Here is a 57,236-nt window from a genome sequence, read left to right as displayed (position 1 = left end):
CGCTGCGCGAGCCGCAGGATCGATGGCAGGGCGGCCCCAGGCGGAATGCGCCCCGAGTCGATATCAGCGTTGATTGCGCGCACTACTCGCTGCCATTCGTACTCAGCCATGGGACCAGGCTCGTACGGCCAGCCATGGCCCGCACACGTAGACCATGGTGCACCGTGGCTATTCGGGGCGTACCGTGGTGTATTCATAACAGAAAGCGGCCCCCCCGCTGGACTGGCCAGAACAGCGAGGCAGGGCCATACCGACTGGAAGGAGTCGGCATGGGCAGGCTACGGCCATTGGGGTACGACGCAGCATGCAACTTGACTTTGTCATGTACGCGAGAAAAGTGCCGGCCTTTGAAGTTACCCGTGAGTAACTTAGAAGTCGTGTGCGCCTGCGTGAGCGCACGAAAGAGCCCTGCCGGACCACAGGGGTCAGGCAGGGCTCAGAGAGGCTCAGGCAGGCGCTCAGACCCATTCCACGGTTACGCGACCATTGAGCACAGCAGCCGCTTTGCTGCCCCTGCTCTTTTCATCGCTGCGCGCCTTGCGAACGGTCACCTTCTTGACGAACAGCGAGACGAACGAGCGGCGTTCAGCGAGGGGGGCCGATTCCCACCAGGACCCCGGGCCCATGGAGTCGCCATTGTCAGACTCGGTCCATCCGCTGATAGGCAGCACCAGCGAGCCAGCCTGGCCGAGTACCTCAAGGCGGGCATCAGCAGCGCTCAGACGCGCTTGCTGAGTCTTCACGTCCTCTTGCCAGCGGGCACGGCCCACAGGGTCGCCAGCGAACAACTCGCGGTCGTCGTAAAGCTGGGTCAGCGCCCTCGTAGCGTCTGCCCTTTCCTGCATGACGGCGCCCCGCTCCTGCGCTGCCTCTGGTGTCTCGTTGATCTCCGCGTAGTGCGCTGTCACGCGTAGAAGAATCTCGCGCGATTCCTCGTCCCATTCCGCAGCAGAGATCAGCGCGAAGATGCTGCGCACCACGTGAACGTCAAGCGCCGTACGGCTGATGTAGCTGCGCCCCTCATGGTCGCCAGACGCAGCGTTCAGAGGCTTGCCCGCAGGGCGGTTGCAGAAGTAGGACGGGCGGGCAGCATTGTTCGCGCTCATCGAGTAGCCACAGGCGCATTCCATGATTCCCATGGAAGACAGCAGCGCCGTAGTCCTGTGCTCGTTCATGCGCTTGGGGCGCGCGTCGAGCCATTCCTGGATGGCGAACCAGTCAGCCTCGCTGAGAATCGGTTCCCATGCGCTGACAGGCTTGCCCTCAGCATCGCGCCGGACACGGTGACCGGTAACACGCTGCTGCGCGTCGTAGATGGCCTCAGCGTCGAAACCAGCCAGGTGGGGGTGTCGCAGCATCCGAATCAGCGTCTTGGGGTGCCAGGCGCTACCGGAGCTGCGCTTACCGCGCGAGGCGCCCAGGGTGGCCACCCCTTCGGCATTCAACGTCGAGCAGATCGAGTGGACAGAGTCAGTGCCAGCGAGCAGGGTTTTAGCGATGCGCCGGATAACCTCGGCCTCATCAGGCTGAGTTACGAGCACCTGGACAGCAACAGGCTTGCCGTTCGGCGCAGTTCGGGTTTCCTGGCGCAGTCGTCGGCCGTAAGGCGCCTTACCGCCAACGTAGCCACCCAGGCTCTTTGCCAGCGCAGCAGCGTCACGGACGGCAGTGCTCTTGTTCTTGGATTCCTGGTGCGCTGCGTCGATCCGGAAAATCAGGTGGATCAGGTCCATGGTGTCGCCAGGACGGAATACGCCCTCAGCGACAGAGACAATCGTCACCCCAAGCGATTGCAGCTCGCTGACGATGGGCATTGCGTCGAGCGGCTCAAGACGGGAGAACCGAGAAACGTTGTAGACGACGACGACATTGATCCGGCCCAGTCGGCAGTCACGGAGCAGCCGCTCAAAGTCGGGGCGCTCCGTCCCGCTGTAGGCGCTGATACCGACGTCCTCATAGTGACCACACCAGACAGCCTCGCGACCCTGGCGCGCAGCCTCAGCAGCGAACGAGCCGAACCGAGCAGCGTTGGCCTCGCGCTGGCTGGCAGGGCTCGCCTCGCTGCCGTTGACCCTGCCGTAGGACTGGCGCGTATAGCCTGCAACGTGAAAGTTCATACCGCTGACCACCTGGGGTGTCGTCATGGCTGAAGCAAGCCATCGTTCTTGGGAATACGCAACCGTGCCGCTGCTCGTCCACGCCACGAAGCAGATTCTGGACACCTGGGGCGAGGACGGCTGGGAGCTCGTCCAGGTCGTGCCCGGGCCGAACAACCCCGAGCAGCTGGTGGCCTACCTGAAGCGGGAGAAGCAGGCATGAGCGCGGTCGAGTCACGCCTTGCCGAACTGGGGCTGACGCTGCCGGAGGTCGTGCCGCCGCTCGCCGCCTACCAGCCGGCCGTGCGGTCCGGGGCGTATGTGTACACCGCCGGCCAGCTCCCGATGGTCGAGGGCAAGCTTCCGGTGACCGGCAAGGTGGGCGCCGAGGTTACCGCCGAGGAGGCCAAGGACCTGGCCCGCACCTGCGCGTTGAACGCTCTGGCCGCGGTCAAGTCCGTGACGGGCGACCTCGACCGTATCGCGCGTGTGGTGAAGGTCGTCGGCTTCGTGGCGTCGGCATCGGACTTCACGGGCCAGCCGGGCGTCGTCAACGGTGCCAGCGAGCTGCTCGCCGAGGTGCTTGGCGACAAGGGCGTGCACGCCCGCAGCGCGGTCGGCGTGGCGGTGCTTCCGCTGGACGCGCCGGTCGAGGTGGAGATCCAGGTGGAGCTGACCGAGGCGTGATCGACCCCCCCAGGGTGACGGCCGTCCCACTCGGATCCGGGTGCTGGAGAGGCGCCGGTCCCCTGGAGGAGACGATCATTGCCTCTCGAACATCAGCTCACTCCGGGATAGCCTCCGTCCATGGGGAATGGGCAGTGGTTTCCACCGGAGTGGCCAGAGCGGATCCGCGCACTTGCGGAGGGCACGCTCACTCCGGTCGTCCCGAAGCGCGCGGCCACGGTGATGCTCCTTCGGGACACCGAGGGGTTCCCCGCCGTCCACATGTTGCGCAGACGCGCCTCCATGGCCTTCGCCGGAGGCGCGTACGCCTACCCGGGCGGCGGTGTCGACCCGCGCGACCACGACCGCATGATCCGCTGGGCGGGTCCCGCACGCGCGTGGTGGGCGGACCGTCTCGGTGTCGACGAGACGTCCGCCCAGGCCATCGTCTGCGCCGCCGTACGGGAGACGTACGAGGAGGCCGGTGTCCTGCTGGCCGGGCCCACCCCTGAGACCGTCGTGGGGGACACCACGGGCACGGACTGGGAGGCGGACCGCGCCTCGCTGGTCGCCCGTGACCTCTCCTTCGCCGAGTTCCTCGACCGCCGGGGGCTCGTCCTGCGCTCGGACCTGCTGGGCGCGTGGACGCGCTGGATCACCCCAGAGTTCGAGCCCCGCCGCTACGACACCTGGTTCTTCGTGGCCGCGCTCCCCGAGGGGCAGCGCACCCGGAACGCCTCCACGGAGGCCGACCGCACGGTGTGGATCCGTCCGTCGGAGGCGGCGGCCGCGTACGACAAGGGCGAACTGCTCATGATGCCGCCGACTGTCGCGACGCTGCGCCAGCTGGTGCCCTACGCCACCGCGGCCGACGCCCTGCGGATCGCGCCGGACCGCGATCTGACCCCGGTTCTGGCCCGGGCCCGCTTGGAGGACGGCGAGGTGGTGCTGAGCTGGCCCGGCCACGACGAGTTCACCAAGCACATCCCGACGGGTGGAGCGCCCGCATGAACCACGCCACGGAAGGTGCCTCCGCATGACGGACGCCGCAGCTCTCCCCGGACAGCCGCGCGGCGGGGTCCTCTCGGGTCCCGCCACCGAGCGTGCCGTCAACGTCCTCGCCCCCAACGCGTCAGCGATGACCCTCGACGGCACCAACACCTGGATCGTCTCCGAGCCCGACTCCGAGCTCGCGGTGGTGATCGATCCCGGGCCGCTCGACGACGGACACCTGAGCAATGTGATCAACATGGTGGAGAAGGCCGGCAAACAGGTCGCGCTCACGCTGCTCACGCACGGCCACCCGGACCACGCGGAGGGCGCCGTACGGTTCGCCGAGCTGACCCGCACCCATGTGCGCGCCCTGGACCCGGCGCTCCGGCTCGGCGACGAGGGACTCGGTCACGGCGATGTCGTCACGGTCGGCGGCCTGGAACTGCGCGTCGTGTCGACGCCGGGCCATACCGCGGACTCGCTGAGCTTCCACCTCCCGGCCGATCGCGCTGTCCTGACGGGTGACACCATCCTCGGCCGCGGTACGGCCGTCGTGGCGCACCCCGACGGCCGGCTCGGGGACTATCTGGACTCCCTGCGCCGCCTGAGGTCGCTGACCGTCGACGACGGCGTCCACACCGTGCTGCCGGGCCATGGGCCCGTCCTGGAGGACGCCCAGGGCGCCGTGGAGTTCTACCTCGCCCACCGCGCTCACCGGCTCGCCCAGGTCGAGACCGCGGTCGAGAACGGTCACCGCACACCCGACGAGGTCGTGGCACACGTCTACGCGGGCGTGGACCGTTCCCTGTGGCCGGCGGCCGAGCTGTCCGTACGGGCGCAACTGGACTACCTGCGGGAGCACGGGCTGATCTGAGGCGCCCGGAAGCCGCTCACGGACCTGGTCGACGACGGGCCGCAAGACGTTGCTCGGCGGCGAGGCCGTTCAGGCCGGGGTGAGGATGGGCGGGCGAAGGCCCTGACGGCGACGACAACGGGCCCCGCCTCCTCGGAGGACGGGGCCCAGGGTCGTACCGGCCGGGACCAGGCGTCAGCGAGAGCGCTTGGCCAGCCGCTCCACGTCCAGCAGGATCACCGCGCGGGCCTCCAGACGGAGCCAGCCGCGCCCGGCGAAGTCCGCCAGCGCCTTGTTGACCGTCTCCCGGGACGCGCCGACCAGCTGGGCCAGCTCCTCCTGGGTGAGGTCGTGCACGACGTGGATGCCCTCCTCGGACTGCACGCCGAACCGGCGCGACAGGTCCAGCAGTGCGCGGGCCACACGGCCGGGCACGTCGGAGAAGACCAGGTCGGACATCTGGTCGTTGGTCTTGCGCAGCCGTCGTGCGACGGCGCGCAGCAGGGCCGCGGCCACCTCGGGCCGCGCGTTCAGCCACGGCTGGAGGTCGCCGTGGCCCAGGCCCAGCAGCTTGACCTCGGTCAGCGCGGTGGCCGTCGCCGTACGCGGACCGGGGTCGAACAGCGACAGCTCGCCGATCAGCTCACCGGGGCCGAGGACCGCGAGCATGTTCTCGCGTCCGTCGGGTGAGGTGCGGTGAAGCTTGACCTTGCCCTCCATGACCACGTACAGGCGGTCACCGGGGTCGCCCTCGTGGAACAGCGAGTCGCCGCGGGCGAGGGTCACCTCACTCATGGAGGCGCGGAGCTCCGCGGCCTGCTCGTCATCGAGCGCCGCGAAGAGCGGGGCGCGCCGCAGAACGTCGTCCACGAGTTCTCTCCTTGTCGACCTGCTCAGGGGATCTTGCTCCCCCGTATACCAGGGGACCGTGTTCCCCATTTTGCCGGACGGTCCAAACAGTGTGATCTGTCACAAGGATGCCGCACGGATGTGCCGGGGTATGCGGCAGGGGTCCAATCGGGGGCCGATCTTCTGGCTCCGGGGCGGATGTCGGTGCCGGGCTTTAGGCTGGCCGGGTGTCCAAATCGCCGTGAGAGCACAGGCCAAGGGGGCTGGGCGGGTGGTTGTACGTCGCGATTCCGCTGTGGGCGAACAGGACCCCGGCGGCGGCAGGAAAACGGCAAAGACGGCGAAGGCGACGCCTGAGCAGGCGCCGTCGAAGCGGCCTGCCAGGAAGGCGACCGCCAAGAAGGCCACCTCGGAGACGGCCTCCTCTGCTTCCGGGACGGCCGCATCGGCCAAGACCGCCACGCCCGCAAAAACGGCATCGGCGAAGAAGACGGCTCCCGACAAGACGGCTGCCAAGAAGAGCCCGGCGGCGAAGAAGACGGCTGCCAAGAAGACCCCGGCAGCGAAGGCCGCGGCCAAGAAGGCCACCGCGGCCAAGAAGGCCGCCTCGGCGAAGAAGGCCGCCACGCCGGAGGCCGTCTACAAGAAGGGCACGGTCGCCGTGAAGGCCGCCGCTCCGGCCAGGACGATCGCCGCGAAGCCCCCCGGCAACGAGTCACGCGCAGCTCTGGTCCGCCGCGCCCGCCGTATCAACCGCGAACTCGCCGAGGTGTACCCGTACGCCCACCCGGAGCTGGACTTCGAGAACCCCTTCCAGCTGATCGTGGCGACGGTCCTGTCCGCGCAGACCACCGACCTGCGGGTGAACCAGACCACCCCGGGGCTCTTCGCCAGGTACCCGACCCCCGAGGACCTCGCGGCGGCCAATCCGGAGGAGGTCGAGGAGATCCTGCGCCCGACCGGCTTCTTCCGCGCCAAGACCAAGTCCGTGATCGGTCTCTCCAAGGCGCTGGTGGAGCAGTTCGGCGGCGAGGTGCCCGACACCGTGGAGGACCTCGTCAAGCTGCCCGGCGTGGGCCGCAAGACCGCTTTCGTGGTGCTGGGGAACGCCTTCGGCCACCCTGGCATCACCGTCGACACGCATTTCCAGCGGCTTGTACGCCGGTGGCAGTGGACCGATCAGACCGACCCCGACAAGATCGAGGCGGCGGTCGGTGCGCTCTTCCCGAAGAGCGAGTGGACGATGCTGTCGCACCATGTGATCTTCCACGGCCGCCGGATCTGCCATGCCCGCAAGCCGGCCTGCGGCGCTTGCCCGATCGCCCCGCTGTGCCCGGCGTACGGGGAGGGCGAGACCGATCCCGAGAAGGCGAAGAAGCTCCTGAAGTACGAGAAGGGCGGCTTCCCGGGCCAGCGGCTCAAGCCTCCGCAGGCCTATCTGGACGCGGGCGGCAAGCCTGCGCCACCGCTGGGGGCCGGGTGAGGCGCCGAGGCGGGAGCACGCGCCGGTCAGGCGAGGGACGGCGCATGGCGGGCCGGATCCCAGGACACCCACACGGGGGACGTGCGGAACGATTCACGCTTCCGCGGGCGTTGGGATCGGCAGAACGGGGGTGGCGATGACACACGCGAGTAATACGGATCGCATGAGCGACACGGACGGCGAACGGCTGCGTCTGAACACGGAGGGACTGCCCGATTGGCTGGACCCGGTCGTGCGGGCGGTGCAGACCGTCGAGCCGCTCCAGCTGAGCCGATTTCTGCCGCCGGAGGACGGTGCGGGGCGCCAGTCGGCCGTACTGATCCTGTTCGGCGAGGGCGATCACGGCCCGGAGTTGCTGCTGATGGAGCGCGCCGGTTCGCTGCGCTCGCACGCGGGCCAGCCCTCGTTCCCCGGTGGCGCCCTCGACCCTGAGGACGGCGACCCGAGGGCCGACGGCCCGCTGCGGGCCGCTCTCCGCGAGGCCGAGGAGGAGACCGGGCTCAATCCGAGCGGTGTCCAGCTCTTCGGTGTGCTGCCCAAGCTGTACATCCCGGTCAGCGGCTTCGTCGTGACCCCCGTCCTCGGCTGGTGGCGCGAGAGGAGCCCGGTGGGTGTCGTCGATCCCAATGAGACCGCGCGGGTCTTCACCGTGCCCGTGGCGGATCTCACGGATCCAGCCAACAGAGTCGCCACCGTCCACCCCAGTGGCCATCGGGGTCCGGCATTCCTGGTCGAATCCGCCCTTGTCTGGGGTTTCACGGCGGGCGTCATCGACCGCCTGCTGCACTACGCGGGCTGGGAGCGTCCCTGGGACCGCGACAAGCAGGTCCCGCTGGACTGGCGCGCATGACAAGGTGACCCCCGTGCTGTCTTTTTCCGGGGGACGCCGTGCCCTCTTGCCGTTGTGTGACGGGCCGGGTCCCCGGCCGGACGAAGACGGCCCGAATGTGACGAGGCGAGGCTCGAATCAGTGAACGTGCTGGACATCCTGTTGCTGGTCGCCGCCGTGTGGTTCGCGATCGTCGGCTACCGCCAGGGTTTCGTCGTCGGCATCCTGTCGGTGATCGGCTTTCTGGGGGGCGGGCTGCTTGCGGTCTATCTGCTGCCCTTCCTCTGGGACAGGGCGACGAGTGACCACAAGGTGAGCACGACCGCCGCCGTCGTCGCTGTCGTCGTCGTGATCGTCTGCGCTTCCGTCGGCCAGGCCCTGACCACGCACCTCGGCAACAAGCTGCGCCGGTACATCACCTGGTCCCCGGCGCGCGCCCTGGACGCCACGGGCGGCGCCCTCGTCAACGTGGTGGCGATGCTCCTGGTCGCCTGGCTGATCGGCTCGGCCCTCGCCGGTACGACGCTGCCGACGCTCGGCAAGGAGGTCCGCAGCTCCAAGGTGCTCCTCGGGGTCTCCCGTGCCCTGCCCCAGCAGGCGGACACCTGGTTCGCCGACTTCTCCACGGTCCTCGCGCAGAACGGCTTCCCGCAGGTTTTCAGCCCGTTCGCGAACGAGCCCATCACCGAGGTGCGGCCCCCCGACCCGGCCCTCGCCAAGAGTGAGGTCGCCACGCGCGCACAGCGGTCCATCGTCAAGGTCATGGGTACGGCGCAGCGCTGCGGCAAGGTCCTCGAAGGCACCGGCTTCGTCTTCGGCAACCGTCGCGTGATGACCAACGCGCACGTGGTCGGCGGGGTCGACGAGCCCACCGTCCAGATAGGCGGCGAGGGCAGGAGGTACGACGCGAAGGTCGTCCTCTACGACTGGCATCGCGACATCGCCGTACTCGACGTGCCCGACCTGAATGCGCCGGCGCTGCAGTTCACGTCCAAGGACGCGGCCGGCGGCAGCAACGCGATCGTCGCCGGATTCCCGGAGAACGGCTCGTACAACGTCCAGCCCGCACGCGTCCGTGGCCGCATCACGGCCAACGGCCCGGACATCTACCACCGCGGCACGGTCCGCCGCGATGTGTACTCGCTGTTCGCGACCGTCCGCCAGGGCAACTCCGGAGGCCCCTTGCTCACGCCCGAGGGCAGGGTCTACGGAGTGGTCTTCGCCAAGTCCCTCGACGACCCCGACACGGGGTACGCGCTCACCGCGGATGAGGTCCGGGAGGACATCTCCAACGGGCATACGGCGAATCAGCAGGTGGACAGCGACAGCTGTGCGCTCTGACTCCGGAGAGCGGGGGCACCCGCTTTCCGGAAGACCGGGTCAGCCGCGTTGGTGACGCAGACGTACCGAGACCCAGCGGGCCCGGCGGCGCAGAATGTGGTGGATGCTCACGCGGGGGTCGGTGCCCGCCAGCTGCGGGGCGCCCCTCTCGCGGGAGCCCGGCCCTGCGGCCGAGCTGCGGTTGCGTGCTGCGTCACTGTAGTCGTGCGTCCAGCCCATACCCCGACGTCTGCCCCCGCCCCAAGGTCGATAACCGCCCCTGCACCCCCCAATTGGCCTATGCGGCGGGCATGTGGCCGGTCGGGGAACGGGCGTTCCCGTCCGGACACCGAGCGCATCCACGAGGTCACCGAACGGGGTCGCAAGCGATCTCCCCGGGGCCCGATCCGGCGGGCGCCGGATGTGGCTCGTGGGTCAGCGGTCGGGTTCGGGATCCCGGAGCCAGTTGATCAGCTCGGCGGAGAACGCCACCGGGTCCTCCTCGTGCGGGAAGTGGCCCAGCCCGTCGAACAGCCGCCAGCGGTACGGCGCCTCGACGTACTCGCCCGATCCTGCCGCGCTCCTCGTACGCATCACGGGATCCAGGGAGCCGTGGAGATGCAGCGTGGGCACCTGGACCGGCCGCTTCATACGGCGGTTGAACTGGATGCCGTCGGGGCGGGCCAGCGAGCGCACCATCCAGCGGTACGGCTCGATCGAGCAATGTGCCGTCGACGGGATGGACATGGCGCGCCGGTACACCTCCACGGCCTCGTCGTCGGGCAGTCGCGGGCCCGACCAGTCCCGGATCAGCCGTCCGACCAAGGCGGCGTTGTCGGCGGTGAGGTGGCGCTCGGGGATCCAGGGCCGCTGGAACCCCCATATGTAGGAGCCCGCGGCCGTCTGCCTGAAGTCGCCGAACATCGCCGAGCGCCAGCGCCGCGGGTGCGGCATCGAGGCGACCACGAGCCGCCGCACGAGCTTGGGGCGCATGGCCGCCGCCGTCCAGGCGAGGTACCCGCCCAGATCGTGGCCGACGAGCGCGGCGTCGGGCTCGCCCAGGGACCGTACGACCCCGGTGATGTCGAGCGCCAGATTCGCCGGGTCGTAACCGCGCGGCGTACGGTCGCTGCCGCCCACCCCCCGCAGATCCATCGCCACGGCCCTGAAGCCGGCGTCGGCGAGAGCGACCAGCTGATGCCGCCAGGCCCACCAGAACTGTGGGAAACCGTGCAGCAGGAGCACCAGCGGGCCGTCGCCCAGTTCCGCGATGTGGAAGCGTGCGCCGTTGGCCGCGACGTCCCGGTGCGTCACCTGCTTTTCGCCGGGCACGTCGAGCCGCACGACCGAGGTGGGTTGCGCCGAAGGAGTGGCGGGGTCCGTCATGAGGACGAGCGTGCCACAGCCTCGGCAGCCTTGTCGGTCGAGTTCGGCTGACGAGGGTGCGGCTTGGCGTGCTGCAGCACGCCCGCGGTCTCCTTCATCGAAGCGGCGACCTTCTGCGGGCCCTTGCTCTTCTTGGCCTTCTTCGCGAAGACCGTGCCGATGAGCGCGAGCAGCGCGGCGACGAGCACGTTGGCGGCGAAGGACAGCAGGAAGCAGACGGCCATGTTCCAGCCGCTCCAGGTCCGGATCCCGTACGCCAGGGCGAAGTTGAGCATGGGCAGGGAGAACAGCAGTACGGCGCCCGCGGCCGAGAACGCACCGCCGCTCGTCGCGCCGCGCTTGACGTCCTGCCGGAGCTGCGCCTTGGCCAGCGCGATCTCGTCGTGCACCAGCGCGGACATTTCGGTCGTCGCCGAGGCGAACAGCTGGCCGATGCTGCGTTCGGCGCCGACCGGGCTGCCGTCGGGTGCGCTCATCGCGGTCTCCCTGCTCTCTGCGTGTCTGCTCCGCGCCGCTGCGGAGTTGTGTGGATGTGTCAGATCATGCCGGACGGTCGTTCTGCTCGCTTGCCCCGCCCGCTACTTCGGCAAGCGTGCCGCTGTCCGCGTCCGGACGGCGGGCGGCGCCGGCCTCCGCCGGACGCGACGTGTCAGCGACCGGAGGACGGCTCCTTCCCGGCGTCGGACGGCGACCCGCTCACCGCTCCCTTGAGTGCGGCGAGCCTGCGGTGCTCGGCGGCCCTGCGTTCGAGGATCTCGGCCATCCGCAGGTGGTAGGCCGGATCGTCGTCCGCGTAGACGTCCGGAATGCCGTCGAGGTCCTCGTCGCGCTCCTCGTCCGCACACAGGGCGCGGTACTTGGCGTTCCGTATCTTCAGCAGCACGGTGGCGCACAGGGCTGCGATGAGGGACCCGACGAGGACCGCCATCTTGGCCTCGTCGGTGAGCACGGCGTCGCCTGCGAACGCGAGTTCGCCTATGAGCAGGGAGACGGTGAATCCGATCCCCGCCAGGGTGGCGACCGCGAACACGTCCGCCCAGGCGAGCCCTTCGCTGAGCGTGGCGCGTGTGAAGCGGACCGCCAGCCATGTACCGCCGAAGATGCCGACCGTCTTCCCTACGACGAGGCCGAGTACGACGCCGAGGGTCTCCGGCCTGGTGAAGACGTCCCCGAGAGCCCCGCCCGAGATCACGACGCCCGCGTTGAACAGGGCGAACAGCGGCACAGCGAGCCCCGCTGACAGGGGCCGTACGAGATGTTCGATGTACTCGCCGGGGGAGTGCTCCTCGTCCTCGTGGCGGTGGCAGCGCAGCATCAGCCCCATGGCCACGCCGGCGATGGTGGCGTGGACACCGCTGTTGTGCATCAGGCCCCAGATGACCAGCGCGAGCGGGACGTACACGTACCAGCCGCGTACGCCCTTGCGCAGCAGCACCCAGAACACGACGAGCCCGGCCATGGCGCCGCCGAGGGCCACGAAGTCGAGACGGTTCGTGAAGAAGACGGCGATGATCAGGATCGCGAACAGGTCGTCGACGACGGCGAGGGTGAGCAGGAAGGCGCGCAGGGCCGAGGGCAGGGAGGTGCCGATGACCGCGAGGACCGCGAGTGCGAACGCGATGTCGGTGGCCGTGGGGACCGCCCAGCCGGCGAAGGAGCCGCCGTCGGCAGCGTTGGTGAGGGCGTAGACGACCGCGGGTACGGCCATGCCGCAGAGCGCGGCGATCACGGGGAGTACCGCGGCTCGGGGGTCCCGGAGATCGCCCGCGACCAGTTCGCGCTTGAGTTCGATGCCGGCGACGAAGAAGAAGATCGCGAGGAGGCCGTCGGCAGCCCAGTGCTGGACGGACAGATGCAGTCCGAGGGTGGCGGGCCCGAAGCTGAAGTGGCCGATGTTCTCGTAGGCGCTGTGCAGCACGCCTGTGTTGGACCAGATCAGGGCCACGACCGCGGCGAGCAGGAGCAGCACACCACCGACGGTCTCGGCGCGCAGCGCATTCGTGACGATCGTCCGCTCGGGAAGGGAGAGACGTCCGAGGAACGTGCGGTCACGGGTGCGGGGCGTGGCCACGGTGAAGACCTCCGGGTCGGTACGACGGCTGACCGCCGTCCGGGATCGCGGACGGCTCGCCGACCAGACTTCCCGGCACACCCGTCAATCATTTTACCTGACCCATACGAATTACATATGCGCTTATCGTGCGGAAGCGGGGTCAGGCGGACGGCGAACGTGAACGCACGAGCGCGAGGTAGGGGAGGGCTCGGGCACGAAGAACAGAAAAACGGAGCGCCCGGCTGCTGCCGGGCGCCCCGTCGCGAACCAGGGGACTGCTCAGTCCTCGCCGGGCGCCGCCGGCAGCTTCGCCTGGATCAGGTCCATCACGGTCGAGTCCGTCAGCGTGGTGACGTCACCCAGCTGACGGTTCTCGGCGACATCGCGCAGCAGACGCCGCATGATCTTGCCCGACCGTGTCTTCGGGAGCTCCCCCACCGGAAGGATCCGCTTCGGCTTGGCGATGGGGCCGAGCGTCGCGCCGACATGGTTGCGCAGCTCGGCGACGAGACCGTCGTCCTCGGACGCCGTGCCCCGCAGGATCACGAACGCCACGATCGCCTGCCCGGTGGTCTCGTCCGCGGCGCCCACGACCGCCGCCTCGGCGACCGCGGGGTGCGACACCAGTGCCGACTCGACCTCCGTGGTGGAGATGTTGTGCCCGGACACGAGCATCACGTCGTCGACCCGCCCGAGCAGCCAGATGTCGCCGTCGTCGTCCTTCTTCGCGCCGTCCCCGGCGAAGTACTTGCCTTCGAAGCGCGACCAGTACGTGTCGATGAACCGCTGGTCGTCACCCCAGATGGTGCGCAGCATCGACGGCCACGGCTCGGTGAGCACCAGATAGCCGCCGCCTCCGTTCGACACCTCGTTCGCTTCGTCGTCGACCACGGTCGCGGAGATGCCCGGCAGGGGCCGCTGCGCCGAACCCGGCTTGGTCTCGGTCACGCCCGGAAGCGGCGAGATCATCATCGCGCCGGTCTCGGTCTGCCACCAGGTGTCCACGATCGGCGTGCGGTCGGCACCGATGTTCTTGCGGTACCAGATCCAGGCCTCGGGGTTGATGGGCTCGCCCACGGACCCGAGGACCCGCAGGGTGCTCAGATCGAACTTGGCGGGGATGTCGTCGCCCCACTTCATGAACGTGCGGATGGCCGTCGGCGCCGTGTACAGGATGGTCACCCCGTACTTCTGCACGATCTCCCAGAACCGGCCCTGGTGCGGGGTGTCCGGAGTGCCCTCGTACATGACCTGGGTCGCGCCGTTGGCCAGCGGCCCGTACACGATGTACGAGTGCCCGGTGACCCAGCCGACGTCCGCGGTGCACCAGTAGACGTCGCTCTCCGGCTTGAGGTCGAAGACCGCCCAGTGCGTGTACGACGTCTGCGTGAGGTAGCCGCCCGAGGTGTGCAGGATGCCCTTGGGCTTACCCGTCGTACCGGACGTGTAGAGGATGAACAGCGGGTGCTCCGCGTCGAACGCCTCGGGCGTGTGCTCCGCGGACTGCCGCTCGACGATCTCGTGCCACCACACGTCCCGGCCCTCGGTCCAGGCGATCTCCTGGCCCGTGCGCCGTACGACGAGCACGTGCTCGACGTTGTCCACGCGCTCGATCGCATCGTCCACGGCCGGCTTGAGCGCGGACGGCTTGCCCCGGCGGTAGCCCCCGTCGGAGGTGATGACGACCTTGGCGTCGGCGTCCTGGATGCGGGTGGCGAGGGCGTCGGCCGAGAAGCCGCCGAAGACGACGGAGTGCGCGGCTCCGATGCGGGCGCAGGCCAGCATCGCGATCGCGGTCTCCGGGATCATCGGCATGTACACCGCGACCCGGTCGCCCTTGCTGACACCGAGTTCGAGCAGGGCGTTGGCGGTCTTGGAGACCTCGTCCTTGAGCTCGGCGTAGGTGATGGCGCGGCTGTCGCCGGGCTCGCCCTCGAAGTGGATGGCGACGCGGTCTCCGTGACCGGCCTCCACATGCCGGTCGACGCAGTTGTACGCGACGTTGAGCTTGCCGTCGTTGAACCACTTGGCGAAGGGCGGATTCGACCAGTCGAGGGTCTCGGTGGGCTCCACGGCCCAGGTCAGCCGACGGGCCTGCTCGGCCCAGAAGCCCAGCCTGTCAGCCTTGGCCTGTTCGTACGCCTCGGCCGTGACGTTGGCGCCCGCGGCCAGGTCGGCAGGGGGCGCGAACCTGCGCTCTTCCTTGAGCAGGTTGGCCAGGCTTTCGTTGCTCACGACATCTCCCTTTCCCGGGGTGTCCGTTGCGTCCCAGGCCACAGCTCATCAGACCGAAGGGCTCGATGACAAGGGTCGGCCGAAAATTGGTTTAGACCTGTCAGGCCTGACGCTGATCAGCCGTGTCACCTGAGGTCACGTACACGCCGACGCTCCGGTTCATTCGGCGATGTCCCCCGCACCCCCGAGGCGCGGCGGCACCGCCCAGCCGGCGGTACGCGTCTACGAGGGGTGGACTCGACCGGAGCCCGGCCTCCTCGGACATGGGTGCGCGGCCCGGGTCGCCCGGACCGCGCACCACCGTGGTGTCACGCCGGGCTGCGCAGATCCCCGGCCACGCCCACCCGCCCGAAGACATCACCCTGGTCGGTCGCGCCGAGCAGATACGCCTGTGCCTCGCCGACGTGGAAGTACATCCCGTGCAGCTCGAGATCCCCCTCGCCCAGGGCCCGGGCCACGGACTCATGGGCCCCTAGATGCTCCAGCTGCTGCACCACATTGGTCAGACACAGCTGTTCGATCGCGTCGGCAGGCTCCCGTCCGGTGATCCGGGGCCGGCACCGGTCCTGTCCGGCCATCCGCTCCAGACTCGGCAGCCCGTGCCGCAGCCACCGCTTGAGCGGGGTCTGCGCGCCGCCGGGCTCCGAAGTGAGCAGAGCCTGCATCGCACCGCACCCGGAATGTCCGCACACGGTGATGGACCGCACCTTCAGGACCTCCACCGCGTACTCGATGGCGGCGGCCACCGAATCGTCCCCACTCTCCGCCCCCGGCAGCGGCACCAGATTGCCGACATTGCGGACCACGAAGAGATCACCGGGACCACTGGAGGTGATCATCGACGTGATGAGCCGCGAGTCGGCGCAGGTCAGGAAGAGCTGAGACGGCTGCTGCCCCTCGCGGGCCAGCCGGGCCAGCTCGCCGCGCACCAGTGGAGCGGTGTTCCGCTGGAAGGCGCTGATCCCACGCGCGAGCTGCTGCGCGCTCGGTCCGGCCCCCGCCTCCGACGTGCCCGGCCGGCCGCCGGACTGTGCGGTCGGCGGACGCTCGCACTGGTGGTTGCGCCACGGCGTCCAGGGCCGGCACCGGCACGTGGACGCCTCCGCCGGCTGCTGGCCTTCCGTGACGGCAAGCGAGCTGAGCGAGGGCATGGTGATGGGCGTTCCGGCGCGACCGGCGAGGGCGACCGTGCCGCTGCGCGCGAGATGGCTCCGCTGCCAGTCGTGCAGGGTCTCGTACGCCGCGTGGTCCATGAACGATCCGTCCAGCTCCACGACGGCGTCCGCACCCGCGGGCACCAGGTGGAGCGCCCGGCTGAGCCGGGGTACCGCGAGGAACGTCAACTGGCCGCGAACGCGTACGTGATGAACCCCGTTTCTCTCCTCGTGCGTGATACGGGTGCGGGCCAGGCGGTGCAGGGCGACGGCGACGGCCGCGGCGATCCCGAACGCCACGCCCTGCAGGACGCCCAGGAAGACGACGCCGAGCGTGGTGACGGCGTACACCAGCACCTCTCGGTGACGGGTGACCGTGCGGATGTGGTGCAGGGACACCATCTGGATGCCGATGGCCATCACCAGAGCGGCGAGTGAGGCGAGGGGGATCAGCTCGAGCACCGGGACCATGAGCAGCGCGGCTACCACTACCCAAACGCCGTGGAGCATCGTGGAGTTCCGACTGACGGCGCCGGCTTGCACATTCGCCGAGCTCCGGACGGCGACGCCCGCGAGCGGCAGTCCCCCGAGGGCCCCTGAGGCGATGTTCGCGGCGCCCTGCCCCAGCAGCTCGCGGTCCAGGTCGGAGCGGCCGAGATGCGGGTGCCGCCCGGCCGCCAACTTGTCCACGGCGACGGCGCCGAGCAGCGACTGCACGCTGCAGACAAGAGTGATGGTGAGGACGGCGGCGGCGATGCCGAGCACAGGGCCCTCGGGCAGCCCGGCCAACGCATGGCTGCGCCAGGACGGCAGATCGACCCTGGGCAGGGTGAGCCCGGCGAGCGAGGCGGCCCCGGTGGCGCCGGTGACGGCGACGAGCGCGGCCGGGATACTGCGCAGCAGGTCTCCCGCGCGTCCGGGAATCCGCGGCCAGGCGAACAGCAGGGCCAGGGTCAGCGCGCTCACCGACACGGCGGCCGGTTGCAGATGCGCCAACTGGGCAGGCAGCGCACGGAGGTTGTCGAGGACGGCACTCTGCGGGGTGCCGCCGAGCACGATGTGCAGCTGGGCGACGGCGATGGTGACGCCGATGCCGGCGAGCATGCCGTGCACGATGGCCGGGCTGACGGCGAGCGCCGTACGCGCCACGCGCAGGCAGCCGAGGCCCAGTTGCGTGAGGCCGGCGAGGACGGTGATGGCGCACGTGGTACGCCATCCGTAGCGGTGGATGAGGTCGGCGGTGACCACGGTGAGTCCGGCGGCCGGACCGCTGACCTGGAGCGGGGAGCCGCCGAGCCGGCCGGCGACGATACCGCCGGCGGCTGCGGCGACGAGGCCGGACTGGAGCGGGGCACCTGTGGCCAGTGCGATGCCGAGGGAGAGTGGGAGAGCGATCAGGAAGACCGCGATGGAGGCCGAGAGATCGGCGCCCGCGATGTGGAAGCGGCGGGGGCGGTTCGGCGGTGGGCTGTGGGGCTGGTGCATGCGCTTGGTCCGAGTCGATTCGGCGGCGCGGGCGGGTACGCAGGCGGGCATGGTTCCCGTCTCCTCCGGTGCGGCGCGGTCGCGGAACTGGTGCCCCCCGGCTGGGGCCGGGGTCTAACGCGGCCGTGGGTCACGGCGTACAGCGGCGGGATCTCAAACATTCGGTAAATGAATCGTAATGCCGAGTAAAGGCAATGTATTCGACATCGGATCAAATAGGGCAATAAATCACCTGATGGGGTGAATAACTCATTTCATCGGCTCGTCCCACAAAATCCTGTCGGCCTCGCGTGCGATCTTGACGGGGCTGCGCGTGACTGTGGGCTCCGCCCGCACGGCGGCGCACATCACCTGATCGGCGTGGCCCCGACTGAAGGAAGAAGGTGGGCCGAAATGGCCGCCACCCAGAGGATCACCGCGGGCGTCGCACTGGCCGCGGTCTGCGCCACCGTGCTCTGCAGCTGTTCGAGCGGCCGCAACGGCTCCGAGGATGGCCCGAGGAGGCCGGCCGCCGGTCCCCTGCCGGGGAGTGCGGTCCGCCTGATCGGCGACGGCTCCACGGCGTACAGCGGCTCCCAGCCCCATCTGCCCAGGCCTCAGCGGCTGAAGCCCGGTCAGCGGCCACCTCAGTTCGTGGTCTTCTCCTGGGACGGGGCCGCCGAGGACAGCCAGAAGCTGTTCTCGCACTTCCGCAAGGTCGCCAAGGCCAACAACGCGACGATGACGTACTTCCTCAGTGGTCTGTACATGCTGCCCGAGGAGAAGCGCGAGCTCTACCGGCCGCCGGAGCACTCGCCGGGGCGTTCGGACATCGGCTTCAACGACCAGAAGGGCGTCAAGGACACCGCCGAGCAGTTGCGTATGGCCTGGTTGGAGGGGAACGAGATCGGCACCCACTTCAACGGCCACTTCTGCGGCAACGAGGGCGGGGTCGGCCAGTGGTCGGTCGAGGAGTGGAAGGACGAGATCGTCCAGGCGAAGGCGTTCGTGAAGTCCTGGAAGACGAACTCCGGCCTCAAGGAGGAGCCCCCGCTGCCCTTCGACTACGACAAGGAGCTCATCGGCGCCCGCACGCCTTGTCTGGAGGGACAGGAGAACTTTGTGAAGGCGGCCCGGGACCTGGGCTTCCGGTACGACAGCTCCGGCACAGGCAAGCAGGTCTGGCCGAAGAAGGACGGCGTGTGGGACCTGTCGATGCAGCTCGTGCCCTTTCCCGGGCACAGCGACGAGCAGTTGAGCAGGGACTACAGCTTCATGGTCAGCCAGTCGGGCGACCGGACGCAGGGCGACCCCGACAAGTTCGAGGAGTGGGGCGTCCAGTTCCGTGACGGCCTGCTCCAGGGCTTCCAGCGGGCTTACAACGGAAACAGGGCACCTTTGATCATCGGCAATCACTTCGAGTCCTGGAACGGCGGCGCCTACATGCGTGCCGTGCAGGAGGTGATCGAACGCGTCTGCACCCAGCCCGAGGTGCGCTGCGTCTCCTTCCACCAGCTCGTCAACTGGCTGGACGCGCAGGACCCGCAGGTCCTGGAGAAGCTGCGCACACTCGATGTCGGGCAGGCCCCGGCCGAGGGCTGGGAGGCCTTCCTGGGGCGTTCGCCCGCCCCGTCTCCGAACAGTGCACCCAAGGTGTCGGCGGCCAAGCGGTAGTCGCCGGGCGGCTCTCGGTCACACGGTGGCCGCCAGGCCCTCGCCGAGGACGAATCCGGGGTCGATCTGCGCCGCCAGATCGGTCCCGGTGCGTTCGTTGCCCCAACTGGCAGCGTTCTTCAGGTGGAAGTGCACCATCTGGCGCATGTAGCGCGCCGGGTCGCGCAGTTCGTAGGTGGCGTCGGCGGCGACCTGAAGAGCGTGCAGACAGCCGCGGTTGGCGTTCTCGAGGAGCTCGAACCTGGGCGGGCGGCCCTTCTCCATGGCGCGCACCCAGTCCGAGTGCCCGACTGAGACCAGCAGGTCGTCACCGACCTCGGCGCGGAGGAAGTCGAGGTCGTCCGGACCCTGCACCTTGTTGCCGACGACCTTCAGGGCGATGCCGAAGTCGCGGGCGTACTCCTTGTACTGCCGGTAGACGGAGACCCCCTTCCGGGTCGGCTCGGCGACGAGGAACGTGATGTCGAAGCGAGTGAACATGCCGGAAGCGAACGAGTCCGAGCCCGCCGTCATGTCGACCACCACATACTCGCCGCGGCCGTCCACCAGATGGTTCAGGCACAGCTCCACCGCTCCCGTCTTGGAGTGGTAGCAGGAGACTCCCAGGTCGGCATCGGTGAAGGGGCCGGTGACCATCAAACGGGCGGTGCCGCCGTCGAGTTCCACCGGGCGGGCGCACGCGTCGTAGACCGGGTTGTCCTCCCGCACCCGCAACAGCCGCGAGCCCTCGCCGGGCGGCGTGGTCTTGATCATGGTCTCCGCGGATGCGATCCGCGGGTTGGAGCCACGCAGGCAGTCCTTGATCAGCCCCAGTCGCTCGCCCATGGAGGGCAGCGCGGCGGCCTCGTCCTCATCGAGGCCCAGCGCGGCCCCGAGGTGCTGGTTGATGTCGGCGTCGATGGCGACCACGGGCGCACCGACGGCGGTGAGGTGGCGGATGAACAGGGAGGACAGGGTCGTCTTGCCGCTGCCGCCCTTCCCTACGAAAGCAATTTTCATGTTCACCAAGGGTAGTCTTGATGTAGCTATGAGTGACAGTCATAGGTGAGGAAGACCACTCCATCGAAGGAGCGGGCGTGGGGGTGCGTAGTGTCGTACTCATGAGTACGACAGGTGCGACAGCCGATCCGCTCGCGGCCCTGGGGGCGCTGCCCGGTGTGGCCGAGTCCGTGGAATCCGTGCGCAAAGCCGTGGACCGGGTCTACGGGCACCGGATCATGCGACGCCGCAGCAACGAGATCACCTCCGAGGCGGCGCTGCGCGGCGCACGCGGTTCGGCGGCACTGTCCGGCGCCGACTGGGCCCTGGAGGAGGTGCGCCGGCGTACGGACTTCAGCGGCGACGACGGAGCCCGTACGGTCGGTGCGGCTCTCAGGCTGACCGCCGAGGCGGGGCAACTGCTGTCCATCTGGCGGCAGTCACCGCTGCGGGTGCTGGCACGGCTGCACCTGGTGGCGGCCGCGGAGTCCGACCCGCGGGTGGGACGCCCGCGCCAGGACGGCGAACCGGTCGACGAGCCGCTCATCGAACTGCCGTTGCCGGGCGCCGCCGAGGTCTCCGGCCGCCTCGAGGGGCTCTCTGAGCTGATCGTCGCCGGTGGTTCGGCCCCGGCTCTCGTGACCGCGGCCGTCGTGCACGGTGAACTGCTCGCCCTGCGTCCCTTCGGCTCTCTCAACGGCCTCGTCGCGCGTGCGGCGCAGCGCATCGTGCTGGTCGGCAGCGGGCTCGACCCGAAGGCGATCTGTGCGGCCGAAGTCGGGCACGCCGAACTGGGCCGCGCGGCCTATGTGGCCGCGCTCGACGGTTATGTGTCGGGGACCCCGGACGGCATGGCGGCGTGGATCGCCCACTGCGCGAAGGCGGTCGAACTGGGGGCGCGTGAGTCGACCGCGGTCTGCGAGGCCTTGCAGCGCGGAGCGGCGTAGCTCTCGGGCGGCCGCTGCCGGGCATGGGAAAGGGCCCACAGGGGCCCAGGGCATGGTTGCGGCGGTACGAGGGCTCGTACCGCCGCTGGCACGTTCGCAGAGTTACCAAGCGTCCTCGATATGTCGCCCATCAGGTCGGGAACTCTTGCCCGTCACCTGGTGCGGCTGGCCCGTAATCGACGGGTCGACGTCGCGTGGGTGCCCTGCGTTCATGCTCGGTCCGTGGGGCCAACTGCGTGTATTAAAGGTGATCCTTTCGGATGTCCTTTGGTCTCGCGGGCCGCTAATCCCTTTTGTACTCTTGGGGTCGGCCAAGCGGAAGTCCTCGATGCACTTCTTTACTTTTAGGTTCAAAGAGGGGCGAATCGGACGGGTGTGTCCGCGGCGGTACGCGGTTCACACGGCCGATGGGCGTCGTCGGCTCGTGTACCAGACGAACCCCGCGGTGGCCGCCGCCGCGCCTATCGCCGCCATCGCGAGAAGTGCCGGCCTGGGCGGCACCGACAGGCGCTGCTTCAGCCGGACCGGGCGGTGGAAGTCCAGAATCGGCCAGCCTTGCGCGAGCGCCTCGCGTCGTAGGGTCCGGTCCGGATTCACGGCGTGCGGATGGCCGACCGACCGCAGCATCGGCAGATCGGTGGCCGAGTCGCTGTACGCGTAGCAGCGTGCGAGGTCGTATCCCTCGGACTCCGCGAGCTCCCTGATCGCCTCGGCCTTCGTCGGGCCGTACGCGTAGTACTCCACCTCGCCGGTGAAGCAGCCGTCGTCGCCCACGACCATGCGGGTGGCCACCACCCGGTCCGCGCCGAGCAGTTCGCCGATCGGCTCGACCACCTCTGCGCCGGACGTGGACACGATCACGACATCGCGTCCGGCGGTGTGGTGCTCCTCGATCAGGGAGGCCGCCTCGTCGTAGATGATCGGGTCGATCAGGTCGTGGAGCGTCTCGGCGACGATCTCCTTGACCTGCTGGACGTTCCAGCCGCGGCACATCGCGGACAGGTACTCGCGCATCCGCTCCATCTGGTCGTGGTCCGCGCCGCCGGCCAGGAACACGAACTGGACATAGGCGGTACGCAACGCGGCCCTGCGATTGATCAGTCCTCCTTGGTAGAAGGACCTGCTGAAGGTGAGCGTGCTTGACTTCGCAATGACCGTCTTGTCCAGGTCAAAGAAGGCCGCTGTGCGGGGCAAGGAGTGGTTTTCCACGGGCCTGAGCATAGGCGCCCACCATTCGGCGTAAGGTGGGGCGCGTGGGTTTGCCTGAGAGGCCTCTCGGGTACACCATGGAAGTCACGGATCGTTCGCGACCGTGCTAACCCGGCCCGACTCCTCCCCCCCCGAGTCGGCCGTGGGGACGACCCCCGCTCTCCCCCCCGGCGGGGGTCGTCGCATGTCCGGATGCATTTTCCTCGTTTCCTGTGCGGTCTCGCGGCCGTGGTGCGGCCTCGCGGGCGCGGCATCGGCATGCCCATGATCCGACACGCTCAGTAGTCACATCGCTGCTCTGCGGAAATCGCCCAGGCCGGCGCTGTAGGGGTGAAGGCGATATTCACATCCACTGAGTTGTCCACAGTTTTCGACCAAGATCCACATGATTTTCCGGAACGCTGCACCGTGATTCCAACGCGTCCGGCGGCGGCGAGTTCATGACCGTTCCGTTTCCCGGAGGCGTATGGCCGGTTCCTATCGGCCTCTCATAAGGAGACCGGTTACCGGTTCTTCACCTTAACGGGAAGCGCGGGGTCCAAGTGGGCCCCGCGGACGAAGCAGTGAAGGGGGCTGGAGATCGTGGCGGGAGCCATCACACGCGACGGGACGGCCGTCGCAGAGGGGCGGCGAAGCGGACCTCTGATCGTCACCGAGGACGCGGAACTCCTCGACGACCTGCTCCGCCTGTGCGCGGCCGCGGGTGCCAGACCGGAGGTGCACCCCGGCGTCCCGCGACAGCGCGGCAGCTGGGAGGCAGCGCCGCTTGTCCTGGTCGGCGACGACGCGGCGCGCCGCGTGCGGGGAGCCGTGCGCAGGCGAGGGGTCGTGCTGGTGGGGCGGGATCAGGACGATTCCGGCGTGTGGCGGCGTACCGTGGAAATCGGCGCCGACCACGTCCTGCTGCTGCCGGACAGCGAGCAGTGGCTCGTCGACCGTATCGCCGACGTGGCGGAGGGCGGCGGCCGTCCGGCGCTCACCGGGGGCGCGATCGGCGGCCGTGGCGGGGCCGGTGCGTCCACGCTCGCCTGCGCGCTGGCCGTCACCTCCGCACGTGAGGGCAGGCGCACCCTGCTCGTGGACGCGGATCCCCTGGGCGGCGGACTCGACGTGCTCCTCGGCGGCGAGACCACCGCAGGATTGCGCTGGCCGGCGTTCGCCGCCTCCCGCGGCCGGGTCGGCGGAGGCGCTCTGGAGGAATCCCTGCCCGAGTTGCACGCGCTGCGGGTACTCAGGCTGGGACCGCGGCGACACTGTGGCAATCCCGCCGCAGGCGGTGCGCGCGGTTCTGGCCGCGGCCTGGCGGCGCGGTCGTCGTCGACCTACCGCGCCGTGTCGACGAGGGGGTCGCCGAAGTCCTCGCCCAGGTGGACGTCGGGATCCTGGTCCTTCCCGCCGAGCTGCGAGCCGTCGCTGCCGCACGGCGGGTGGCCTCGGCCGTCAGCATGGTCCTCGGCGATCTGCGGATCGCGGTCAGGGGGCCGCGGCCGTACGCGCCGGGGCTCGACGACCGCGAGGTGGCTCGCCTGCTGGGGCTGCCGCTGGTCGGTGAAGTGCCTTTCGACACGCCGCCGCAGGACGGTTCCGTGCCGCCCGGGGGAGCGGCACGGGGGCCGCTCGCCCGATTCTGCTCCGCCTTCTGGGAGCGGGCGCTGGCCGAGGCGGGTGACTGACGTATGAACACGGGCTGGGGCGTGACGGCTAGGGCGGAACGCGGCGCGGCAGGCGGTGCCGGGGTGAGCGGAAGCCGTGAGCAGGCGGCCGGACTCGGCGAGGGCACGCGGCTGCTGGACGGCGTACGCCAGTGGCTGGCCGAGAGCGGGGCTGAGCCGACCCCCGCGCGGGTGGCACAGGCGTTGCGCGAGCAGGGGCGGGTGCTCGGGGACGCCGAGGTGCTGGGCGCGGCACGGCAGCTGCGCTCGGAGCTGGTCGGCAGCGGACCGCTGGAACCGTTGCTCGCCGATCCCTCCGTGGCCGACGTCCTGGTCTCGGCACCCGACCGCGTGTGGGTGGACCGGGGCGGCGGACTGGAGCTGACCGCGGTGTCCTTCGCGGACGCGGCGGCCGTACGACGCCTCGTGCAGCGGCTGGCGGCCGTGGCCGGGAGGCGGCTGGACGACGCCAGACCGTGGGTCGACGCCCGTCTGCCCGACGGCACCCGGCTGCGCGCGGTGCTGCCGCCGGTCGCGGTCGGCTCCACGCGCCTGTCCCTCCGGGTCGTCCGGCCGGGGGCCTTCATCCTCGGCGAGCAGGTGGCCGCGGGGAAGGTGCCGCCGGGCGGGGGCCGGGTGCTGCGGGCACTGATCGCCTCGCGGCTCTCCTACGTCATCAGCGGCGGGACCGGTTCGGGCAACCCGAATATCTAGCCGTAGCGCCACTAGGTAATGGTCACAGGGGGTTACTGCGAACATGAAGCAGCCTCAGCCGGGTCGGGGGTCCCAGCCGGGACCGTGAGGCGCAGAGCGGCCTGATGGGCGTCGGCGCGTCTGTACTCCGTCGTTCTAGTCGCGCCGGATGTCCACGCGGCCGATCGCCCAAGAGTCCACCTTGGCCAAAGGGACACGCAGAAAACCGGTCCCAGCGAAGACCAAGGGCTCTGCGCCGAACACGACCCTGCCCTCGGCGAGGTGAAGGGCGTCCTCGGTGTCCAGCGAGCCGCTCTCGGTCGCGAACTCGTCTGCGAAGCCCTTCATCGCATCTACCTGATTGAGTGCTCCGATGCTGCTTCCCAGCCACGCGGCACGGGAAGTGAGCCGCCCGGTGATCAGCGTGCCGCCGACGGTGATGGTGATGTCGAAGGAGTCGCCGCTCTGTTGACGCGCTTGACGATGCGCTCGAGCAGCTTGTCACTGTTTGTCATTGGGTGAACCTGCTTCCAGTGGTAGGGGGCGCGGGGATGGTCCGGGAAGGACACGCCTCACCCTGCTCGGCATGGTCAGGGGGTGTTGCTGCGGGCGTGAAGCGGCCCCAGCCGGCCAAGGGGGGTGAGGCCGGCTGGGGCCGTCGGGCGTGCCAGGAGTTGCCCGCCTTTCAGGTCATCGTCGCGCCTCTCGCATCAGGCGGCGCAGCGCCACGCCGATGTTGTGCAGGGCGGCCGCTGTCCTGCTCGCCGTAGCGGCCGCCCTTCCCGACACGCCCCGCTCGAAGGCGCGCCGGGGATCGTCAGTGGGCCGGGTACCGCAGGGGCTGGGCAGCGGCGACCCGCTGGCACCACTTGTGCAGGTGGATGACCGCGCCTGGGCCGGATGCGGCTTCGATGTCCTGCGTGACGTACTCCTGGTCCTTCTTGATCGGCTCGTCGCAGCGTGCGCAGATCATCGGCGCCCCTCCCGCATGAGGCGGCGCAGCTTCACGCCGGTCTCGCAGCTGCCCGCGTCGGCGACGCACTCGTCGCAGCCGGGCGCGTGGTCGTGCAGGGCGCGGAGCGCGGCCTCCGCAGTACAGGGTCCGCAGCCGCGCGGGAAGGCGGCCACGTGGCTGTCCAGGACCCTTATCCGCCGCTCGCCCAGGTCGACGGCCGTCTCTGCGGTGAGGGTCGTCTTGCACCAGACGCACGCGGCTCCGCGCTGCTGCTGCTTGCTCAGGTCTCCCACGCCGGGAAGCGGGAGCGCAGCCCTCCCCCAGACGGGTGCGGTGTCGGTAGCCTCAGTCATGCTGACCTGCTCTCATCAGGTTGGCCACGCCCCGGGACCGGTCGCACGGTCGCCGGGGTCTTGTGTACCTCAAGATAGCGCCAGCATTACAGGCATGCTAGGTATCCCACGAATCGCGTAGACGACTAGGTATGCCGATGCTGGGGTGATGATCGAGTTCGCCCCCGACATCCCACGCTGGCGGCAGGTCGCCGAGGTGATCCGGCAGCGGATCGCCGACGGAACGTACCCGCCTCGCACGCGCGTGCCATCCGTGGTGCAGTTGACGGAGGAATTCGGCATCGCCAACGCGACGGCACACAAGGTGCTGCAGGCCCTGCGCGCGGAGGGGCTCACGTACACCGAGCCGGGCCTCGGCTCGTTCGTCGCCAAGCCCCAAGCATGACGAGACGCCCCCTGCACGGTCCAACGCGGGCCGTGCAGGGGGCGTCGGAATGCGCACTTGCGGCGCGGGCTGAGGTCGACGGAGAGCGCGCCTCCCGCCCCGTCCTGCGTCGTGAATACGGGAGGAAGGCGTGCCCTGCGTGGATTCCCAACTGCCTGACCGAGGGGGGTAGGTCAGGCAGTGTGACTCCGCGACCAGCCTGTCCCGGCAGCACAACGCCGGCCACTCGGAACAGTCAAACGGGTGGCACACCAGATATGACGGAAACGCCCCCTGCTGCGTCGGGTCCGGCGGGCACGCGGGGCGCGGCAGGCGCGCGAAGAGCGCGGCGGGGCGGTGATCGCGCTGTGCGGAGCGCTCGCCGGGGAGGTGGGCGCGGGACGCCAGCCGGGCGAGGCGCTGCTCCGTGCGGCGCGTGACTCGGCTGGACTCGGCGAGGCCCAGGCGGTGGTGCTGGCTGCGGCACGCTTCGGCGGGGACGGACCGGGCGCGCTGGCGGAGGCGGCACGCCGGCCGGGGGCCGACGGGTTGTCCGGGCTCGCTGCGTGCTGGCGGGTGGCGGTGGACCGGGGCGCGGGACTGGTGGCCGGGCTCGACCGGCTGGAGGCGGCCCTGCGCGCCGAGCGCGACCAGCGGGCGGATCTTCGCGCCCAGTTGGCGGGCGCCCGCTCGACGGCGGTCCTGCTCGCTGGGCTGCCGGTCCTCGGGCTGCTCCTGGGTGCGGTGCTCGGTGCCCGTTCGCTGCACGTGTTGCTGCACACCGGCGCGGGACTGGCCTGTCTGGTGGTCGGTGGCGTGCTGGAGGCAGCGGGCCCTTGGTGGGCCATGTGGATCGTGCGGGGAGCGGAAGCGGCATGAGCGGTGACGTTGTCCACAGCCTGGGGATGTTGTGTGGGGTGCTGGCGCTGTGGTGGCTGGCGTGGATGGTGGTCACCGCGCGGCGCGAGCGGAGGGTGCGGCGCCGGTTGGCCGCGGTGCTGTGGCGGGACGGTGTGTAGCAGGACCCGAGGGGGCGGGCGTTCCCGGACTGGAGGGCTTTGGTGTCCGAGGGGCCGCGAGGGCGAGCTCTTCATGAGCTGAAGGGTGCGCCGGACGGGCCGAACGGCGCGGCGGGTGCCGTCGGGCGGCGGGCCGAGTTGTGGGCCGCCGTGGGGAAGTGGCTGCCGTTCGCGGCCGAGGTCAGGGCGAGGGCCGGCCCGGCGGAACCGACGGCGCCGCGGGGACCTGCGGGGCCCCCGCCTCGGTCTCCTTCTCGTCCCTAGCCACTGCGGCCACCGCCTCGTCCTCGGCCCCGTCCCTACGGTCCGTCGTGTTCCCTGCCGTTCGCGGATTGTGCGTCTGGTTCTCGGTGTCCTCCGGGGCTCCACGCAACAGCACCGTGAGGAGCCGGACGGCGCCCCTCTTGTGCAGCGGGTCGTTGCCGTTTCCGCACTTGGGGGACTGGATGCAGGACGGGCAGCCTGCATCGCATTCGCAGGACGCGATGGCCTGGCGGGTGGCGGTCAGCCAGGCACGGGCCGTGTGGAAGGCGCGCTCCGCGAAGCCCGCACCGCCGGGATGGCCGTCGTAGACGAAGACCGTGGGGAGGAGGGTGTCGGGATGGAGCGGGATGGAGACACCACCGATGTCCCAGCGGTCACAGGTGGCGAAGAGCGGGAGCATGCCGATGGAGGCGTGTTCGGCGGCGTGCAGGGCGCCGCCGAGGATCTCGGGGTTGATCCGGGCCTCGTCCAGCTGGTCCTCGGTGATCGTCCACCACACCGCACGCGTGCGCAGCGTACGAGGAGGGAGGTCGAGTTTCGACTCGCCCAGCACCTCACCGGTGATCAGGCGCCGGCGCAGAAAGGAGACGACCTGATTGGTGACCTCGACGGAGCCGTAGCAGAGCCGGCCCTCGCCCCAGGGAATCTCGATGTCCGTCTCCAGGACGGAGATGGAAGTCGTGTCGCGGGCAACCGTCGAATACGGCGGGTTGGCCTCTTCGACCAGGGCGACGGAGTCCTCCAGGTCGAGCGTCCGCACGAGATACGTACGGCCCTGATGCAGGTGGACAGCCCCCTCGTGCACCGTCGTGTGGGCGGAGCCTGCGTCGACCGTGCCGAGCAGCCGTCCGGTGCCGGCCTCGACGATCTGCACGGGGCGCCCGCCCTCCCCTCGGATGTCCGTCAGGTCGGCGGCCCGTTCCCGGCGGGTCCAGTGCCAGGTCTTCGTCCGGCGGCGCAGCAGCTTCGCGGTCTCCAGCTGAGGCAGCAGCTCCGCGCTGGCTGGGCCGAACAGTTCCAGGTCCTCCTCCGTCAGCGGGAGCTCGGCGGCCGCCGCACACAGGTGCGGGGCGAGGACGTACGGGTTGTCCGGGTCGAGGACGGTGGATTCCACCGGTTGGTCGAAGAGGGCCTCGGGATGGTGGACGAGGAAGGTGTCCAGCGGGTCGTCCCGGGCGACCAGCACCGCGAGGGCACCTTGTCCGGCCCGGCCGGCGCGGCCAGCTTGCTGCCACAGCGACGCCCGGGTCCCTGGGTATCCGGCGATCAGGACGGCGTCCAGGCCCGAGACGTCGACGCCGAGCTCCAGGGCGGTGGTGGCGGCGAGGCCGAGGAGTTCTCCGGAGTGGAGGGCGCGCTCCAGGGCGCGGCGCTCCTCGGGAAGGTAGCCGCCGCGGTAGGCGGCCACACGACGGGCGAGGGAGCGGTCCACCTCCGCCAGGCGTTCCTGGGCGATGACTGAGATCAGCTCGGCGCCGCGCCGGGAGCGGACGAAGGCGACCGAGCGCACGCCCTGCACGGCTAGGTCGGTCAGCAGGTCGGCGGTCTCGGCGGTGGCCGTGCGCCGGACGGGCGCGCCTTTCTCGCCGTGCAGCTCGGTGAGCGGGGGCTCCCACAGGGCGAACACTAGTTCCCCGCGTGGGGAGGCGTCGTCGGCGACCTCCACGACCGGGAGGCCGGTGAGGCGCCGTGCGGCCACCGCGGGGTCGGCGGCGGTCGCGGAGGCCAGCAGGAAGACGGGAGAGGCGCCGTAGCGGGCGCAGAGGCGGCGCAGGCGGCGCAGGACCTGGGCGACGTGGGAGCCGAAGACCCCGCGGTAGGTGTGGCACTCGTCGATGACGACGTACTTCAGGGCACGCAGGAAGGAGGACCAGCGCGGGTGTGAGGGCAATATGCCCCGGTGCAGCATGTCGGGGTTGGTCAGGACGTAGTTGGCGTACTGACGCACCCATTCGCGTTCTTCGGGCGGCGTGTCGCCGTCGTACACCGCGGCGCGCACAGCCGGCCCCAGGGGTTGTGAAAGTTCCTTCACGGATCGGCACTGGTCCGCCGCTAGGGCCTTCGTCGGGGCGAGGTAGAGGGCGGTCGCGCCGCGCCCGTTCGGGGCCTGTGCGCCGTCCAGCAGACACGAGAGGACCGGCACCAGGTAGGCGAGCGACTTGCCCGACGCTGTGCCCGTGGCGACGACCACCGAGTCGCCGTCGAGGGCGTGCTCGGCGGCGAGCGCCTGATGGGCCCAGGGGTGCTCGATGCCCGCGGCTTGCACGGCCGCGATGACCTCGGCGCGGATCCGGTCCGGCCAGACGGCATGGCGGCCCTCTCGCGGGGGCAAGTGCTCCGTATGAGTGATGCGCGCAGCCCGGCTCGGTCCTGCGGCGAGCCGGTCCAGGACCGTGCTCGGCGACAGGCGGGACACGGGGCCCGTCGAGGGTCGATCGGATCGGTGATTCTTGGCCATCGGCACCGAGTGTGTCACTGGCGTGACGGACAATGGGACCAAGGCGTCGTGCACGCCTGCCGGTAAGTGATTGAATGCCATCGCGGCTGGCGAACCGTCCCGGGGCTCCGCCGAGGTGTCCCGAGGGGCGACCGCTCGATAGCAAGGTGCTGGAGGATCCGTGGACCTGTCCCTGGCGACCCGTACCGTCGGCGATCGTACGGTCGTCGAGGTCGGTGGCGAAATCGACGTATATACCGCGCCCAAGCTGCGCGAGCAGCTGGTCGAGCTGGTGAACGACGGGAATTTCCACCTCGTCGTCGACATGGAGGGCGTGGACTTCCTCGACTCCACCGGGCTCGGCGTTCTGGTGGGCGGCTTGAAGCGTGTCCGGGCCCATGAGGGCTCCCTGCGCCTGGTGTGCAACCAGGAGCGCATTCTCAAGATCTTCCGTATCACCGGCCTCACCAAGGTGTTCCCGATTCACACCTCGGTCGAGGAAGCGGTGGCGGCCACCGACTGACCCGTGCCGGGCCGCTTGGCCCGGACGGCAGAAGCAAGACGGGGGGGCCGGGCTTTTTTGCGGCCCGGCCACCTGATCGCACGCCCGAAGTACCGAGGGGGATGCATGGCCACCGTTGAACTCCTCTTCAGCGCGCTGCCCGAACATGTCAGGACCGCCCGACTCGTGGCGGCAGCGGTGGCGCGCCGGGCTGGAGTGGAGGAGGCCGTACTCGACGAGGTCAGGCTCGCCGTAGGCGAGGCCTGCACCCGAGCCGTCGGACTGCACCAGAGCAACGGCATCTCGGCGCCGGTGCGGGTGCTGCTGACCGAGGAGGAGAAGCAGTTCTCCATCGAGGTCGGCGACGAGGCGCCGCACGCGGTGCCCGGCGACAGGTCGCCGGGTGCCGGAGGCGCCCACGAGACGGACGCCGAGGCCGAAGAGGACGAAATGGGCCTCGCGGTCATCAGCGGTCTCGTCGACGACGTCGAGGTCACCGCCGGGGAGAGCGGCGGACAGATCAGGATGAGCTGGCCGACCCTGCCGCCGGCCACGCTCCCGGCCTGACCTTCCCGTAGGCTCACCAGTTGGATTAGCGAAGCGTAGTGAACCTGTGGCAGAGTGCTACGCGCACGCCCGGCGCCCAGGCGAGGTCGGGCACCCTCCTCGGTCGGGTCTTGCGGCCCGGTCGACCAGCGTCCGGAGGGACGTGCCACGCGGGCTGGCGGCTCCTGTCGTTCAGTACCAGGGCGCGAAGGTGATTGGCTCCCAAGGCTGAGCAACGCTCAGGCTCGCTAAGCCAATCAGAGACGCTTCCCTGCCTCGTACCTCTCGTACGATAAGAGCCCTGCCTGTGCAGGGCTCTTCTTTTTGTACAGTCGCACCGCGGTCGTGAATTGCTTCACGATCAATCGTGCGATAATTGGATCAAGGGCCAACCCAGTCAATGGTTTTGGGGCATTACCACTTTCGGGTTCAGTAACTGCCCTGCGATCTTTAGCTGAAGAGCACGTGAAGACCAATTCCGTTTGCCGAGCACTGTTTTGATCAGGTTCCGGTACCTACAATCCGTCCACATCTCTTGAGCTCAGCCCAAGCGTCAAGGAGGACGAATGGCGGGGCTTTCTACCCCTCAACAGTTTGATCACCCCACAACCCTCGCAGCTGCTGTCCTGACCGACAGCAACCGCCTGATCATCGTGGTCATCGGGGCCGTGGCCCTCGCGGCCCTGGTGGTCGCCGGGATCCTGGTGCGCCAGGTGCTCGCGGCGGGCGAGGGCACCGAAGGCATGAAGAAGATCGCGGCGGCGGTCCAGGAAGGCGCCAACGCCTATCTGGCCCGGCAGCTGCGCACGCTCGGCGTATTCGCCGTGGTCGTGTTCTTCCTGCTCATGCTGCTGCCTGCGGACGACTGGAGTCAGCGCGCCGGACGGTCGGTGTTCTTCCTGATCGGTGCGGCGTTCTCCGCGGCCACCGGTTATATCGGCATGTGGCTTGCCGTACGGAGCAATGTGCGGGTCGCCGCGGCGGCGCGTGAGGCCACACCGGCGAAGGGTGAGCCGGAAAAGGATCTCACCGCTGTCTCGCACAAGGCGATGAAGATCGCGTTCCGCACGGGTGGCGTCGTCGGCATGTTCACGGTGGGGCTCGGTCTGCTGGGCGCCTCCTGCGTGGTGCTGGTGTACGCGGCGAACGCACCGAAGGTCCTGGAGGGCTTCGGACTCGGCGCGGCACTGATCGCCATGTTCATGCGTGTCGGTGGCGGCATCTTCACCAAGGCCGCCGACGTCGGCGCCGACCTGGTCGGCAAGGTCGAGCAGGGCATTCCGGAGGACGACCCGCGCAATGCCGCGACCATCGCCGACAATGTGGGCGACAACGTCGGCGACTGCGCGGGCATGGCGGCCGACCTCTTCGAGTCGTACGCCGTGACGCTCGTCGCCGCGCTGATCCTCGGCAAGGCGGCGTTCGGCGACTCGGGGCTGGCGTTCCCGCTGATCGTGCCCGCGATCGGGGTCCTGACCGCGATGATCGGCATCTTCGCGGTGGCTCCGCGCCGCTCCGACCGCAGCGGCATGTCCGCGATCAACCGGGGCTTCTTCATCTCCGCGGTGATCTCGCTGGCACTGGTCGCGGCGGCGGTCTACAGCTATCTGCCGTCCTCGTACGCCGACCTCAAGGGCGTCACCGACTCGGCGATCCGGCTCAAGGACGGGGATCCGCGGATCCTCGCGCTTGTCGCGGTGGCCATCGGCATCGTGCTTGCTGCCCTGATCCAGCAGCTGACGGGCTACTTCACCGAGACCACCCGGCGGCCGGTGCGGGACATCGGCAAGACGTCGCTGACCGGCCCCGCCACCGTGGTGCTCGCCGGTATCTCCGTGGGTCTCGAGTCTGCCGTGTACACGGCGCTGCTCATCGGACTCGCGGTGTACGGCGCGTTCCTGCTCGGTGGCACGTCGATCATGCTCGCACTGTTCGCGGTGGCGCTGGCCGGCACGGGTCTGCTCACCACGGTCGGGGTGATCGTCGCCATGGACACGTTCGGGCCGGTCTCGGACAACGCACAGGGCATCGCCGAGATGTCCGGTGACGTCCAGGGCGCGGGCGCTCAGGTCCTCACCGACCTGGACGCGGTGGGCAACACCACCAAGGCGATCACCAAGGGCATCGCCATCGCCACCGCGGTACTCGCGGCGTCGGCGCTCTTCGGTTCGTATCGCGACGCCATCACCACGGCCGCGCAGGACGTGGGCGTGCAGGTCGGCGACGGCGGTCCGCTGAGCCTCGTCATGGACATCTCCCAGCCCAACAACCTGGTCGGCCTCATCGTGGGCGCGGCGGTCGTCTTCCTCTTCTCGGGGCTGGCGATCAACGCGGTGTCCAGGTCGGCGGGCGCGGTGGTCTTCGAGGTGCGCCGGCAGTTCCGGGAGAAGCCCGGGATCATGACCTACACGGAGACGCCGGAGTACGGCAGGGTCGTCGACATCTGCACCAAGGACGCCCTCAGGGAGCTGGCCACCCCCGGTCTGCTCGCTGTCCTGGCGCCCATCGCACTCGGGTTCACCTTCGGTGTCGGCGCGCTCGGCGCGTACCTGGCGGGCGCGATCGGCACGGGCACGCTGATGGCGGTCTTCCTCGCCAACTCCGGCGGTGCCTGGGACAACGCCAAGAAGCTCGTCGAGGACGGCCATCACGGCGGCAAGGGCAGCGAGGCGCACGCGGCGACGGTGATCGGCGACACGGTCGGCGATCCCTTCAAGGACACCGCGGGGCCCGCGATCAACCCGCTGCTGAAGGTGATGAACCTGGTGTCGCTGCTCATCGCGCCCGCGATCGTCAGGTTCTCGTACGGCAGCGACAAGAGTCTCGGCGTGCGGATCCTGATCGCCGTGCTCGCGATCGTCGTGATCGTGCTCGCGGTGTATGTCTCCAAGCGACGCGGGATCGCCGTGGGTGACGAAGACAACGCCGAGCGGGTGTCCAATTCGGCGGATACGGCGGTGGTTTCCTAGCCGGTTCCTCCGGCCTCCGGGCTTCCGGCTGGTCGGACAAGGATCAAGGGGCGGGCGTACGGCGTCTTCGGGAGCCGTACGCCCGCCCCGTCCGTGTCCCGTGCCTCTTCGTGAGCCTTCTCTCGCATGGTGCTTATGGTCGCAATGGCTGACATAAGTAATATTCAGCGTGCGGCTGTCACCCGGTTGGCGTGTATGTTCCGGGGCCGAGAGAGCCATGGAAGGGACCAATCCGGTGAACAAGAAGCTCGCGGCCGCGCTGTCCGGCGGTGCGGTACTGGTACTGGCGCTGTCGGGATGCTCCAGCAGCAGCAGCAGCGGCGCAGTCGACGACAAGCTGAGCACCTGGGCCAAGCAGGTGTGCGACGCGGTGCAGCCGCAGGCCAAGAAGATCGCGTCCGCCAGCACCGCGATCCAGAAGGAGACCTCGGACAACAGCACGCCGGATCAGGTCCAGAAGACCGACTCGCAGGCTTTCCAGGACATGTCCGACGCCTACAAGGCGATCGGCGCCGCCGTCCAGGCCTCGGGCGCGCCCGAGGTCGACAACGGCGCGGCGAAGCAGAAGAACGCGGTCAAGGAGCTCAACGACATCTCCACCGCCTACGCCGACCTGAAGAAGCAGGTGGACGGGCTCGACACGAAGGATCAGGGGAAGTTCGCCGAGGGCCTGAAGAACATCGCGACCCGGCTCGACAAGCTCAGCCAGAGCGGCAACGACGCGCTCAAGGAGCTGGAGGCCGGCGACGTCGGCAAGGCCATGGCGCAGCAGGCGAGCTGCAAGTCCACCTCTGCCTCGGCTTCGGCGACGGCCGGCTGAACGGCGCGTCGCGGGGGCGCCCGCGCCACAATGGGGGCGTGAGTAACTCCAGTCCGGCCACCCTGCCCTCCAACGACCGCACCGACGTGATCGCGTGGCTGCGGGATGCCCTGCTCGCGGCCTCGTTCACCGCGGACGGGCTGCTCGACCTGCTCGGTGCGCCCGCGTACGCGGCGCTCGCCCGGAGCGAAACAGTGCCTGCGCTCCGGGCGACACGCGGTGACACGCCGCTGGAAACGCTCGTACGGCTCTTCCTGCTGCAACAGCCCGTGCCGTACGCGCGCGTGGCGGACGTGCTGCCTGTCGACGCATGCCTGGACGCCGGCTGGCTGGTCCGCACCGCCGGCGACGAGGTGGCCGCGACGGTCGACGTCCGGCCGTTCGGCGGGCCTGGGGGCGAGGACTGGTTCATCGTCTCCGACCTGGGGTGCGCGGTGGGCGGAGCCGGCGGCATCGGCAGCCGGGACGAGGATGTCGTCCTCGGGGTCGGCGGCGCCTCCACCACCCTCGCCGGAATCACCGTGCGGACCCCCATCGGTTCCGCCCTCGACCTCGGTACCGGCTCCGGGATCCAGGCGCTGCACGCCGCCCGGCACGCCACCCGCGTGACCGCGACCGACGTCAATCCACGCGCCCTGCACATCGCGGGGCTCACCCTGGCCCTGTCCGCTGTCCCGGCCGCGGACCTGCGCCAGGGTTCCCTCTTCGAGCCGGTCCGGGACGACGAGACGTTCGACCTGATCGTGTCGAACCCGCCCTTCGTGATCTCGCCCGGCGCCCGCCTCACCTACCGGGACGGCGGGATGGGCGGGGACGATCTGTGCCGGACGCTCGTTCAGCAGGCGGGGGAGCGGCTGAACGAGGGCGGGTTCGCGCAGTTCCTCGCCAACTGGCAGCACGTGGAGGGGGAGGACTGGCAGGACCGGCTGCGCTCGTGGGTGCCGCGCGGATGCGACGCCTGGATCGTGCAGCGGGAGGTCCAGGACATCACGCAGTACACCGAGTTGTGGTTGCGGGACGCGGGCGACCACCGCGACGACACGGCTCAGTACCAGGCGCGGTACGACGCGTGGCTGGACGAGTTCGAGGCGCGCAAGGTGCGGGCGGTCGGCTTTGGCTGGATCGCACTGCACCGGACGGACACCGTCGAGCCCTCGATCACCGTCGAGGAGTGGCCGCACCCCGTCGAGCAACCGCTCGGCGACACGGTGCGCGCGCACTTCGACCGCATCGACTACCTGCGGACGCACGACGACGCGGCCTTGCTCGCCGGGCACTTCAAGCTCGCCGCCGAGGTCGTCCAGGAGCAGGTCGGGCTGCCCGGTGCCGAGGACCCCGAGCACGTCGTGCTGCGCCAGAACCGCGGAATGCGCCGGGCCACCAAGGTGGACACGGTCGGTGCAGGCTTCGCCGGCGTCTGCGACGGCACGCTGAGCGCGGGGCGCATCCTCGACGCCATCGCCCAACTGGTCGGCGAGGACCCCGTCTTGCTGCGCGACCGGACGCCTGCTCAGATCCGGCTGCTGGTCGAACAGGGGTTCCTGGAGCCCGCGCGGTAACCGGCGTGCAAGGGAGCGCGGGGGCGCACCCCGGGGCCCCGGCGGTTTCGTCCGCCGCCCGGCTGCGTCCCGAGCTGGACTTCGTACGCGAATCTGTGGGTGGGTCAGATGATCGTGCGGAGTGCGGGATCCACGGGAGCGAGGGCTCCTGCGGCGGGAAGCGGGTGTCACCGGACACCCGGATCCTCCAGAGGGCGCCGGAACCGGCCCCGCAGCGACCAGTTCGAGCCGAGTCGGGAGCGCGAACCCGCCCCGCGCCCCCGCCCCGGCGTATACGGTCGGTCGCGCGTCAGGGACTCCCGGCATCACCCTCCGGCGCGACCCGAACCCCGTCCCGGATGTCCAGGGCGGCGACGGACGGACTCGCGCAGCCCGATCTCTCCGAGGTCGCCAGGGTGCTGCCGGCGCGGGTCAGCCACCTGTCGCGGGTGGCCAGGATCGGAAGGAATCGGAAGGAACAGGACATGGAGAGCGGACCGGCGGCCTACGCGGGGACAGTGTTCAGCGTGTTCGGTATCGGGCTGCTGACCTGGACCGCGGCCCGGCTGCGACGTCGCGAGCCCGTCGCCGAGGGTGTGAACCGCGTCGCATCCGCCGCCCTCACAAGCCTCGCCGCGATGGCCGCGCTCGCCCTCGGTGCATGGTGCTTCACGCTGCTGTGACATCGCGATTCCCGTTCGCAGCACGACGGGGGCCCCGGTAACCGGCGGATTACCCTCCGGATAGAGCCGATGGGGCTGCCGGCCACTCCGGGCGGCAGGAATGCCGGTAGTCGGGTTACCGTTCGAGTGGCCGTTGCGGGCTTTTCCCGTTTGACACGGGGGCGGGCTGTACCGTCACACTCCGCAGCGTCACCATGACCCGACCCCGGGACGAAGGCCTGGGGAGGCTGCAGTCGACCGGAGAGAAGAGCGAAGTTGTCCCCGACCAGCGAGACCGCACAGGGCGGCCGCCGACTCGTCATCGTCGAGTCGCCTGCCAAGGCGAAGACGATCAAGGGCTACCTCGGCCCCGGCTACATCGTCGAGGCGAGCGTCGGGCACATTCGCGATCTTCCGAGCGGCGCCGCCGAGGTGCCGGAGAAGTACACGGGTGAGGTGCGCCGCCTCGGTGTGGACGTCGAACACGACTTCCAGCCGATCTATGTCGTCAACGCCGACAAGCGGGCGCAGGTCAAGAAGCTCAAGGACCTGCTGCGGGATTCCGACGAGCTCTTCCTCGCCACCGATGAGGACCGCGAGGGCGAGGCCATCGCCTGGCACCTCCAGGAGGTGCTCAAGCCCAAGGTCCCGGTCAAGCGGATGGTGTTCCACGAGATCACCAAGGACGCGATTCAGCAGGCCGTGCGCAATCCGCGCGAGCTGAACCAGAAGCTCGTCGACGCCCAGGAGACCCGCCGCATCCTCGACCGCCTCTACGGCTACGAGGTCTCGCCGGTCCTGTGGAAGAAGGTCATGCCGCGCCTGTCGGCGGGCCGCGTGCAGTCCGTGGCGACCCGGCTCGTCGTGGAGCGGGAGCGCGAGCGCATCGCGTTCCGCTCCGCCGAGTACTGGGACCTGACGGGTGTCTTCGGGACCGGCCGCGCGGGCGATTCGTCCGACCCGTCGACGCTGTTGGCACGGCTGGCGACGGTCGACGGCAAGCGCGTGGCGCAGGGCCGTGACTTCGACTCACTGGGCCGGCTGAAGGGCGCGAACACCCTCCACCTCGACGAGGCGAACGCCCGTGCGCTCGCCGCCGCCCTCCAGGACACGCGGTTCTCGGTCCGGTCGGTCGAGTCGAAGCCCTACCGCCGCTCGCCGTACGCGCCGTTCCGTACGACGACGCTGCAGCAGGAGGCCAGCCGCAAGCTCGGCTACGGCGCGAAGGCGACCATGCAGATCGCGCAGAAGTTGTACGAGAACGGCTTCATCACGTATATGCGTACGGACTCCACGACCCTGTCGGACACGGCGATCACCGCCGCCCGCGCGCAGGTCACGCAGCTGTACGGTGCCGACTACCTGCCCGAGCAGCCGCGCACCTACGCGGCCAAGGTCAAGAACGCGCAGGAGGCGCACGAGGCGATCCGGCCCTCGGGTGATCGTTTCCGCACCCCGGCGGAGACGGGACTGACCGGTGACCAGTTCAAGCTCTACGAGCTGATCTGGAAGCGGACCGTCGCCTCCCAGATGAAGGACGCGATCGGCAACTCGGTCACCGTCAGGATCGGCGGCATCGCCGCCGACGGGCGGGACGCCGAGTTCACGGCGTCCGGCAAGACGATCACCTTCCACGGCTTCCTGAAGGCGTACGTCGAGGGCGCCGACGACCCGAACGCCGAGCTGGACGACCGCGAGCGCCGGCTGCCGCAGGTCACCGAGGGCGACGCGCTGACCGCCGAGGAGATCACCGCCGACGGCCACTCGACCAAGCCCCCGGCCCGTTACACCGAGGCCTCGCTGGTCAAGGAGCTGGAAGAGCGCGAGATCGGCCGCCCGTCGACGTACGCGTCGATCATCGGCACGATCCTGGACCGCGGCTATGTGTTCAAGAAGGGCACGGCCCTCGTGCCGTCCTTCCTGTCCTTCGCCGTGGTCAACCTCCTGGAGAAGCACTTCGGGCGGCTCGTCGACTACGACTTCACCGCCAAGATGGAGGACGACCTCGACCGCATCGCGCGCGGCGAGGCGCAGGCCGTGCCGTGGCTGAAGCGGTTCTACTTCGGTGAGGGCACGGTCGAGGGAGTCGCCGCGGACGCCGGGAACGGCGACGGCGACCACCTCGGCGGCCTCAAGGAACTGGTGACCGACCTGGGCGCGATCGACGCGCGCGAGGTGTCGTCGTTCCCCGTCGGCAACGACATCGTGCTGCGGGTCGGCCGCTACGGGCCGTACATCGAACGCGGCGAGAAGGACACCGAGGAGCACCAGCGGGCCGATATCCCGACCGACCTGGCGCCGGACGAGCTGACCGTCGAGCTGGCCGAGGAACTGCTCGCCAAGCCCAGCGGCGAGCGCCCGCTGGGCACCGACCCGGACACGGGACGGCCGATCGTCGCCAAGGCCGGCCGCTACGGCCCGTACGTCACGGAGATCCTCCCCGAGGGCACCCCGAAGACGGGCAAGAACGCGATCAAGCCGCGTACGGCCTCGCTGTTCGCGTCGATGTCCCTGGACACGGTGACCCTCGAGGACGCGCTGAAGCTGATGTCGCTGCCCCGGGTCGTCGGCACCGACGCGGAAGGCGTCGAGATCACGGCGCAGAACGGGCGCTACGGGCCGTACCTGAAGAAGGGCACGGACTCGCGTTCCCTGCAGTCCGAGGACCAGCTCTTCACGATCACGCTGGAGGAGGCGCACGCGATCTACGCCCAGCCCAAGCAGCGTGGCCGGGCGGCCGCCAAGCCGCCGCTGAAGGAGCTGGGCGATGACCCGGTCAGCGGCAAGCCGGTCGTCGTCAAGGACGGCCGCTTCGGGCCGTACGTCACCGACGGCGAGACCAACGCGACCCTCCGCTCCGCCGACAGCGTCGAGACGATCACCCCGGAGCGGGGCTTCGAACTGCTTGCGGAGAAGCGCGCCAAGGGTCCCGCCAAGAAGACGGCGAAGAAGGCTCCGGCCAAGAAGGCACCGGCCAAGAAGACGGCGGCGACGGCGGCAAAGAAGACCGCTGCCAAGAAGACGGCCGCCAAGAAGACGACGGCGAAGAAGACCGCTGCCGCGAAGACGGCGGCGTCGAAGGACAGCGCCGAGGACTGAGGGCACGGGTCGGCCGCGGGACCGGGTGGGAGAGCCGGGCGCGCGGGCCGAACAACCGACGCGGATTCTTCACAACCCGTTCGTGAAACGCGCGCCCCGGCATCATTTTGGTGTCGGGGCGTGCGCACGTTCGGACGGCAGCCCCGGGCTGTCGGCGGCTGCCGATAGGCTGAACGCATGACGCGAGCCGAGCAGCCAACGGCCCAGAATCCGGCCCCCGACGACGCCCTGGTCGCAGATTCCCGAGAGCGCGCCGTCCGCGCCCTGCTGCGCCGGCCGCAGCTGAAGCGGTTGTGGAGCGCCCAACTCGTGGGGGGCATCGGAGACTCCCTCGCCCTGCTCGTCCTGGTCGCGCTCGCCCTCCAGGCGGCCATCGCCCAGGGTTCCTTCGGCGGCGGTTACCGCGGCGTGGCGTTCGCGATCGCGACTGTCTTCGGCGCGCGGATCCTCGCGGTCCTGCTGTTCGGAGCCGTCCTGCTGGGTCCGCTCAACGCGCTGACCTCCAAGGAAGGGCCGCTCGACCGTCGCTGGAGCATGATCGGCGCGGACGGGCTGCGGGCCGCCCTGCTGATCGTCGCCCCCCTGTGGATCGAGTGGACGCCGGACACCGCGCTCGCGCTCCTGCTCGTCACCGCGTTCGTGACCGGTGTGGCGGAGCGTCTGTGGGCGGTGTGCCGCGAGAGCGCGGCCCCCGCCCTGCTGCCCGCGCCGCCCCTGGAGGGCGCGACGGTGCGGCCGCTGCCGGACCACATGGACGCGCTGCGGCGCCTGACGTTGCGTACCGGATTCATGGCGGTCCCGCTGGCCGCCGCCGGGCTCGCCGTCGTGTCGCTGCTGAACAACCTGCTGGGAACGGGCGTCGCCTGGTTCGACCAGCACCAGGTGGCCCTGGCCTCGTACGTGGCCGCCGGGCTGTTCGCCGCCTCGCTGTCGGTGATCACCTCGCTCGAACTGCCCGCCACCCGCACCCCCCGGGCGCGGTCCCCGCTGGAGGGGCTGCGCCGTCCCAGGACGGGTACGGGCGTCGACAAGGGCCGTACAGGCGCGATCCCGCTGCTGGTGCCGGCCTGCGCGGCCGTCGCGGGGGCGGTCTCGGCCTCCGTCGCCGTCGCCGTGCTGCAGGCCAAGGACCTGGGCGGCGGCCCGGTGCTCTACGGCCTGCTGGTCCTCGCGGTGACCGGCGGCACCGGCGTCGGCATCCGTACGGCGCCCCGGATGCTGCCGTCGCTGTCCCGGCGCCGGCTGCTCGCACTGGCGATCGCCTTCACCGGCGTCGCGCTGCTCGCCGCCGGGCTCGTCCCGGACGTCACCACCGTGCTGCTCGTCCTGGCTCTCGCGGGCATCGGTGCCGGTGTCGCGGCCAACACCGGGCACACGCTGCTCGACCAGGAGGCCGAGGACCACCGGCGGGTGCGCACGACCGAGCATCTGCACGCGGTCGTCCGGGTCTTCATCGCCGTGGGTGCGCTGGTGGCCCCGGTGGTCGCCGGAGGCATCGGGCCGCACCGGCTGGACAACGGCAAGTTCGTGTTCGCCCACGGGGGCGCCGCTTTCACGCTGATGCTGGTCGGCGCGTTGCTGCTGCCCGTGGCGGCGCTCGTCCTCGCGAAGGCCGACGACCGCTCCGGCGTGCCGCTGCGGCACGACCTGCGCGATGCGCTGCGCGGCGGCGACGAACCCGTGGAAGTGCCCGCGGCGCACGGATTCTTCATCGTCCTGGAGGGCGGCGACGGCGCCGGGAAGTCCACCCAAGCGGAGGCGCTCGCCGAGTGGATCCGCGCCAAGGGGCACGAGGTCGTGCTGACCCGCGAGCCGGGTGCGACGCCGGTCGGCAAGAGGCTGCGGTCGATCCTGCTGGACGTCTCGAGCGCCGGGCTGTCGCACCGCGCGGAGGCGCTGCTGTACGCGGCGGATCGCGCGGAGCACGTGGACACGGTCGTACGGCCGGCCCTGGAGCGGGGCGCGGTCGTGATCTCTGACCGCTACATCGACTCCTCCGTCGCCTACCAGGGAGCCGGGCGCGACCTGTCCCCGACGGAGATCGCCCGCATCAACCGGTGGGCGACCAATGGCCTTGTGCCGCATCTGACGGTCCTGCTCGACGTGGCACCGGAGACGGCGCGCGAGCGGTTCACCGAAGCACCGGACCGGCTGGAGTCGGAGCCGGCCGAGTTCCACGCGCGCGTGCGGTCCGGCTTCCTCACGCTGGCCGCCGCCGATCCCGGGCGCTATCTCGTCGTCGACGCCGCACAGGAGCCCGAGGCGGTCACGACCGTGATCCGGCACCGGCTCGACCAGATGCTTCCGCTCTCCGAGGCCGAGGTGAAGGCCCAGGAGGAGGCACGCAGGAAGGCCGAGGAGGAGGCCCGGCGCAAGGCCGAGGATGAGGCCGCGCGCAAGGCCGAGGAGGAGCGGCTGGAGCGAGAGCGCCAGGAGCAGCTCGCCAGGCTGCGGGCCGAGGAGGAGGAGCGCGAACGGCGCGAGCTCGAGGAGGCCCAGCGCCGCGAGGCCGAGCGCCAGGCGGAGGAGGCCCGGCAGAGGGCCGAGGAAGCCCGTCGGCGTGCCGAGGAGGAGCAGGCGCGGCTGCTCGCGGAGGAGCAGGCGCGGGCGGCCGAGGAGGCGCGCAGGAAGGCCGAGGAGGAACGGCGCCGCAAGCAGGCCGAGGAGGAGGCCCGGCTGCGAGCCGAGGCCGAGGCGCGCCGGATAGAGAAGCAGCGGAAGGCCGAGGAGGCGCTGCTGCGGGCCGAGGAGGCGCGCCGGGCAGCGGCCGAGGCGGCGGCGTCGGCCGCCGTGGCGGCCTCGGATACGGCGGGCCCCGGCGCCACGGTGTCCGGTTCCGGTGCGGCGAGCGGTGCTTCCGCGTCCGCTGCCGGTGACGCGGGGGGCGCTGCCCCGAAGGACTCCTCGCCGGACAACGAGATCACCGTCCCCACCCCGTTCGTGACGCCGACGAACGCGTCGGGCGGTCCGGTGGACGAGACCGCCGTCCTGCCTCAGGTTCGCGGGCGGGAGACCGAGGCGGAGACCACGGCGAAGCTGCCGAAGCCGCCCGAGCCGAAGGGCGCGGCCGACGAGACGGCGGTGCTCCCGCCGGTGGTGCCGGGCGCCGCCGACGAGACGGCCGTGCTGCCTGCGGTACGGGACGGCGGTGCCGGTGCTCCTGAGGACCGGGTGCCGCCGGGCTTCTTCCGCGACGAGCGCCCCGCGGCGCGTCCCGACGGAGCAGAGGAGCGCACGCGCGAGCTGCCACAGCTGGACGCCGAGGGCCGCCCCCAGAGCCGGTCTCGCCCGGAGTGGGCGGAGGAGACCCCGCTGGACGACCTCCCGAGCCTGGCGGACGAGCTGCTCGGTCCCCGGGACGACGAGGAGCGGGACGACGACGGCCCGCGGCGCGGTCGGCGCCGCTGAGCCCGGCGCGACACGGGTCGCGCGCTGAGCCGGGCACGTGGCGCGGTGCGGCGCTGAGCCGGTCGCACCCTGGGGTGCCTCGCGGGCACAAGGGGTGCCTCGCGTGGCGGAGAGGCCCGGGGCGGTGCGGGTGCCTCGTTCGTTGTCAGTGGTCACCCGCACAATGGATCGCGTTGGGCGGAGTGCGACGGAAGGGCGGTGTCCCATGACCGTGTGGGACGACCTGGTGGGCCAGGAGAAGGTGAGCGAGCAGCTCGGCGCGGCTGCCCGTGACGCCGACGCCCTGGTCACCGCTGCCGCCGACGGAGCCCCGCCGCCCGAGGCGTCCAAGATGACGCACGCGTGGCTGTTCACGGGACCGCCCGGTGCGGGGCATACGCAGGTGGCTCGGGCCTTCGCGGCCGCGTTGCAGTGCGTGAGCCCCGACCGCGCGCTCGGCGGCGCCCCGGGCTGCGGCTTCTGCGACGGCTGCCACACCGCTCTGGTCGGTACGCACGCGGACGTGTCCACGGTCGCCGCCGTGGGCACCCAGATCCTCGTCGCCGACATGCGCGACACGGTCCGCAAGTCGTTCACCGCGCCGGCGAACGGCCGCTGGCAGGTGATCCTCGTCGAGGACGCCGAGCGGCTGAACGAGAGATCGGCCAACGCGGTCCTGAAGGCCGTGGAGGAGCCCGCTCCCCGTACGGTCTGGCTGCTGTGCGCCCCGTCCCTGGAGGACGTCCTGCCGACGATCCGCTCCCGCTGCCGCCACCTGAGCCTGCGCACGCCCTCGGCCGACGCGGTGGCGGACATGCTCGTCCGGCGCGACGGCATCGAGCCGGACATCGCCTTCGCCGCCGCCCGCGCCACGCAGGGGCACGTCGAGCGCGCGCGCAGGCTGGCCACGGACGAGGGCGCCCGGGCCCGCCGCGCCGCCGTACTGAAGCTTCCGCTCAGGACGGACGACATCGGTGACTGCCTCAGGGCGGCCCAGGAGCTGGTCGACGCGGCCACGGAGGACTCCAAGCAGCTCGCGGAGGAGGTCGACGCCAAGGAGACCGAGGAGCTGAAGGCGGCGCTCGGCGCGGTGCAGGGCGGCCGGATGCCGCGCGGCACCGCGGGCGTGATGAAGGAGCTGGAGGAGCGGCAGAAGCGCAGGAGGACGCGTACCCAGCGGGACAGCCTGGACCAGGCGCTCTCCGACCTCACGGGCTTCTACCGCGACGTCCTCGCCCTCCAGCTCGGCTCCCGCCTCGCCCTGGCCACCACGGACACGGAGGTGCTGGAGCGCCTGGCCCGCGGCGGCACGCCCGAGTCCACACTCCGCCGTATCGAGGCGATCGCCGCGTGCCGGGACGCCCTGGACCGCAATGTGGCCCCCCTGCTGGCGGTCGAAGCGATGACCATGGCCCTGCGTGCGGGCTGATACCGCTTGCGAGGGATTGACTTCGTCACTCGTACGAAGTGCCTTAGCCACCTATCGTGATCAATCCATTGCGCAGGGTTACGCTCACCAGATGCACATCAGGCGCATTCCTGGACCATCTCGCCGTCCCCGCCCGACCCGCTCTCTCCCTTCCGCCCGACCGCATCAGGTGACGCGGGCGGGCGGCATGCTGCTGGCCGCCGCCGCGCTGTTCATGTCGGCCTGCTCAGCCGGGAGTTCGACATCCGCGACGGTGGATGTGGCGCTGCCCGCGCTGCCCCGGTCCACACCGTCGGCGCTGTCTCCCTACTACGCACAGAGGCTGAACTGGCGCTCCTGCGGAGCCTCCGGCTTCGAGTGCGCCACGATGAAGGTGCCGCTCGACTACGACAAGCCGCTCTCCGGCGACGTCAGCCTGGCCGTCTCCCGCAAGAGGGCCACGGGCAGTCAGGGCCAGTCCCTCGGCTCGCTGCTGGTGAACCCGGGTGGCCCGGGCGGGTCGGCCATCGGCTATCTGCAGCAGTACGCGGCCGTCAGCTACCCGGCGGAGGTCCGCGCCCGTTACGACATGGTCGCCGTCGACCCGCGCGGCGTGGGGCGCAGCGATCCGGTGGAATGCCTGGGCGGCCGCGCGATGGACGCGTTCACACAGACCGACATGACTCCCGACGACCAGCGGGAGACGAACCAGCTGGTCGACGCGTACCGGCAGTTCGCCGAGGGCTGCGGGCAGCGGTCGGGGGACCTGCTCCGCCATGTCTCCACGGTGGAGGCCGCCCGGGACATGGACGTCCTGCGCGCGGTGCTGGGCGACCGGAAGCTGAACTTCGTGGGGGCCTCGTACGGGACGTTCCTCGGGGCGACGTACGCGGGACTGTTCCCGGAGCGCGTGGGCCGGATGGTGCTGGACGGGGCGATGGACCCCTCCCTGTCCGCCCGCCAACTGAACGAGGACCAGACCGCGGGCTTCGACACGGCATTCCAGTCCTTCGCGAAGGACTGCGTCAAGCACGCCGACTGCCCGCTGGGCGGCCCGGGCACGACACCGGCGCAGGTCGGCGAGAACCTCAAGGCCTTCTTCACGAAGCTGGACGCGTCCCCCATCCCGGCCGGCGACGCGGACGGACGCAAGCTCGGCGAGGCCTTGGCCACCAGCGGGGTGATCGCCGCGATGTACGACCAGGCGACCTGGCCGCAGCTGCGGGAGGCGCTGACCTCGGCCATGAAGAGCAACGACGGCGCGGGACTGCTCGTCCTGTCGGACACCTACTACGAGCGGGACGCGAACGGCAGGTACTCCAACCTGATGTTCGCGAACGCGGCCGTGAACTGCCTGGATCTGCCTTCGGCGTTCTCGAGTCCCGAGGATGTGGAGAAGGCGCTCCCGGAGTTCCAGAAGGCGTCACCGGTGTTCGGAAAGGGGCTCGCCTGGTCGGCACTGAACTGCGCCTACTGGCCGGTCAGGGCGACGGGTCAGGCGCACCGGATCCAAGCGAAGGGAGCGCCGCCGATCGTGGTGGTGGGCACGACCCGGGACCCGGCGACTCCGTACCGCTGGGCACAGTCCCTCGCCGCCCAGCTCGCCTCCGGCAGGCTGCTCACCTTCGACGGCGACGGCCACACCGCCTACGGCCGGGGCAGCAAGTGCATCGAGGGGGCGGTCGACACCTATCTGCTCCAGGGCACGCCCCCGGCGAAGGGGAAGCGCTGCTCGTAGCCGCCCTGGCGCCCCCGGAGCCGACGCCTCCGGGGGCCTGGTCGGAGCACCCCGGGAAACTGTGTAGACTTACCGACGTTGCTGATCGCACCATAGTGCGGGCAGCGTGCCGCTTTAGCTCAGATGGCCAGAGCAACGCACTCGTAATGCGTAGGTCTCGGGTTCGAATCCCGAAAGCGGCTCCACCAACAAGGCCCAGGTCACTACTTCTGACCTTGGACTTTCGCGATTCCTTGATCAGTTCGTGGTCTACACCACGGCCTGTGAGGGGCTGGAAATACACATCGTGTGGCCGTGGTGTGGCCCGCCCTCGGACGAGAGGGGCCACACGCCCGGTCAGGCCACCCGCCTGCGCGCCTTCTTCGCCTTCAGCGCCTTCCTCACGTCCTGCTTCGCTGCCTGCTGGGGCAGCGTCGTCACGTAGGTGTCGGTCGTCGTCCCCACCGAGGAGTGCCCGAGCGTCTCCTTCGCCGCCTCCTCCGCCTTCCGGTAGGCGGTGACGAGGTCCAGGGACGCCGAGGCGGTTGCGGCGTGCATCTCGGGCAGGACCGTCTGGTAGGTGTCGCTCGTCATCCGCAGGGAGGCGTGACCGAGCATCGCCTGCACAGCCTTCGGGGCGACGCCGGCGGCCAGCGCCAGGCTTGCCGCCTCGTGGCGGCCGTCGTGGAGCCGGATCGGCGGCAGCCCGGACAGTTCCCCCAGCCGGTCCCAGCGGTCGGTGAAGAACTGCGGGTGGTACTCCGAGCCGTCTTCCTTGGTGAATACCCGGTTGGCGGCCCCGGCGGGCGCGGGTACGCCGGCAGACTCCCACTGCTCGAGCTCGGCGGCCTGCTTCTCGCGCCAGGCCCGCAGCAGCATGACCGAGTCCCGGTTCAGCTTGATGTCGCGGACGCTGTCGGCCTTCGGGTCGTCCTCGTGTACCTCGTAGGAGATGGACACCAGCTGCTCGGTGATGTGGATGACCTCCTCGTCCAGGTTCACCTCGTCCCAGGACAGCGCGACCAGCTCGCCGCGGCGCAGGCCGTGGAAGAGGACCAGGTGCCAGGCGGGGAAGTGCCGGTCATCGACGACGAAGTCCAGGAACTCGGCGGTCTGCTGCAGCGTCCACACCATGACCGGGCTCGGCTTCTCGCCGGTCCGCTTCCAGCGGGCCACGCGTGGCGGGGTCCAGGCGAGCGCGCGCGGCTTGGTCACCTTGGGGAGGGTCACGAGCTGCGCGTAGTTCTTGGCGATCAGCTCCTCCTTCAGCGCGTCGGAGAGCGCGGAGGACAGGGTGGCCTTGATGCTGAGCATGGTGGCCGGGCCGGTGGTGCGCTGCAGCTTCTTCCGCTCGGCCAGGTACTCGTCACGCGCTGCCGTCCACACTCCCCGCCGGCGAGCCCGCTCCTTCTTCTCCTCCGGGTTCCCGGTCGGTGCCTCACGCCATGCGGTGGACGCCGCGTCGGCGGCCTTCTCCAGCTCGGCGACCCTGGCACGGTGCTCCACGCGGCGCTCGTTGTCGCTGAGGATCCAGTCGAAGATGGCCTGGCAGTGGCGGGCACGCAGGTTGCGGATCTTGAGCGCGCCGAGGTGCGGGACGAGGTACAGCTCCATGTCGCGCTCGTACTCGTGGGCGGTGGTGCGCTTGAGTTCGGTCTTCTTCTTCTTGATCCAGCGCGTCAGGAACTGTGCGACGGTCTCGTCCGACAGGACGTTCACGCCGGCCTTGGACGCCCTCCACACTTCCTCGGCCTTGGCTGCGGCCTCGGCTTGGGTGAGGAAACCGCCCAGCCGGACGCGCTTGCGTTCCCCGCTGCCGTCAGGCTCCAGTTCGATCTGGAAGGACCACGAGCCGTGGTTGCGGTCCTTGAGCCGCGGGCAGTTCGCGCCCAGCCGGCCGACCTTCTGCGCGCCGCTGTCGTCGATCTGGGGGGCACCGCTCTTGTCGAACAGCGGGCCTGAGCAGCCACACCGTTTGTACGTCTTCTCCTCGAACACCGTCCCCCACCCCTACGCCGGGTTATCACCGTCGGCGCACATTCTTACCTCATATTGCTCACGAATACTGGCCCTTACCAGGGCGCCGTGTATGGTGTGGCACATGTTGGCGTGGGGGAGAACGCGACAACGAAGATGGCGACGACGATCACCCCGGCCGCCGACCAGCGCGGGATGACCTTCGAAGAGGTCCTGGCATTGCCCGCGACGGTCAACGTCGTGACTGCGGCGCGCGCACTGGGGATCGGGCACAACAAGGCGTACAGCCTGATCAAGTCTGGCCGGTTTCCTGTGAGGACGCTGACCATGGGGGGCACGGTACGCATCCCCACGGCAGCCCTGTGGGAGGCACTGGGGGTCGGCTCGCTGCGACGATAACGCTGCGGGCCACGAGTGAAGTGGGAACGGTGGCATGCCGCGCTTGTACGGCTTCGACAACCAGGCACTGACGCGGGTCCGCGCCGATGAGCGGCAAGTTGTACGTGAGGCCGTTGGCCGTATCCAGGCCGGGCAGTCACAGGCTGAGGTCGCCGCGTGGATGAACGCCGAGGGCTATCGGGGCACGATGGGCGGCGAGTGGACGTCCATGACGCTCGGTCGTCTGCTGGACAACCCGGCGATCGCCGGACTGGAGCGGGACCCCAATACCCATGAGCTGGTCGAGACAGGCCGGGAGGCGCTGATCACACCGGAGGAGTTCCGGTGGCTGCAGCAGCGCCCCGGCCGGCCGGGCAGCGTCCGAAGCGATCAGGACCGTTCACCCGATCACGAGTACCTGCTGGCGGGCGGCCTTGCCGTGTGCGGGCAGTGCGGGCAGCGCATGGCGGGCGCACGCACCGGCGCGGGCACTCCGTCCTACCGCTGCCAGACCAGCTTCGAGGGCCGCGGCGGGTGCGGGAAGATCCGCATCAATGCGGCGCTGCTCGAGGAATACGTCGCCGAGCTTGTTCTGGGCGAGCTGCTGCGCCCGGGCGCCGTCGCCGCCCTGGAAGTCGCGCGCGCGAGCATGGCCCGTGACGCCGATGCAATCCGCGCCCAGATCGCCAACCTGGAGAAGTCGCGGACCGAGCTTGCCGACCCGTATGCGCGAGGCGAGCTGTCGCGGGCCGCGTTCGTCGCCGCTGACCGGCAGGTCGGCGAACGCCTGAAGAAGGCTCGGGCGCGGCTGCGGTTCCTGGAGCAGGCCGTGGACGTGCCGCTGGGCGGGGTCGAGGACCTGGCCCGCTGGTGGGAACACGCGCCGTTCGCCTCCAGGCGGGCCCTGGTGATGCTGCTGGTGTGCGAGATCAAGGTGCATCCGGCGCGGGCGCGCGGGGTGCGGGATGTGGACGACCGGGTCACGTTGACCTGGCGCACCCCGGTCGCCTCGTAGCCGGGGTGCCCCTAGCGGGTCAGTCCTGCTCTTCGTGGTCGGGGGACGTCGCCCACCAGTAGATGACCTCATTCAGGGTCTGCGCGCCGAGCTTCTTGCGGAGCTGTCCCAGCTGCTCGTTGATCCAGGCCGCGCCGATACCGAGGTTCTTCGCTGCCTGCGCCTGCGTGCGGCCCAGGCACAGTTCGCGCAGGATCGCCCGCTGGGTGTCGGTGGTGAGAAGGCCCTTGTCTTCACCGCGGGTTCCGCCGTGCCACGGCTGGGCGCGCTCCCAGAACATGTCGAAGACGTCGACGATCCGGCCCACGCCGTACGGATCCGTGATCATCACGCACTCGTCCGGGGAGGGCTCGCCGCCGCCGCTCTGTGCGGGGACGAAGGCCACGCGGCGGTCGAAGACGATGCTGCGGGGGAAGCGGCCGTTGATCGTGCGGATTTCCCCGCCGTGGGCTGCCATGGCCTTGGCCCAGTCGCCGACCGTGGGGACGCGTCTTACCGAGCTGTGGTACAGCGTCCGCATGGGCAGGCCCTGTTGGAGGACGCTGCGGTCACGTTCGTAGGAGAACGCCAGGTCCTCGCGGGAGCGGTTGCCGGGCTGCGCGGAGATGATCTCCTTGCGGACGCCAGCGTGTTCGCGGGCGATGTACTCGTTGATCAGCTGTCGGCCGACCAGGTGACGGCAACGCTTGACAGCAGTCGACTCCCGCAGCAGCTACACTCCTTGATCAGCTCACGGCAAGAAAACGATCAAAGCAACGGTGTAAAGACTCACGGCCACAGTCGTGCCGTAAGCCTCGTAGTCTCTGATGCCTTTTTGATCTTCATCCCTCAAGGCGTGGGCTGTGCGCTGAACGCCAAGGATGACTCCCGCCATAGCGAGCAGGAGGCCAGCGCCTACGAGCGTGTTCACGCTTGCAGTGGTCGGCATGAAGTGGCCGCCAAGGCCTCGTACAACCATTGCGATCAAGATCGGGAGCACCCCGATGACGGCAAGCCGTTGACCTTTCGCGTAGGCGTCTTTCTGGTCTTTGATCCATTGTTTGTCCAGCCAAGATGGGCGTATTTGTGGATCGCGGGGACCTGTACGGTGGCTGTCGCCTACCGTAAAGGCTGTGAAGTAGGCGCTGGCCGCCCCTCCCGCTCCGGTGATGAGCGAGAACAGAGTCCGTGCAGTCGGCAGGTAGATCGCCGAGAGGACTTCGAAGGCGGCGAGAACGGAGACTATGGACACGACGACCGGCACAGCCGTGTACATGACTGCTGGCGGGAGATTGGCCGTCTCGTCCTGTTCAGCACCGATCCCTGCCAAGGCAATCGAACCGGTGAGGCTTGCGATGATGGCAATGACGAGCAGCCCCGTTGCCAGCGTGACGAAGGCCCTATTGCCCTGGTGAGCACTGGTGAACAGAACCGTGACAGTGGGAACAGCAAGGGCTCCGAACGCCCCCACGATCGGGGCGTAGGCGGCCGCCCCTCTCCGTACGTCGTAGTGGCCTTCAGCTTCTGAAGAGCCCAAGTTGTCTGCCATGGAAGAACGTTGTCTCAAAGGCACAACGCACACCTCGGTTCGTCAACTAACCTGGATTTGCAATGACGTTCACTGGGCGTCACAGGTAACGGCGGGGATCGGCGCAAGATCAACCTCCATGTGGAGGGTGCTGCTTACACACATCACTTCTCCGCAGAAAGCCCACACCGCGCCACACTGAGCCCCTGATCACCAGGCACCCCGGGGATTCGCCGGAGCGGCCACTCGCGCCTGCTAGACGGCTCGGCAACGCTCCGCAATCAGCTGGCGGCATGCCGGGACCAGCGACTCATCCGTGAAGCCCCGCTTGGGCAAGGAAAAAGTGGGCTCACCCGAGGCATCCAGGAGAATGAACTGGCGCACGGTTTCCGCGAACCCGCCAAACGCTTCCCACGCGTAGGAACAGGTTCTCTCGTTCATGCGCACCGTCAGTCCATCCGCGGCGACCGTCGCCTCATGTACCTGCGGCGCCTTCCCGGATCGGCTCCCCACCTTGTCTGCCGCGCGGCGCATACCCCAACCGGTAGAGAGGATGAGCACGGTCCGGGCGTACTTCACGAACAGTCCTGCGCACAGGAACATGATCAGGAAGGTGGCCGGCGGTTTTTCCGGGACGCTTATCTCAATCACTCCCAACAGCACCATAACCAGCAGACTCGAAGCCGCATTGCGCACTGCCCGATTCCGAGAGCGCCGCAGCCGAGGCGACATGGCAGATGCTTCCGCCAGATCTCCGGGCTCTGGCACGTACGTGAGTGTGAACGCCTGCAACGACCGTCTCCCCGCCGACCTAGATGTATTTCGCATCATAGGGTCACGCGCGTTGCCTCCCGGAGGCATGGCCCCTCCACGACGGCGCGCCTCTCACCACAGCGCGGCGTGAGGTCCCGGTTCGCCCCGCATGAGACGGGAGTTGCCGAAGTGAGCGAGATCGGCAGACAGCACTACGGCTTGCCACGTACGCTCACCGTCGACCGGATCCGACGTACCGACAGTCCAATTGCGGTCAGCGCCCCTTTCGGGAGATAAGCCATGAGACGAAGCCTCGTCATCGCGGCTGCGGCCGTCCTGGTCGCGTGCGCGGCATGCAGCCGCACCGGCGGTACCGGTGTCAGCAACGTCGTCGACAACATCTAGGCGCACTCCTGACCGCAATGCCGGTGCACCCCTATCCTGCTGGGTTTTCTTGAATGAGGTGGCGCACCGAGGCGCGTCACGCCACGTGGGATCGTCGGTCGACGGCCCCAGGCCGTCCGCTGCCCTGACCCACGATCGGATACCGGGGAAGGGGTTCACGGACGAGACCACAGCCCCTCGGTCACGGGAGCGGGGCGTCGGCCCCGGGCGTCCGGGGGCCGAACCGTGCCGGTTCAAACGGCACGGGACGAGGCATGTGCTGTGGCCTTCTGCCTGGTGCGCCTCGAGTCGACAGAGGGATGTGACCTTGAGATGATTAAGCGTAACCGCACGGTCGCTATCCGTCTCGCAGTGGCCGTTCGTCGAATGCGGGGCCCTGCGCGAGAGGCCACTCGGGGACACTCCTGGCCTCCCGGCTCCGGACGGTGAGACCGCGCCGCCGAGGCGTGGAACCGCATCTTCATTCACGCCTGTCCCGTGCGTTCGATCCTCTCGGCCCTGCATTCGATTCCGTATGCCCCAAAAGAAAGGCAGAACAGTGAACGGACGTGTGCGCCTTGCCGCGTTGGCACCCCTAGCAGTGTCCTCGCTGGCACTCGGCTCGGTGCCCTTCACCGCCGGCTCCGCCCAGGCGGTCGCGCCTTCGGCCACCTGCCACGTGACACAAGTCGCCGGCTCCACCTCGTTCTCCATCATCGGGCAGGAACTGACACCAGGCGCCACGGTGCGAGTCCGTCAAGGCACCATCACGGTCACACTGCACGCTGGGGCTGACGGAGCGCTCCAAGGCACCCTTTCGGCCTCTTCCCAGGGAGGGCCCGTGACCATGCAGGAGGAGGGCGGGCCGCTGCTGTCATGCGGCACGGTCCAGCAGGCCGAACAGTCCCAAGCCCAGCAGCAGTTCGCCAAGGGCTTCACGGACGGCTTCAACGTCGCCAAGGCGACCTGCAAGGCACAGGCGCCGCAGGGCGTGACCGCACTGGACCCCAACTACGAGAAGGGCTTCAACGCCGGCGCGGCCGCCGCGATAGCCAAGTTCTGCAAGGCCTAGCAGCCCCCCGAGTACCGGCGGCGGATTCGAGAACCGCTGACCGAGAACCGCCTATCACGCCCAGAGGTCGGCCCCTGCCCGTAGAGTTCGGGCAGGGGCCGATGCACGACGCGGGGCGTCAGAAGGCGCCGGTGCCGTTCGGAGTGCCGAGTCCGGTCGGTCCGTCGTAACCGGGGCCGGCCGTACACAGGTAGTTTCCGCAGGCGCCGTTCGAGCCCGACGTGACGTCGTTCAGCGCCGCGGTGTGGCTGTACGGGTATGAACCGGCAGTCACGGAACCGGTGTTCCCTGCCAACGCGTACACGCTCGCGATGATCGGCGACGAGGCGCTCGTGCCGCCCACCTGCACCCAGCCGTCCGCGCCCGCGACGGCCCCGAGCGAGATCAGCAGGTCGCAGTAGGAGCTGGTGCCGCACGTGTTGTACGTGTCGTAGACCGCGACGCCGGTGTTCGGGTCGGCGACCGCGGACACGTCCGCGACCGTACGCTTCGCGCAACCGGTGTCGTGCTGCCAAGAGGGCTTCGCCTCGTACGCCGAGCAGCCGGACCCCGCACCGCTCGTACCGGTAGTCGAACCCCAGGCGGTCTCGCTCCAACCGCGCGAGTTGGACGCCTTGTTGAGCGACGTACCGCCGACGGCGGTGACGTAAGGCGAGGACGCCGGCCAGGACACCCCGTAGCCGGAGTCCCCGGAACTGGCGGTGGCGGCGATCCCCGGGTGGTTGAAGTGGCTGTCGTCAGAGGTGATCGTGGAGTCCTCGGCGCCGCCCCAGCTGTTGGAGATCGAGACCACGCCCGAGGTCGCGGCGGCCTGGTCCTCGGCCTTCATCAGGTCGCCGGTATTGGCCGAGTTGGCCTCGACGAGCAGGACGTGACAGTCAGGGCACGTCGCCGAGACCATGTCGAGGTCGAGGCTGATCTCCTCGGCCCAACCGGCGTCAGCGGACGGCAGCGGCGACGCCTGCCCGTTCTGGTTCACCTTGCGGAAGCAGCCGTTCGCCGTCGTACAGGCCGAAAGCCCATACGCATTGCGGTACTTGCCGAGGTCCGCCTCGGCGGACGGGTCGTCGTACGCGTCGACGATGGCCACGGTGCGGCCGCCGCCCGACGTCCCGCCGAGGTTGTATGCGGAACGCAGGTCCGACGGCACGTACCCGACCGTCGTCGGCGACCCCGTGGTCAGCGGCGCCAGCAGGCCGGACGAGGTGCGGTGCGCCCGCATCATGCCGAAACAGCGCGCCTGCCCCGCGTGCGCGGGGTGGGCGCAACCGAAGTCGAGTACCGGCGACGAGGCCGCCCGCGCGGGCACCGCGGCCTGCGCGGCACCGGCGCCGACCACACCTCCGGCCAGCACGGTGAATGCGAGAGTGATGAGCCCGGTCAGCAGGGCTGCCGCTCGCTGGGCACGGCGTATGTGAGGAGAGGGGCGGCCATCTCTTTGTGCGGAACGTTGTTCCATCGAGCCTCCTGGAAGTTGTGGGGCACTCATGGGGCACTCGTGGGGGCGCTGTCCCGGCCCCGGCCGCCGGGGGCGGGCGGCCGGGGCCGGGACAGGTGAGAGGAACTGCATGGCAGTTGAATTCGAGTCAGGCTCGAAGTGCTGCCACCATGCAGCCGCCGCAGGTCACCGTCAAGAGCATGTCAACCCCAACCCCCCGCTTTTGCCCCTGCAGTTGCGGCATTTGACCTTCGCATGGAGATCGGCCGCACACTCGGAGCAGATGCCACGTCCGTCCATCTGCGGTCTGGCGCTTGGCGGCATCTGGTCATAGGCCAGCTGGATGAGCGGCGTACAGCACCTGTCGATAAGGGTCCCGTGGCGGGACCGACCGTGGGAACAGAAGCCGCGTCTTCGCCAACCGGGCCATCGGCTCGAACGCCCAGGGCAGCGGTATCACCAACGACTTCGGCGCCAACACGACACTGAGGGACAGCTCGGTCACCTACAACATCGCCAAGCTCGCCCCCGGCGGCATCGCCCTACAGAGTCCTCTACCTGGCAACGGTGCTGGACCACCTGCGCGGCCCTCTCGCTCAGCTTTAACAAAACCAGTGCCGGTGCTTCGCGGATCCTGACGGCAGAAGATGACGGCAACAGAGTCGTACACACAAGGACCTTGGCGGTAGCAAGGGGCCTGCCTTGAGCCCCTGTAGTAGCAACGCGGCAGCCCGCACGTAGCTGAAGATGAACTGCTAATGCGGTGCTCACTACGGGTCTTCCCCTGACGCATGAGCCCCCTCCCGAAGCCCTTGCGGGGCCGCGGAAGGGTGCTCAAGTGTGAGCCACGGCGACGGCTGCCGACGGCTCAACTGTGCGAGGCTACCGATCAGAAGGAGACGGAGACACCGGCCTGGTGGTACTGGCTGGCGGCTCCCATGGCCTCGCTCTTGACTGCGTCGATCTGCGCCAGGACATCAGAGTCGCTGACTGCCATGGGTCCGGCGATGACGCTGGCGTGCGGGCTGAGGCCGCCGGAGACGTTGTCGAGCTCAGCGTCGGAGATCTCAACGGTCTGAACCTGAGGAGCGGAGTGCATGGTGAGACTGCCCTTCGTATGAATGTTCTGCAAGGGGAGCGGAAAACAGCCCCACGAGTGTCTTGAGGAACACCGACTTGCCCGTCCCCGAGGGCCGAGCATCACCGAGAACTCCCCGGCGGTCAGCGTCAGCGAGACGCCCTGCCAGATGACCTGGTGGCCGAAGGACTTCGTCAGCCCTTCCATACAGATCTCGACACCCATCCGGTTCCATTCTTCGCCCGTGGAGCAGTTCCGACATCTGCTCTACGGGGAGGCGAGGGGCGTCCGTCGCGGCGGACGAACAATTTTTGCGGACGCGTGTACGTGGCGCTACGGCAGCTTGGGAGACGGCGTGCGCGAAGGCGGCCTCGGGGCGGGCACGGAGAGCGGAGCGGCCGGTACGGCCGAGGCCGAGGGAAGCGACGGGAGCGACGAGGCGGCCGACCTCGTCCGCAGGCCCGGCACCTTCGGCACCTCGGGCACCTGCGGAGCCGACAGCTCCGGGAGCGGGGGCGCGGACACGCCCGGCAGGGGCGGCACGGGTACCGGCAGCGGTAGGGACGTTCCCCCGGTGGGTGAGGGTGTCCGGCCCCAGGCCCCAGGCGTCGGGGGCGAGGGGGTGGGCGTCCCGGGGGCGCGCCCCTGCCCCGCGGCCTCGCCGCGCAGGACCTGCGCGTCGCTGGACGCGGCCGGTCGCGGCGCCGGACCGTTCCCGTTTCCGCCCGCGTCGAGCGCGTACGGCAGCACGAACCCCGCCACCGCCAGGGTCGCCGCCATCGAGGTGACCGCGACCGCATGGGCATTGCCGCCCCCGCGCAGCCGTCCGCGCCCGACCAGGAACAGCACCAGCCCGAGCGTCCCGGCCAGAGAGGCACGCAGCGTCCGCCGGGCCCGGGCGAGCAGCGACTCGACGGTCCGGTAGCTGAGCCCCATCCCCACCGCGACCTGGCTCACGTCCAGGCCCTCGGACCTCAGCCGAAGCGCCTCCGCCTGCCGGGCGGGCAGCTCACCGCTGCGCACGGCGAGCCACTTCGCCTCGGCCCGGTCGCACACCCCC

46 protein-coding genes, 1 tRNA gene and 4 pseudogenes (1 of these 51 running past the window's edge) are annotated in these 57,236 nt (G+C 69.7%); 28 read left to right on the top strand and 23 right to left on the bottom strand.

Annotation, left to right across the window (positions count from 1 at the left end):
* A protein-coding gene (locus ACWDA7_RS16015) for a winged helix-turn-helix domain-containing protein (protein ID WP_450604802.1) crosses the window boundary here: on the bottom strand, window positions 1–110 show its beginning. It extends 121 nt beyond the left edge of the window; the window shows 110 of its 231 coding nt (coding positions 1–110); its start codon is at window positions 108–110; the stop codon falls past the left edge of the window.
* Between the two features lie 348 nt (window positions 111–458).
* Window positions 459–2,144 (bottom strand): recombinase family protein, encoded by a 1,686-nt coding sequence (locus tag ACWDA7_RS16010; RefSeq protein ID WP_450604800.1) that lies wholly within the window; start codon window positions 2,142–2,144, stop codon window positions 459–461.
* Here ACWDA7_RS16010 and ACWDA7_RS16005 point away from each other — a divergent pair.
* The 4 genes from ACWDA7_RS16005 to ACWDA7_RS15990 all read left to right on the top strand — a co-directional run bounded on the left by ACWDA7_RS16005 (window position 2,143) and on the right by ACWDA7_RS15990 (window position 4,629).
* Entirely contained in the window at window positions 2,143–2,319 is a 177-nt protein-coding gene (locus ACWDA7_RS16005; protein ID WP_450604798.1) for a DUF4177 domain-containing protein, read from the top strand. The two genes, ACWDA7_RS16010 and ACWDA7_RS16005, sit on opposite strands and share 2 nt — an antisense overlap.
* Entirely contained in the window at window positions 2,316–2,783 is a 468-nt protein-coding gene (locus tag ACWDA7_RS16000) for a RidA family protein (RefSeq protein ID WP_360996101.1), read from the top strand. Before ACWDA7_RS16005 ends, ACWDA7_RS16000 begins: the two co-directional genes overlap by 4 nt.
* 120 nt (window positions 2,784–2,903) lie before the next feature.
* On the top strand, window positions 2,904–3,773 hold the full coding sequence (locus ACWDA7_RS15995) for an NUDIX hydrolase (RefSeq protein WP_450604797.1): 870 nt from the start codon (window positions 2,904–2,906) through the stop codon (window positions 3,771–3,773).
* 25 nt (window positions 3,774–3,798) lie between these two features.
* Complete coding sequence (locus ACWDA7_RS15990) at window positions 3,799–4,629, top strand: MBL fold metallo-hydrolase (RefSeq protein ID WP_450604796.1); 831 nt, start codon at window positions 3,799–3,801, stop codon at window positions 4,627–4,629.
* A 174-nt stretch (window positions 4,630–4,803) separates the two neighbouring features.
* Here ACWDA7_RS15990 and ACWDA7_RS15985 read toward each other — a convergent pair whose 3' ends face one another.
* Window positions 4,804–5,478, bottom strand: a complete 675-nt coding sequence (locus tag ACWDA7_RS15985) for a Crp/Fnr family transcriptional regulator (protein WP_030573597.1) — start codon at window positions 5,476–5,478, stop codon at window positions 4,804–4,806.
* 274 nt (window positions 5,479–5,752) lie between these two features.
* Between ACWDA7_RS15985 and nth the strand changes: the two genes are divergently transcribed.
* From nth to ACWDA7_RS15970, 3 genes are all read left to right on the top strand, one after another.
* Window positions 5,753–6,940 (top strand): endonuclease III, encoded by a 1,188-nt coding sequence (nth, locus tag ACWDA7_RS15980; protein ID WP_450604795.1) that lies wholly within the window; start codon window positions 5,753–5,755, stop codon window positions 6,938–6,940.
* 163 nt (window positions 6,941–7,103) lie between these two features.
* Entirely contained in the window at window positions 7,104–7,790 is a 687-nt protein-coding gene (locus ACWDA7_RS15975) for an NUDIX hydrolase (protein ID WP_450604794.1), read from the top strand.
* A gap of 120 nt (window positions 7,791–7,910) precedes the next feature.
* On the top strand, window positions 7,911–9,110 hold the full coding sequence (locus ACWDA7_RS15970) for a MarP family serine protease (RefSeq protein WP_450604793.1): 1,200 nt from the start codon (window positions 7,911–7,913) through the stop codon (window positions 9,108–9,110).
* Between the two features lie 39 nt (window positions 9,111–9,149).
* On the opposite strand, the gene ACWDA7_RS15965 is transcribed toward ACWDA7_RS15970, so the two are convergent.
* The 6 genes from ACWDA7_RS15965 to ACWDA7_RS15940 form a co-directional block, all read right to left on the bottom strand.
* Complete coding sequence (locus tag ACWDA7_RS15965; protein WP_450604791.1) at window positions 9,150–9,329, bottom strand: hypothetical protein; 180 nt, start codon at window positions 9,327–9,329, stop codon at window positions 9,150–9,152.
* A gap of 195 nt (window positions 9,330–9,524) precedes the next feature.
* Window positions 9,525–10,475: an alpha/beta fold hydrolase gene (locus ACWDA7_RS15960; protein ID WP_450604789.1), complete on the bottom strand. Its 951-nt coding sequence runs from the start codon at window positions 10,473–10,475 to the stop codon at window positions 9,525–9,527.
* Window positions 10,472–10,951 (bottom strand): phage holin family protein, encoded by a 480-nt coding sequence (locus ACWDA7_RS15955; protein WP_432930736.1) that lies wholly within the window; start codon window positions 10,949–10,951, stop codon window positions 10,472–10,474. The genes ACWDA7_RS15960 and ACWDA7_RS15955 overlap by 4 nt, the downstream gene beginning before the upstream one ends.
* Window positions 10,952–11,124: 173 nt before the next feature.
* Window positions 11,125–12,546: a Na+/H+ antiporter NhaA gene (gene nhaA, locus ACWDA7_RS15950; RefSeq protein ID WP_450604788.1), complete on the bottom strand. Its 1,422-nt coding sequence runs from the start codon at window positions 12,544–12,546 to the stop codon at window positions 11,125–11,127.
* A gap of 261 nt (window positions 12,547–12,807) precedes the next feature.
* The gene (gene acs, locus ACWDA7_RS15945) at window positions 12,808–14,763 is read right to left on the bottom strand and encodes an acetate--CoA ligase (RefSeq protein ID WP_450604787.1); all 1,956 of its coding nucleotides are present in this window, start codon (window positions 14,761–14,763) and stop codon (window positions 12,808–12,810) included.
* 308 nt (window positions 14,764–15,071) lie between these two features.
* Window positions 15,072–17,453, bottom strand: a complete 2,382-nt coding sequence (locus tag ACWDA7_RS15940) for a bifunctional SulP family inorganic anion transporter/carbonic anhydrase (RefSeq protein ID WP_450604786.1) — start codon at window positions 17,451–17,453, stop codon at window positions 15,072–15,074.
* A 342-nt stretch (window positions 17,454–17,795) separates the two neighbouring features.
* Between ACWDA7_RS15940 and ACWDA7_RS15935 the strand changes: the two genes are divergently transcribed.
* On the top strand, window positions 17,796–19,055 hold the full coding sequence (locus tag ACWDA7_RS15935) for a hypothetical protein (protein WP_450604785.1): 1,260 nt from the start codon (window positions 17,796–17,798) through the stop codon (window positions 19,053–19,055).
* An 18-nt stretch (window positions 19,056–19,073) separates the two neighbouring features.
* On the opposite strand, the gene ACWDA7_RS15930 is transcribed toward ACWDA7_RS15935, so the two are convergent.
* Window positions 19,074–20,054 carry an ATP-binding protein gene (locus tag ACWDA7_RS15930; protein WP_450604784.1) on the bottom strand — a complete coding sequence of 327 codons (981 nt, stop codon included), beginning with the start codon at window positions 20,052–20,054 and terminating at the stop codon, window positions 19,074–19,076.
* 101 nt (window positions 20,055–20,155) lie between these two features.
* Between ACWDA7_RS15930 and ACWDA7_RS15925 the strand changes: the two genes are divergently transcribed.
* Window positions 20,156–20,980 (top strand): oxidoreductase, encoded by an 825-nt coding sequence (locus ACWDA7_RS15925; RefSeq protein ID WP_450604783.1) that lies wholly within the window; start codon window positions 20,156–20,158, stop codon window positions 20,978–20,980.
* Window positions 20,981–21,376: 396 nt separating this feature from the next.
* On the opposite strand, the gene ACWDA7_RS15920 is transcribed toward ACWDA7_RS15925, so the two are convergent.
* Complete coding sequence (locus tag ACWDA7_RS15920; RefSeq protein WP_450604782.1) at window positions 21,377–22,201, bottom strand: HAD family hydrolase; 825 nt, start codon at window positions 22,199–22,201, stop codon at window positions 21,377–21,379.
* Window positions 22,202–22,771: 570 nt separating this feature from the next.
* Here ACWDA7_RS15920 and ssd point away from each other — a divergent pair.
* Together ssd and ACWDA7_RS15910 are read left to right on the top strand one after the other, a co-directional pair.
* A pseudogene (ssd, locus tag ACWDA7_RS15915) lies at window positions 22,772–23,862 on the top strand (septum site-determining protein Ssd).
* Window positions 23,863–23,865: 3 nt separating this feature from the next.
* Window positions 23,866–24,552: pseudogene (locus ACWDA7_RS15910) on the top strand (ATPase, T2SS/T4P/T4SS family); the annotation flags it as partial.
* A 138-nt stretch (window positions 24,553–24,690) separates the two neighbouring features.
* On the opposite strand, the gene ACWDA7_RS15905 reads toward ACWDA7_RS15910, so the two are convergent.
* The 3 genes from ACWDA7_RS15905 to ACWDA7_RS15895 all read right to left on the bottom strand — a co-directional run bounded on the left by ACWDA7_RS15905 (window position 24,691) and on the right by ACWDA7_RS15895 (window position 25,842).
* Window positions 24,691–24,882, bottom strand: a complete 192-nt coding sequence (locus ACWDA7_RS15905) for a hypothetical protein (RefSeq protein ID WP_450604781.1) — start codon at window positions 24,880–24,882, stop codon at window positions 24,691–24,693.
* A gap of 469 nt (window positions 24,883–25,351) precedes the next feature.
* Entirely contained in the window at window positions 25,352–25,507 is a 156-nt protein-coding gene (locus ACWDA7_RS15900; RefSeq protein WP_450604780.1) for a hypothetical protein, read from the bottom strand.
* Window positions 25,504–25,842: a hypothetical protein gene (locus ACWDA7_RS15895; protein WP_450604779.1), complete on the bottom strand. Its 339-nt coding sequence runs from the start codon at window positions 25,840–25,842 to the stop codon at window positions 25,504–25,506. Before ACWDA7_RS15895 ends, ACWDA7_RS15900 begins: the two co-directional genes overlap by 4 nt.
* Window positions 25,843–25,990: 148 nt before the next feature.
* Here ACWDA7_RS15895 and ACWDA7_RS15890 point away from each other — a divergent pair, with 148 nt between their 5' ends.
* From ACWDA7_RS15890 to ACWDA7_RS15880, 3 genes and pseudogenes are all read left to right on the top strand, one after another.
* Complete coding sequence (locus ACWDA7_RS15890; RefSeq protein WP_450604778.1) at window positions 25,991–26,227, top strand: GntR family transcriptional regulator; 237 nt, start codon at window positions 25,991–25,993, stop codon at window positions 26,225–26,227.
* Between the two features lie 270 nt (window positions 26,228–26,497).
* Window positions 26,498–27,085, top strand: a pseudogene (locus ACWDA7_RS15885) (type II secretion system F family protein); the annotation flags it as partial.
* On the top strand, window positions 27,082–27,225 hold the full coding sequence (locus ACWDA7_RS15880; protein ID WP_450604777.1) for a hypothetical protein: 144 nt from the start codon (window positions 27,082–27,084) through the stop codon (window positions 27,223–27,225). The pseudogene ACWDA7_RS15885 and the gene ACWDA7_RS15880, both read left to right, overlap by 4 nt.
* A 181-nt stretch (window positions 27,226–27,406) precedes the next feature.
* Here ACWDA7_RS15880 and ACWDA7_RS15875 read toward each other — a convergent pair whose 3' ends face one another.
* Window positions 27,407–30,028, bottom strand: a complete 2,622-nt coding sequence (locus tag ACWDA7_RS15875; RefSeq protein WP_450604776.1) for a DEAD/DEAH box helicase — start codon at window positions 30,026–30,028, stop codon at window positions 27,407–27,409.
* Window positions 30,029–30,107: 79 nt separating this feature from the next.
* Between ACWDA7_RS15875 and bldG the strand changes: the two genes are divergently transcribed.
* The 11 genes from bldG (at window position 30,108) to ACWDA7_RS15820 (ending at window position 46,780) form a co-directional block, all read left to right on the top strand.
* Window positions 30,108–30,449, top strand: coding sequence for an anti-sigma factor antagonist BldG (bldG, locus tag ACWDA7_RS15870; protein WP_355328032.1), 342 nt, complete (start codon window positions 30,108–30,110; stop codon window positions 30,447–30,449).
* Window positions 30,450–30,554: 105 nt separating this feature from the next.
* The gene (locus ACWDA7_RS15865; RefSeq protein ID WP_450604775.1) at window positions 30,555–30,995 is read left to right on the top strand and encodes an ATP-binding protein; all 441 of its coding nucleotides are present in this window, start codon (window positions 30,555–30,557) and stop codon (window positions 30,993–30,995) included.
* A gap of 545 nt (window positions 30,996–31,540) precedes the next feature.
* Entirely contained in the window at window positions 31,541–33,943 is a 2,403-nt protein-coding gene (locus tag ACWDA7_RS15860) for a sodium-translocating pyrophosphatase (protein WP_450604774.1), read from the top strand.
* Between the two features lie 217 nt (window positions 33,944–34,160).
* The gene (locus ACWDA7_RS15855) at window positions 34,161–34,763 is read left to right on the top strand and encodes a small secreted protein (protein ID WP_450604772.1); all 603 of its coding nucleotides are present in this window, start codon (window positions 34,161–34,163) and stop codon (window positions 34,761–34,763) included.
* 38 nt (window positions 34,764–34,801) lie between these two features.
* Window positions 34,802–36,322 (top strand): DUF7059 domain-containing protein, encoded by a 1,521-nt coding sequence (locus ACWDA7_RS15850; protein WP_450604771.1) that lies wholly within the window; start codon window positions 34,802–34,804, stop codon window positions 36,320–36,322.
* A 464-nt stretch (window positions 36,323–36,786) separates the two neighbouring features.
* Window positions 36,787–36,984 (top strand): hypothetical protein, encoded by a 198-nt coding sequence (locus ACWDA7_RS15845; protein ID WP_432930779.1) that lies wholly within the window; start codon window positions 36,787–36,789, stop codon window positions 36,982–36,984.
* 255 nt (window positions 36,985–37,239) lie between these two features.
* Window positions 37,240–40,062, top strand: coding sequence for a type I DNA topoisomerase (gene topA, locus ACWDA7_RS15840; protein ID WP_450604770.1), 2,823 nt, complete (start codon window positions 37,240–37,242; stop codon window positions 40,060–40,062).
* A 177-nt stretch (window positions 40,063–40,239) separates the two neighbouring features.
* A complete protein-coding gene (tmk, locus tag ACWDA7_RS15835; RefSeq protein WP_450604769.1) occupies window positions 40,240–43,470 on the top strand; it encodes a dTMP kinase in 3,231 nt (1,076 codons plus the stop codon).
* 205 nt (window positions 43,471–43,675) lie between these two features.
* Window positions 43,676–44,878: a DNA polymerase III subunit delta' gene (locus ACWDA7_RS15830; protein ID WP_450604768.1), complete on the top strand. Its 1,203-nt coding sequence runs from the start codon at window positions 43,676–43,678 to the stop codon at window positions 44,876–44,878.
* Between the two features lie 91 nt (window positions 44,879–44,969).
* A complete protein-coding gene (locus tag ACWDA7_RS15825; protein ID WP_450604767.1) occupies window positions 44,970–46,595 on the top strand; it encodes an alpha/beta hydrolase in 1,626 nt (541 codons plus the stop codon).
* A 108-nt stretch (window positions 46,596–46,703) separates the two neighbouring features.
* Window positions 46,704–46,780 (top strand) — tRNA-Thr (locus ACWDA7_RS15820).
* Window positions 46,781–46,931: 151 nt separating this feature from the next.
* On the opposite strand, the gene ACWDA7_RS15815 is transcribed toward ACWDA7_RS15820, so the two are convergent.
* On the bottom strand, window positions 46,932–48,572 hold the full coding sequence (locus tag ACWDA7_RS15815; protein WP_450604766.1) for a tyrosine-type recombinase/integrase: 1,641 nt from the start codon (window positions 48,570–48,572) through the stop codon (window positions 46,932–46,934).
* A 96-nt stretch (window positions 48,573–48,668) separates the two neighbouring features.
* Between ACWDA7_RS15815 and ACWDA7_RS15810 the strand changes: the two genes are divergently transcribed.
* On the top strand, window positions 48,669–48,950 hold the full coding sequence (locus ACWDA7_RS15810; RefSeq protein WP_450604764.1) for a hypothetical protein: 282 nt from the start codon (window positions 48,669–48,671) through the stop codon (window positions 48,948–48,950).
* Between the two features lie 34 nt (window positions 48,951–48,984).
* Window positions 48,985–49,944 carry a recombinase family protein gene (locus tag ACWDA7_RS15805; RefSeq protein WP_450604762.1) on the top strand — a complete coding sequence of 320 codons (960 nt, stop codon included), beginning with the start codon at window positions 48,985–48,987 and terminating at the stop codon, window positions 49,942–49,944.
* 19 nt (window positions 49,945–49,963) lie between these two features.
* On the opposite strand, the gene ACWDA7_RS15800 is transcribed toward ACWDA7_RS15805, so the two are convergent.
* The 3 genes from ACWDA7_RS15800 to ACWDA7_RS15790 form a co-directional block, all read right to left on the bottom strand.
* Window positions 49,964–50,464, bottom strand: a complete 501-nt coding sequence (locus ACWDA7_RS15800) for a hypothetical protein (protein WP_450604761.1) — start codon at window positions 50,462–50,464, stop codon at window positions 49,964–49,966.
* Window positions 50,465–50,674: 210 nt separating this feature from the next.
* Complete coding sequence (locus ACWDA7_RS15795; RefSeq protein WP_450604760.1) at window positions 50,675–51,472, bottom strand: hypothetical protein; 798 nt, start codon at window positions 51,470–51,472, stop codon at window positions 50,675–50,677.
* Window positions 51,473–51,706: 234 nt separating this feature from the next.
* A complete protein-coding gene (locus ACWDA7_RS15790; protein ID WP_450604759.1) occupies window positions 51,707–52,117 on the bottom strand; it encodes a hypothetical protein in 411 nt (136 codons plus the stop codon).
* Between the two features lie 1,312 nt (window positions 52,118–53,429).
* Between ACWDA7_RS15790 and ACWDA7_RS15785 the strand changes: the two genes are divergently transcribed.
* Complete coding sequence (locus ACWDA7_RS15785; RefSeq protein ID WP_450604758.1) at window positions 53,430–53,660, top strand: hypothetical protein; 231 nt, start codon at window positions 53,430–53,432, stop codon at window positions 53,658–53,660.
* Between the two features lie 118 nt (window positions 53,661–53,778).
* Here ACWDA7_RS15785 and ACWDA7_RS15780 read toward each other — a convergent pair whose 3' ends face one another.
* From ACWDA7_RS15780 to ACWDA7_RS15765, 4 genes and pseudogenes are all read right to left on the bottom strand, one after another.
* Window positions 53,779–55,119 (bottom strand): S53 family peptidase, encoded by a 1,341-nt coding sequence (locus ACWDA7_RS15780; RefSeq protein ID WP_450604757.1) that lies wholly within the window; start codon window positions 55,117–55,119, stop codon window positions 53,779–53,781.
* Between the two features lie 868 nt (window positions 55,120–55,987).
* On the bottom strand, window positions 55,988–56,197 hold the full coding sequence (locus tag ACWDA7_RS15775) for a hypothetical protein (RefSeq protein WP_450604756.1): 210 nt from the start codon (window positions 56,195–56,197) through the stop codon (window positions 55,988–55,990).
* A 46-nt stretch (window positions 56,198–56,243) separates the two neighbouring features.
* Window positions 56,244–56,401: pseudogene (locus ACWDA7_RS15770) on the bottom strand (ATP-binding cassette domain-containing protein); the annotation flags it as partial.
* 108 nt (window positions 56,402–56,509) lie between these two features.
* A partial coding sequence (locus ACWDA7_RS15765; RefSeq protein ID WP_450604755.1) for an RNA polymerase sigma factor occupies window positions 56,510–57,236 on the bottom strand: 727 nt, incomplete at its 5' end.

The sequence above is a fragment of the Streptomyces sp. NPDC001156 genome (genome assembly GCF_053598275.1).
The sequence above is the reverse complement of the archived record's forward strand: the minus strand, read 5'-3'. Positions and strand labels throughout refer to the sequence as shown.

What these genes read in the sequence shown, in the direction of transcription:
- ACWDA7_RS16005 (WP_450604798.1), top strand. Translation starts at nt 2,143, where the DNA reads ATGGCTGAAGCAAGCCATCGTTCTTGGGAATACGCAACCGTGCCGCTG.
- ACWDA7_RS16010 (WP_450604800.1), bottom strand. Translation starts at nt 2,144, where the DNA reads ATGACGACACCCCAGGTGGTCAGCGGTATGAACTTTCACGTTGCAGGC.
- ACWDA7_RS16000 (WP_360996101.1), top strand. Translation starts at nt 2,316, where the DNA reads ATGAGCGCGGTCGAGTCACGCCTTGCCGAACTGGGGCTGACGCTGCCG.
- ACWDA7_RS15995 (WP_450604797.1), top strand. Translation starts at nt 2,904, where the DNA reads ATGGGGAATGGGCAGTGGTTTCCACCGGAGTGGCCAGAGCGGATCCGC.
- ACWDA7_RS15990 (WP_450604796.1), top strand. Translation starts at nt 3,799, where the DNA reads ATGACGGACGCCGCAGCTCTCCCCGGACAGCCGCGCGGCGGGGTCCTC.
- ACWDA7_RS15975 (WP_450604794.1), top strand. Translation starts at nt 7,104, where the DNA reads ATGAGCGACACGGACGGCGAACGGCTGCGTCTGAACACGGAGGGACTG.
- ACWDA7_RS15965 (WP_450604791.1), bottom strand. Translation starts at nt 9,329, where the DNA reads ATGGGCTGGACGCACGACTACAGTGACGCAGCACGCAACCGCAGCTCG.
- ACWDA7_RS15960 (WP_450604789.1), bottom strand. Translation starts at nt 10,475, where the DNA reads ATGACGGACCCCGCCACTCCTTCGGCGCAACCCACCTCGGTCGTGCGG.
- ACWDA7_RS15955 (WP_432930736.1), bottom strand. Translation starts at nt 10,951, where the DNA reads ATGAGCGCACCCGACGGCAGCCCGGTCGGCGCCGAACGCAGCATCGGC.
- ACWDA7_RS15940 (WP_450604786.1), bottom strand. Translation starts at nt 17,453, where the DNA reads ATGCCCGCCTGCGTACCCGCCCGCGCCGCCGAATCGACTCGGACCAAG.
- ACWDA7_RS15935 (WP_450604785.1), top strand. Translation starts at nt 17,796, where the DNA reads ATGGCCGCCACCCAGAGGATCACCGCGGGCGTCGCACTGGCCGCGGTC.
- ACWDA7_RS15930 (WP_450604784.1), bottom strand. Translation starts at nt 20,054, where the DNA reads ATGAAAATTGCTTTCGTAGGGAAGGGCGGCAGCGGCAAGACGACCCTG.
- ACWDA7_RS15925 (WP_450604783.1), top strand. Translation starts at nt 20,156, where the DNA reads ATGAGTACGACAGGTGCGACAGCCGATCCGCTCGCGGCCCTGGGGGCG.
- ACWDA7_RS15920 (WP_450604782.1), bottom strand. Translation starts at nt 22,201, where the DNA reads ATGCTCAGGCCCGTGGAAAACCACTCCTTGCCCCGCACAGCGGCCTTC.
- ACWDA7_RS15905 (WP_450604781.1), bottom strand. Translation starts at nt 24,882, where the DNA reads ATGAAGGGCTTCGCAGACGAGTTCGCGACCGAGAGCGGCTCGCTGGAC.
- ACWDA7_RS15900 (WP_450604780.1), bottom strand. Translation starts at nt 25,507, where the DNA reads ATGATCTGCGCACGCTGCGACGAGCCGATCAAGAAGGACCAGGAGTAC.
- ACWDA7_RS15895 (WP_450604779.1), bottom strand. Translation starts at nt 25,842, where the DNA reads ATGACTGAGGCTACCGACACCGCACCCGTCTGGGGGAGGGCTGCGCTC.
- ACWDA7_RS15890 (WP_450604778.1), top strand. Translation starts at nt 25,991, where the DNA reads ATGATCGAGTTCGCCCCCGACATCCCACGCTGGCGGCAGGTCGCCGAG.
- ACWDA7_RS15880 (WP_450604777.1), top strand. Translation starts at nt 27,082, where the DNA reads ATGAGCGGTGACGTTGTCCACAGCCTGGGGATGTTGTGTGGGGTGCTG.
- ACWDA7_RS15875 (WP_450604776.1), bottom strand. Translation starts at nt 30,028, where the DNA reads ATGGCATTCAATCACTTACCGGCAGGCGTGCACGACGCCTTGGTCCCA.
- ACWDA7_RS15865 (WP_450604775.1), top strand. Translation starts at nt 30,555, where the DNA reads ATGGCCACCGTTGAACTCCTCTTCAGCGCGCTGCCCGAACATGTCAGG.
- ACWDA7_RS15860 (WP_450604774.1), top strand. Translation starts at nt 31,541, where the DNA reads ATGGCGGGGCTTTCTACCCCTCAACAGTTTGATCACCCCACAACCCTC.
- ACWDA7_RS15855 (WP_450604772.1), top strand. Translation starts at nt 34,161, where the DNA reads ATGGAAGGGACCAATCCGGTGAACAAGAAGCTCGCGGCCGCGCTGTCC.
- ACWDA7_RS15845 (WP_432930779.1), top strand. Translation starts at nt 36,787, where the DNA reads ATGGAGAGCGGACCGGCGGCCTACGCGGGGACAGTGTTCAGCGTGTTC.
- tmk (WP_450604769.1), top strand. Translation starts at nt 40,240, where the DNA reads ATGACGCGAGCCGAGCAGCCAACGGCCCAGAATCCGGCCCCCGACGAC.
- ACWDA7_RS15830 (WP_450604768.1), top strand. Translation starts at nt 43,676, where the DNA reads ATGACCGTGTGGGACGACCTGGTGGGCCAGGAGAAGGTGAGCGAGCAG.
- ACWDA7_RS15825 (WP_450604767.1), top strand. Translation starts at nt 44,970, where the DNA reads ATGCACATCAGGCGCATTCCTGGACCATCTCGCCGTCCCCGCCCGACC.
- ACWDA7_RS15805 (WP_450604762.1), top strand. Translation starts at nt 48,985, where the DNA reads ATGCCGCGCTTGTACGGCTTCGACAACCAGGCACTGACGCGGGTCCGC.
- ACWDA7_RS15800 (WP_450604761.1), bottom strand. Translation starts at nt 50,464, where the DNA reads ATGCGGACGCTGTACCACAGCTCGGTAAGACGCGTCCCCACGGTCGGC.
- ACWDA7_RS15795 (WP_450604760.1), bottom strand. Translation starts at nt 51,472, where the DNA reads ATGGCAGACAACTTGGGCTCTTCAGAAGCTGAAGGCCACTACGACGTA.
- ACWDA7_RS15790 (WP_450604759.1), bottom strand. Translation starts at nt 52,117, where the DNA reads ATGGTGCTGTTGGGAGTGATTGAGATAAGCGTCCCGGAAAAACCGCCG.
- ACWDA7_RS15780 (WP_450604757.1), bottom strand. Translation starts at nt 55,119, where the DNA reads ATGGAACAACGTTCCGCACAAAGAGATGGCCGCCCCTCTCCTCACATA.
- ACWDA7_RS15775 (WP_450604756.1), bottom strand. Translation starts at nt 56,197, where the DNA reads ATGCACTCCGCTCCTCAGGTTCAGACCGTTGAGATCTCCGACGCTGAG.